54 protein-coding genes, 2 tRNA genes and 1 other RNA gene (2 of these 57 only partly in view) are annotated in these 57,671 nt (G+C 36.3%); 37 read left to right on the forward strand and 20 right to left on the reverse strand.

Going from position 1 to position 57,671, the window contains the following annotated elements:
- Together ACFFHK_RS08825 and rsuA are read right to left on the reverse strand one after the other, a co-directional pair.
- On the reverse strand, window positions 1–584 hold the 5' portion of the coding sequence (locus ACFFHK_RS08825) for a Bcr/CflA family multidrug efflux MFS transporter (RefSeq protein WP_382371575.1). 616 nt of this gene lie to the left of the window's left edge; only the first 584 of its 1,200 coding nucleotides appear in the window; the start codon lies at window positions 582–584; its stop codon lies beyond the left edge, outside the window.
- Between the two features lie 18 nt (window positions 585–602).
- On the reverse strand, window positions 603–1,307 hold the full coding sequence (rsuA, locus tag ACFFHK_RS08830) for a 16S rRNA pseudouridine(516) synthase RsuA (RefSeq protein ID WP_382371577.1): 705 nt from the start codon (window positions 1,305–1,307) through the stop codon (window positions 603–605).
- A gap of 392 nt (window positions 1,308–1,699) precedes the next feature.
- On the opposite strand from rsuA, the gene ACFFHK_RS08835 reads away from it, so the two are divergent.
- Complete coding sequence (locus ACFFHK_RS08835; RefSeq protein WP_382371579.1) at window positions 1,700–3,970, forward strand: NADP-dependent malic enzyme; 2,271 nt, start codon at window positions 1,700–1,702, stop codon at window positions 3,968–3,970.
- Between the two features lie 490 nt (window positions 3,971–4,460).
- Here the strand turns inward: ACFFHK_RS08835 and ssrA are convergent.
- Together ssrA and ACFFHK_RS08845 are read right to left on the reverse strand one after the other, a co-directional pair.
- Window positions 4,461–4,827: a transfer-messenger RNA gene (gene ssrA, locus ACFFHK_RS08840) on the reverse strand.
- Window positions 4,828–4,913: 86 nt separating this feature from the next.
- The gene (locus ACFFHK_RS08845) at window positions 4,914–5,807 is read right to left on the reverse strand and encodes a Dyp-type peroxidase (RefSeq protein WP_382371581.1); all 894 of its coding nucleotides are present in this window, start codon (window positions 5,805–5,807) and stop codon (window positions 4,914–4,916) included.
- A gap of 200 nt (window positions 5,808–6,007) precedes the next feature.
- On the opposite strand from ACFFHK_RS08845, the gene guaB reads away from it, so the two are divergent.
- The 3 genes from guaB (at window position 6,008) to guaA (ending at window position 9,867) form a co-directional block, all read left to right on the forward strand.
- On the forward strand, window positions 6,008–7,477 hold the full coding sequence (gene guaB / locus ACFFHK_RS08850; RefSeq protein ID WP_382371583.1) for an IMP dehydrogenase: 1,470 nt from the start codon (window positions 6,008–6,010) through the stop codon (window positions 7,475–7,477).
- A gap of 92 nt (window positions 7,478–7,569) precedes the next feature.
- Entirely contained in the window at window positions 7,570–8,241 is a 672-nt protein-coding gene (locus ACFFHK_RS08855) for an HAD family hydrolase (RefSeq protein WP_382371585.1), read from the forward strand.
- 51 nt (window positions 8,242–8,292) lie between these two features.
- Window positions 8,293–9,867, forward strand: a complete 1,575-nt coding sequence (gene guaA / locus ACFFHK_RS08860; RefSeq protein WP_382371587.1) for a glutamine-hydrolyzing GMP synthase — start codon at window positions 8,293–8,295, stop codon at window positions 9,865–9,867.
- Window positions 9,868–9,950: 83 nt separating this feature from the next.
- Here guaA and ycaO read toward each other — a convergent pair whose 3' ends face one another.
- From ycaO to argR, 3 genes are all read right to left on the reverse strand, one after another.
- Window positions 9,951–11,696 (reverse strand): 30S ribosomal protein S12 methylthiotransferase accessory factor YcaO, encoded by a 1,746-nt coding sequence (ycaO, locus tag ACFFHK_RS08865; protein ID WP_382371589.1) that lies wholly within the window; start codon window positions 11,694–11,696, stop codon window positions 9,951–9,953.
- A 246-nt stretch (window positions 11,697–11,942) separates the two neighbouring features.
- Window positions 11,943–12,833, reverse strand: a complete 891-nt coding sequence (locus ACFFHK_RS08870; RefSeq protein ID WP_382371591.1) for a TIGR01777 family oxidoreductase — start codon at window positions 12,831–12,833, stop codon at window positions 11,943–11,945.
- A gap of 20 nt (window positions 12,834–12,853) precedes the next feature.
- Complete coding sequence (gene argR, locus ACFFHK_RS08875; protein WP_382371718.1) at window positions 12,854–13,318, reverse strand: transcriptional regulator ArgR; 465 nt, start codon at window positions 13,316–13,318, stop codon at window positions 12,854–12,856.
- Window positions 13,319–13,554: 236 nt separating this feature from the next.
- On the opposite strand from argR, the gene mdh reads away from it, so the two are divergent.
- The 4 genes from mdh to purF all read left to right on the forward strand — a co-directional run bounded on the left by mdh (window position 13,555) and on the right by purF (window position 17,910).
- Complete coding sequence (gene mdh / locus ACFFHK_RS08880) at window positions 13,555–14,487, forward strand: malate dehydrogenase (protein ID WP_382371593.1); 933 nt, start codon at window positions 13,555–13,557, stop codon at window positions 14,485–14,487.
- Window positions 14,488–14,654: 167 nt separating this feature from the next.
- Window positions 14,655–15,671: a branched-chain amino acid aminotransferase gene (locus ACFFHK_RS08885; RefSeq protein WP_382371595.1), complete on the forward strand. Its 1,017-nt coding sequence runs from the start codon at window positions 14,655–14,657 to the stop codon at window positions 15,669–15,671.
- A gap of 190 nt (window positions 15,672–15,861) precedes the next feature.
- Window positions 15,862–16,377, forward strand: coding sequence for a CvpA family protein (locus ACFFHK_RS08890; RefSeq protein WP_382371597.1), 516 nt, complete (start codon window positions 15,862–15,864; stop codon window positions 16,375–16,377).
- Between the two features lie 15 nt (window positions 16,378–16,392).
- Window positions 16,393–17,910 carry an amidophosphoribosyltransferase gene (purF, locus tag ACFFHK_RS08895; protein WP_382371599.1) on the forward strand — a complete coding sequence of 506 codons (1,518 nt, stop codon included), beginning with the start codon at window positions 16,393–16,395 and terminating at the stop codon, window positions 17,908–17,910.
- Between the two features lie 65 nt (window positions 17,911–17,975).
- On the opposite strand, the gene dacB is transcribed toward purF, so the two are convergent.
- Window positions 17,976–19,430, reverse strand: a complete 1,455-nt coding sequence (dacB, locus tag ACFFHK_RS08900) for a serine-type D-Ala-D-Ala carboxypeptidase (RefSeq protein WP_382371720.1) — start codon at window positions 19,428–19,430, stop codon at window positions 17,976–17,978.
- Between the two features lie 172 nt (window positions 19,431–19,602).
- Between dacB and greA the strand changes: the two genes are divergently transcribed.
- Complete coding sequence (gene greA, locus ACFFHK_RS08905) at window positions 19,603–20,079, forward strand: transcription elongation factor GreA (RefSeq protein WP_382371601.1); 477 nt, start codon at window positions 19,603–19,605, stop codon at window positions 20,077–20,079.
- Between the two features lie 76 nt (window positions 20,080–20,155).
- On the opposite strand, the gene ACFFHK_RS08910 is transcribed toward greA, so the two are convergent.
- The 5 genes from ACFFHK_RS08910 to ACFFHK_RS08930 form a co-directional block, all read right to left on the reverse strand.
- On the reverse strand, window positions 20,156–21,223 hold the full coding sequence (locus ACFFHK_RS08910) for a YcjF family protein (protein ID WP_382371603.1): 1,068 nt from the start codon (window positions 21,221–21,223) through the stop codon (window positions 20,156–20,158).
- Window positions 21,223–22,632, reverse strand: coding sequence for a YcjX family GTP-binding protein (locus tag ACFFHK_RS08915; RefSeq protein WP_382371605.1), 1,410 nt, complete (start codon window positions 22,630–22,632; stop codon window positions 21,223–21,225). The genes ACFFHK_RS08910 and ACFFHK_RS08915 overlap by 1 nt, the downstream gene beginning before the upstream one ends.
- Before the next feature lie 218 nt (window positions 22,633–22,850).
- Window positions 22,851–23,756, reverse strand: a complete 906-nt coding sequence (locus ACFFHK_RS08920; protein ID WP_382371607.1) for a helix-turn-helix domain-containing protein — start codon at window positions 23,754–23,756, stop codon at window positions 22,851–22,853.
- Window positions 23,757–23,885: 129 nt separating this feature from the next.
- On the reverse strand, window positions 23,886–24,503 hold the full coding sequence (locus tag ACFFHK_RS08925) for a DUF417 family protein (RefSeq protein WP_382371609.1): 618 nt from the start codon (window positions 24,501–24,503) through the stop codon (window positions 23,886–23,888).
- 307 nt (window positions 24,504–24,810) lie between these two features.
- Window positions 24,811–25,401: a YagU family protein gene (locus tag ACFFHK_RS08930; RefSeq protein ID WP_382371611.1), complete on the reverse strand. Its 591-nt coding sequence runs from the start codon at window positions 25,399–25,401 to the stop codon at window positions 24,811–24,813.
- A 580-nt stretch (window positions 25,402–25,981) separates the two neighbouring features.
- Between ACFFHK_RS08930 and ACFFHK_RS08935 the strand changes: the two genes are divergently transcribed.
- Genes ACFFHK_RS08935 through ACFFHK_RS08955 form a run of 5 tightly spaced genes read left to right on the forward strand, consistent with a single transcriptional unit; the run spans window position 25,982 to window position 31,350 of the window.
- Window positions 25,982–27,679, forward strand: coding sequence for an ABC transporter substrate-binding protein (locus ACFFHK_RS08935; RefSeq protein WP_382371613.1), 1,698 nt, complete (start codon window positions 25,982–25,984; stop codon window positions 27,677–27,679).
- Complete coding sequence (locus ACFFHK_RS08940) at window positions 27,676–28,635, forward strand: ABC transporter permease (protein ID WP_382371615.1); 960 nt, start codon at window positions 27,676–27,678, stop codon at window positions 28,633–28,635. The genes ACFFHK_RS08935 and ACFFHK_RS08940 overlap by 4 nt, the downstream gene beginning before the upstream one ends.
- A complete protein-coding gene (locus ACFFHK_RS08945; protein WP_382371617.1) occupies window positions 28,628–29,515 on the forward strand; it encodes an ABC transporter permease subunit in 888 nt (295 codons plus the stop codon). Before ACFFHK_RS08940 ends, ACFFHK_RS08945 begins: the two co-directional genes overlap by 8 nt.
- 12 nt (window positions 29,516–29,527) lie before the next feature.
- Window positions 29,528–30,583 carry a peptide ABC transporter ATP-binding protein gene (locus ACFFHK_RS08950; protein WP_382371619.1) on the forward strand — a complete coding sequence of 352 codons (1,056 nt, stop codon included), beginning with the start codon at window positions 29,528–29,530 and terminating at the stop codon, window positions 30,581–30,583.
- Between the two features lie 5 nt (window positions 30,584–30,588).
- Entirely contained in the window at window positions 30,589–31,350 is a 762-nt protein-coding gene (locus tag ACFFHK_RS08955) for an ATP-binding cassette domain-containing protein (protein ID WP_382371621.1), read from the forward strand.
- A 103-nt stretch (window positions 31,351–31,453) separates the two neighbouring features.
- Here ACFFHK_RS08955 and ACFFHK_RS08960 read toward each other — a convergent pair whose 3' ends face one another.
- Both ACFFHK_RS08960 and ACFFHK_RS08965 read right to left on the reverse strand, forming a co-directional pair.
- On the reverse strand, window positions 31,454–32,383 hold the full coding sequence (locus ACFFHK_RS08960; protein ID WP_382371623.1) for a mechanosensitive ion channel family protein: 930 nt from the start codon (window positions 32,381–32,383) through the stop codon (window positions 31,454–31,456).
- 101 nt (window positions 32,384–32,484) lie between these two features.
- Window positions 32,485–33,153, reverse strand: a complete 669-nt coding sequence (locus tag ACFFHK_RS08965; protein WP_382371625.1) for a YtjB family periplasmic protein — start codon at window positions 33,151–33,153, stop codon at window positions 32,485–32,487.
- Window positions 33,154–33,254: 101 nt separating this feature from the next.
- On the opposite strand from ACFFHK_RS08965, the gene serB reads away from it, so the two are divergent.
- The 5 genes from serB to ACFFHK_RS08990 all read left to right on the forward strand — a co-directional run bounded on the left by serB (window position 33,255) and on the right by ACFFHK_RS08990 (window position 37,194).
- Window positions 33,255–34,181: a phosphoserine phosphatase gene (gene serB, locus ACFFHK_RS08970; RefSeq protein WP_382371627.1), complete on the forward strand. Its 927-nt coding sequence runs from the start codon at window positions 33,255–33,257 to the stop codon at window positions 34,179–34,181.
- Window positions 34,182–34,192: 11 nt separating this feature from the next.
- Complete coding sequence (locus ACFFHK_RS08975) at window positions 34,193–34,684, forward strand: YajQ family cyclic di-GMP-binding protein (RefSeq protein ID WP_382371629.1); 492 nt, start codon at window positions 34,193–34,195, stop codon at window positions 34,682–34,684.
- 15 nt (window positions 34,685–34,699) lie between these two features.
- Entirely contained in the window at window positions 34,700–34,873 is a 174-nt protein-coding gene (locus ACFFHK_RS08980) for a DUF5363 family protein (protein WP_382371631.1), read from the forward strand.
- Between the two features lie 88 nt (window positions 34,874–34,961).
- Window positions 34,962–36,977 carry an NAD-dependent DNA ligase LigA gene (gene ligA, locus ACFFHK_RS08985; protein ID WP_382371633.1) on the forward strand — a complete coding sequence of 672 codons (2,016 nt, stop codon included), beginning with the start codon at window positions 34,962–34,964 and terminating at the stop codon, window positions 36,975–36,977.
- Between the two features lie 140 nt (window positions 36,978–37,117).
- Window positions 37,118–37,194, forward strand: a tRNA-Ile gene (locus ACFFHK_RS08990).
- Between the two features lie 184 nt (window positions 37,195–37,378).
- Here ACFFHK_RS08990 and selD read toward each other — a convergent pair.
- Window positions 37,379–38,464 (reverse strand): selenide, water dikinase SelD, encoded by a 1,086-nt coding sequence (selD, locus tag ACFFHK_RS08995; RefSeq protein WP_382371635.1) that lies wholly within the window; start codon window positions 38,462–38,464, stop codon window positions 37,379–37,381.
- A gap of 283 nt (window positions 38,465–38,747) precedes the next feature.
- Between selD and ACFFHK_RS09000 the strand changes: the two genes are divergently transcribed.
- From ACFFHK_RS09000 to brnQ, 7 genes are all read left to right on the forward strand, one after another.
- The gene (locus ACFFHK_RS09000) at window positions 38,748–40,388 is read left to right on the forward strand and encodes an ABC transporter substrate-binding protein (RefSeq protein WP_382371637.1); all 1,641 of its coding nucleotides are present in this window, start codon (window positions 38,748–38,750) and stop codon (window positions 40,386–40,388) included.
- Between the two features lie 71 nt (window positions 40,389–40,459).
- On the forward strand, window positions 40,460–41,380 hold the full coding sequence (gene oppB / locus ACFFHK_RS09005) for an oligopeptide ABC transporter permease OppB (protein ID WP_382371639.1): 921 nt from the start codon (window positions 40,460–40,462) through the stop codon (window positions 41,378–41,380).
- Between the two features lie 18 nt (window positions 41,381–41,398).
- Window positions 41,399–42,310 (forward strand): oligopeptide ABC transporter permease OppC, encoded by a 912-nt coding sequence (gene oppC, locus ACFFHK_RS09010; RefSeq protein WP_382371641.1) that lies wholly within the window; start codon window positions 41,399–41,401, stop codon window positions 42,308–42,310.
- Between the two features lie 10 nt (window positions 42,311–42,320).
- Window positions 42,321–43,319: an ABC transporter ATP-binding protein gene (locus ACFFHK_RS09015; protein ID WP_382371643.1), complete on the forward strand. Its 999-nt coding sequence runs from the start codon at window positions 42,321–42,323 to the stop codon at window positions 43,317–43,319.
- A complete protein-coding gene (gene oppF, locus ACFFHK_RS09020) occupies window positions 43,316–44,293 on the forward strand; it encodes a murein tripeptide/oligopeptide ABC transporter ATP binding protein OppF (RefSeq protein ID WP_382371645.1) in 978 nt (325 codons plus the stop codon). Before ACFFHK_RS09015 ends, oppF begins: the two co-directional genes overlap by 4 nt.
- Window positions 44,294–44,442: 149 nt before the next feature.
- Entirely contained in the window at window positions 44,443–46,245 is a 1,803-nt protein-coding gene (locus ACFFHK_RS09025) for an AMP-dependent synthetase/ligase (RefSeq protein WP_382371646.1), read from the forward strand.
- Between the two features lie 289 nt (window positions 46,246–46,534).
- Window positions 46,535–47,842: a branched-chain amino acid transport system II carrier protein gene (brnQ, locus tag ACFFHK_RS09030; protein ID WP_382371648.1), complete on the forward strand. Its 1,308-nt coding sequence runs from the start codon at window positions 46,535–46,537 to the stop codon at window positions 47,840–47,842.
- Between the two features lie 186 nt (window positions 47,843–48,028).
- On the opposite strand, the gene ACFFHK_RS09035 is transcribed toward brnQ, so the two are convergent.
- Both ACFFHK_RS09035 and nfo read right to left on the reverse strand, forming a co-directional pair.
- Window positions 48,029–48,520: an NlpC/P60 family protein gene (locus ACFFHK_RS09035; RefSeq protein ID WP_382371650.1), complete on the reverse strand. Its 492-nt coding sequence runs from the start codon at window positions 48,518–48,520 to the stop codon at window positions 48,029–48,031.
- Between the two features lie 143 nt (window positions 48,521–48,663).
- A complete protein-coding gene (gene nfo / locus ACFFHK_RS09040; protein ID WP_382371652.1) occupies window positions 48,664–49,509 on the reverse strand; it encodes a deoxyribonuclease IV in 846 nt (281 codons plus the stop codon).
- A gap of 104 nt (window positions 49,510–49,613) precedes the next feature.
- Between nfo and ACFFHK_RS09045 the strand changes: the two genes are divergently transcribed.
- Window positions 49,614–50,174: a TorD/DmsD family molecular chaperone gene (locus ACFFHK_RS09045; RefSeq protein ID WP_382371654.1), complete on the forward strand. Its 561-nt coding sequence runs from the start codon at window positions 49,614–49,616 to the stop codon at window positions 50,172–50,174.
- Window positions 50,175–50,182: 8 nt separating this feature from the next.
- Here the strand turns inward: ACFFHK_RS09045 and ACFFHK_RS09050 are convergent.
- A tRNA-Ser gene (locus ACFFHK_RS09050) sits at window positions 50,183–50,272 on the reverse strand.
- 212 nt (window positions 50,273–50,484) lie between these two features.
- Here ACFFHK_RS09050 and ACFFHK_RS09055 point away from each other — a divergent pair.
- From ACFFHK_RS09055 to ACFFHK_RS09080, 6 genes are all read left to right on the forward strand, one after another.
- Window positions 50,485–51,147 (forward strand): Bax inhibitor-1 family protein, encoded by a 663-nt coding sequence (locus tag ACFFHK_RS09055; RefSeq protein ID WP_382371656.1) that lies wholly within the window; start codon window positions 50,485–50,487, stop codon window positions 51,145–51,147.
- Window positions 51,148–51,281: 134 nt separating this feature from the next.
- The gene (locus ACFFHK_RS09060; RefSeq protein WP_382371658.1) at window positions 51,282–51,617 is read left to right on the forward strand and encodes a TusE/DsrC/DsvC family sulfur relay protein; all 336 of its coding nucleotides are present in this window, start codon (window positions 51,282–51,284) and stop codon (window positions 51,615–51,617) included.
- An 86-nt stretch (window positions 51,618–51,703) separates the two neighbouring features.
- Window positions 51,704–52,597: a metal ABC transporter substrate-binding protein gene (locus tag ACFFHK_RS09065; protein WP_382371660.1), complete on the forward strand. Its 894-nt coding sequence runs from the start codon at window positions 51,704–51,706 to the stop codon at window positions 52,595–52,597.
- Complete coding sequence (locus ACFFHK_RS09070) at window positions 52,585–53,463, forward strand: ATP-binding cassette domain-containing protein (RefSeq protein ID WP_382371662.1); 879 nt, start codon at window positions 52,585–52,587, stop codon at window positions 53,461–53,463. Before ACFFHK_RS09065 ends, ACFFHK_RS09070 begins: the two co-directional genes overlap by 13 nt.
- 1 nt (window position 53,464) lies before the next feature.
- Window positions 53,465–54,328 carry a metal ABC transporter permease gene (locus ACFFHK_RS09075; RefSeq protein WP_382371664.1) on the forward strand — a complete coding sequence of 288 codons (864 nt, stop codon included), beginning with the start codon at window positions 53,465–53,467 and terminating at the stop codon, window positions 54,326–54,328.
- Window positions 54,325–55,161 (forward strand): metal ABC transporter permease, encoded by an 837-nt coding sequence (locus tag ACFFHK_RS09080; protein ID WP_382371666.1) that lies wholly within the window; start codon window positions 54,325–54,327, stop codon window positions 55,159–55,161. The genes ACFFHK_RS09075 and ACFFHK_RS09080 overlap by 4 nt, the downstream gene beginning before the upstream one ends.
- A gap of 6 nt (window positions 55,162–55,167) precedes the next feature.
- Here the strand turns inward: ACFFHK_RS09080 and ACFFHK_RS09085 are convergent, their stop codons facing one another.
- A complete protein-coding gene (locus ACFFHK_RS09085; RefSeq protein WP_382371668.1) occupies window positions 55,168–55,440 on the reverse strand; it encodes an acylphosphatase in 273 nt (90 codons plus the stop codon).
- A gap of 87 nt (window positions 55,441–55,527) precedes the next feature.
- On the opposite strand from ACFFHK_RS09085, the gene ACFFHK_RS09090 reads away from it, so the two are divergent.
- The 4 genes from ACFFHK_RS09090 to yccS all read left to right on the forward strand — a co-directional run.
- Window positions 55,528–56,187 carry a curli polymerization inhibitor CsgI-related protein gene (locus ACFFHK_RS09090; protein WP_382371670.1) on the forward strand — a complete coding sequence of 220 codons (660 nt, stop codon included), beginning with the start codon at window positions 55,528–55,530 and terminating at the stop codon, window positions 56,185–56,187.
- Window positions 56,188–56,277: 90 nt separating this feature from the next.
- The gene (locus ACFFHK_RS09095) at window positions 56,278–56,736 is read left to right on the forward strand and encodes a methylglyoxal synthase (RefSeq protein WP_382371672.1); all 459 of its coding nucleotides are present in this window, start codon (window positions 56,278–56,280) and stop codon (window positions 56,734–56,736) included.
- Between the two features lies 1 nt (window position 56,737).
- The gene (locus ACFFHK_RS09100; protein WP_382371674.1) at window positions 56,738–57,172 is read left to right on the forward strand and encodes a YccF domain-containing protein; all 435 of its coding nucleotides are present in this window, start codon (window positions 56,738–56,740) and stop codon (window positions 57,170–57,172) included.
- A 2-nt stretch (window positions 57,173–57,174) separates the two neighbouring features.
- Window positions 57,175–57,671, forward strand: partial view of a YccS family putative transporter gene (gene yccS / locus ACFFHK_RS09105; RefSeq protein ID WP_382371676.1) — the start only. It continues 1,684 nt past the right edge of the window; 497 of the gene's 2,181 nt are visible here — the first part of the coding sequence; its start codon is at window positions 57,175–57,177; its stop codon lies beyond the right edge, outside the window.

Below are 57,671 nucleotides of genomic sequence, written 5' to 3' on the forward strand. Positions count from 1 at the left end.
CGTTTTTCATGATCTAAGGTTTCAGGGATTCGCCAAGCAAATAATGTTCCACTGCAGAGCCCCACAAACACTAAAAAATAGAAAATTGTATGCCAATGGAAATATTGCACAATATAACCGCCAATAATTGGGGCTAATAGTGGTGCAACCATAATGACTAAGGTAACTAAAGACATCATCTTAGAAAAATCATTTTTACTAAATAAATCTCTTAGTAAAGCCCCCAATACCACAACGGGGGCAGCACCAAATAAGCCTTGTAGTAATCGTAATCCAATGAAATGATGAATATTGTTGACTTGAGTTAAACCTAATGCAGCAATCGTACTGATCACAAGACCAAATAAAATAATAGGTTTGCGTCCTAAACTATCCGCAATAGGTCCCCAAACTAGCTGTCCTACGCCCATACCTAAAGTAAACATAGTTAAGGTATATTGCACTTGACTAGAGGGTACATTTAAATCTTTAGCAATACTTAAAAAGGCAGGGAGATACATATCAATGCCAAGTGGCGGCATCATAGACAAAAGCCCTAAAATTAAGATGAAGAGAAAATTTATGCGTACTTTTTGCTTTGTCATTTAAACCTCTTATTATTGTTATTCTAAAAATGATTGAATTTCTTCTTTTGTGAGAGTGCGATATTCGCCCTCAGTGAGATGTTCATCTAATGAAATTTGTCCAATGCGCCATCGATGTAGAGCAATAACTTTATTACCAAGCGCAGCAAACATTCGTTTGACTTGATGATATTTCCCTTCAATTAGGGTTAAGTTTAAATTGTAATCATCAATTATTTCAATTTGAGCGGGTTTCGTTACCTGTTTTTCCCCTTTTAACAGAATCCCTTGTTGACATTGTTCAATGTAAAAGTCTTCGATAGGATCTGCTAAGGTTACAAGATAAGTTTTTTCACAATGATGTTTTGGCGAAGTAATGCGATGCGACCATTGTCCATCATCGGTTAATAAAACTAATCCAGTCGTATCAACATCTAAACGCCCCGCCGTATGTAAACGGGTAGATAAGGGATAATCAAAAAATTGGTAAACCGTTGGATATTCGCTGTCATCATTTGAACAAATGTACCCTTCGGGCTTATATAATAGAAAATATTGATTGCCTACCACCCAAGTAAGTTGCTCGCCATCAAACTCAATGAGATCCTCAGTAGAAATTTTTAATGCCCCATCTTTGACAATTTCATGATTGACCTTGACTAAATTTTGTCGAAGTACTTTGTTTGCTTGCGAACGCGATAATCCAGTATATTCGGATAAAAATTTATCTAAACGTTGTTTCATAAATGATGTACTTAATATTGTTACTTGTATGAATAATAGAAAATTTGTAGTAATTATTTTAACATTATTTATAAAATGTGGCATAGCTCACAGCTTTCTTAAAAAAGGAAACTATAATAAGTCATGGATTTTTCACGTTTTCATTTGTATTTTTGGAAACGAAGTGATACGTCAAACAAAATAAAGAAAATCCATGTTCTGGCTCAAAAAATGAGTGAAGCCAGCGAGTAATTTAATGGAATAGAACGAAACGCTGACAATATGTATCAGCGTTTTTATGCACACAGCAGTGGATTGCCTTTTAACATTTCTCATTCCTCTTTTGTCGTGAGTAACATATCAATAAATTTCTCGCAGTTTAATTAGCTTTAATTGATATATAAGGATAGATTATGGACGAAAAATTACGCCAAGCCGCATTAGATTTCCACCAATTTCCCATTCCAGGGAAAATAGAAGTTACCCCAACTAAATCGCTTGCAACCCAGCAAGATCTTGCATTAGCGTATTCACCAGGAGTTGCTGAACCTTGTTTAGAGATCGAAAAAGATCCTGCAAATGCATATAAATATACGGCGAGAGGGAATTTAGTTGCCGTAATTTCGAATGGTACAGCGGTATTGGGGTTAGGGAATATCGGCGCATTAGCAGGTAAGCCTGTGATGGAAGGAAAAGGCGTATTGTTTAAGAAATTTGCTGGTATTGATGTCTTTGATATTGAAATAAACGAAAACGATCCTGATAAATTAATTGATATCATTGCAGCATTAGAACCAACTTTTGGTGGTATTAACTTAGAAGATATTAAAGCGCCAGAATGTTTTTATATTGAGAAAAAATTACGTGAGCGCATGAAAATTCCAGTCTTTCATGATGACCAACACGGTACGGCAATTATCTGTGCAGCAGCAGTATTAAATGGTTTACGCGTCGTGAATAAAGATATTAAAAAAGTAAAAGTGGTTGCTTCTGGAGCAGGCGCCTCTGCGATTGCCTGTTTAAATTTAATGGTAGCGTTAGGTATTGAACGCAAAAATATTACGATTTGTGATTCTAAAGGTGTGGTTTATAAAGGTCGAGGTGATCATATCGATGAAACCAAACAAGTCTATGCGATAGAAGATAACGGCACACGGACATTAGCTGATGCGTTACCAGGGGCAGATATTTTCTTAGGGTGTTCAAAAGCAGGTGTGTTGACACCAGAAATGGTGAAAACGATGGCAGATACACCGCTGATTTTAGCGTTAGCTAACCCAGTTCCAGAAATTTTACCACCAGTTGCCAAAGCGGCACGTCCAGATGCCATTATTTGTACGGGGCGTTCTGACTTCCCTAATCAGGTTAATAATGTACTTTGTTTCCCATTTATTTTCCGTGGTGCGTTAGATGTACAGGCGACAACGATTAATGAAGAAATGAAATTAGCAGCAGTACGAGCGATTGCTGATTTAGCACTTGCAGAACAAAGCGATGTGGTTTCTTCTGCTTATGGTGAAAGTGAAGTCTCTTTTGGGGCAGAATATATTATTCCAAAACCATTTGATCCGCGTTTAATTGTAAAAATTGCCCCAGCAGTTGCGAAAGCCGCAATGGATACAGGTGTTGCACAAAAGCCAATTACCGACTTTAATGCTTATATCGATCAATTAACTCAGTTTGTTTATAAAACAAACTTGTTTATGAAACCTGTCTTTGCGCAAGCAAAATTGGATAAAAAACGTGTTATTTTAACTGATGGAGAAGAACCGCGTGTATTACACGCAGTGCAAGAGATTTGTAGTTCTGGCATTGCCTATCCAATTTTAGTTGGTCGTCCAAATGTGATTGCACAACGTATTAAGGAATTAGGACTGAAAATTGAAGTCAATAAGGACTTTGAAATTGTAAATAATGAGCAAGATAGCCGTTATACTGAATGCTGGCAAGCATATTATGAAATTATGAAACGTAAAGGCGTTACTCCTTCAGTAGCAAAACATCGTTTAATTACGGATAAAACTGCGATAGCTGCCATTTTAGTACAACGAGGTGAGGCTGACGCGATTATTTGTGGTTTAGTTGGTTCTTATCGGGAGCATTTGCAAACATTAAGAGATGTTATTGGTGTTGCAGATGGTGTTCGTACTTTAGCGACTGTAAATAGTTTGGTATTGCCGACAGGGAATGTGTTTATTTCTGATACTTTTGTGAATGAGAATCCGACTGCAGAAGAGTTAGCTGATATTACATTAATGGCAGCTGAAGAAGTAAAATCTTTTGGTATTGAACCACAAGTCGCACTCCTTTCTAACTCTAATTATGGCTCATCAAATAGTGAAAATGCCGTGAAAATGCGTAAAGTACTTGAATTAGTAAAAGATCGCCGCCCAGATTTAATTATTGACGGTGAAATGCACGGTGATATAGCACTTTCAGAAAACTTACGTAAAAATATTATGCCTGATAGCCCAATTAAAGGGGCAGCAAACCTACTTATTATGCCAAGTATGGAATCAGCCAGAATTAGTTATAACTTATTACGTGCAACAACAACAGCAATTACTGTTGGTCCAATGTTAATGGGCTTGAAGAAATCTGCACATATTCTGACGCCAGTGTCTTCTGTCCGCCGTATCATCAATATGGTGGCAGTTGCAGCAGTACAAGCTCAGAAGAAATAATTAAGCTGTAAGGCATCATAAAAAGTCTGTATCTAAATATTTTTAGATGCAGATTTTTTTATGTGAAATGATAGTGGTTGCATCTCGATTGGTTATTTCGATATATACGGATTAGAAATACGGGGGAGTTATATATCGTCATACATCACACCTAATAAATGTAAACAGGTTCGGTTAAATGTCATTTTTCTGCTATGAAGGTTTGTATGACGTAATTTTTAAGGTTTTAGGTGCAGCGTATTGAGCTTTACGTGATAATGCTTTTTTATCAGAAATAACAGTGAGGAACTGACGCTTATTAAAGCGGTAGATCATTTGTTGTAAAGGTAGCAGCTAAATAAAAAGAGGCTAATTGCCTCTTTTTAATATCCAGTATTTCGCGGATCGTCTGCGGATTATTTTAAGTTCTATTACAGTGGTACAAAAATAATACTTAAATCTATAAGTCATTGATTTTGTTATTATAGTTATATCACTGTTGTAGAAAATCTGGTGGAGCTGGGGGGAGTTGAACCCCCGTCCGAAATTCCTCTACCTTCAGTACTACATGTTTAGTCTCGTCTTTAGTTTCACTTATTCACTGCGGACAGACACGCGATAAATAAGCTAGTTTGATTTAATTTAGTGCTTCGATCCTCAAACAGCGGCGTCCACACGATCTCGTTTTGAATGACTTATCTGAACCCTCGTCTTACGAGCGGAAGCTGAGGAGATAAGGCTTTAAGGCAGGTTATTAAGCTGCTAAAGCGTAGTTTTCGTCGTTTGCGACTATTGTTTTGCGGTTTATTTACGAGGCCTACCGCACCTCGACATGCACTTTGGGCTTCGCTAATCCCGTCGAATCCTAGATCAGCCCCAAAAACTCGCTGCTTATTCTAACAAAAAATCTATATGAGAGAAAGCGAGCATTGTATTGAATGCCATCAATTAAGCAAAAAATGGCTTATAAATTAAGTAAGCGTTCTAATGATGGTGCAAAATAATAGCTACCAGTTACTGGTTTAGTAAAGCCTAATAAGCGATCGGTTTTACCATCTATTTCACCAAACATACTGAGTAATTGTTGTTCAATATTATGTAATGTGCCACAGTAAGAGATAAAATAAAGTCCGTGCTTACCACTCGCCGTGCCATAAGGTAAACTTTGGCGTAAAATTTTTAAACCTTTTCCATTTTCTTTTAAATCCACACGCCCAACATGAGAGGTTGGGGGAACGTCATCTAATTCAACACTATCAGGTTTGGTGCGCCCGATAACTTGTTCTTGTTTGCTTTGATCGAGTTTTTCCCATTTATCTAATTGATGTTCCCAACGTTGAGTAAAAACATAACTACCATTTTGATCAATACCACTTTGTACCAAACCAATTTGGCGGCGTAATGTTTCACCAGCAGGGTTTTCTGTTCCATCAATAAAACCTGTAAGATCACGATCTTCTACCCAACGGAAACCGTGATTTTCTTCGACAACTGTAATCGCTGATTCAAATGTTTTCAATATTAATTGTGCTAAGGAAAAGTTCACATCATGACGAAGAGACAGAATATGAATTAATAAATCATTTTGGGTTGCAGGTGCAGCTAAATTCCCTTTGCCTAATTGGGTAAAGGATTTTAGTTCTTGTGCATCATTGGCAGAAGAGAGGTTTTGCCAAGCTTCGTAACCAAAAGCGATAACACTATATAAATGCGCATCTGGGTGTTTTTGTTGTAAAGATTCTGTTAATGCAACAACTTTTTTGCAAGCCTCTGCAATCGCGGAATAATCTGCAATTTTTGCTTCAAGATAAATAGCGGCTTTACAATGTTCAAATAAAATTCCTGCTTGAGCAGTCATAATACACTCCATTTTCTATTATTAAAGTTGTGCTTATTATAACGCAAATAAACGCGATAAGAGGCTGGTTTTTTATTAAAGTAATCGTTTGCTTTTTTCGATTAAAATAGATTTTCATTAGTAAAAAAACTCTGTATAATGCCGCCGCAATATTTTTCGTCTATTTTATTTCATTCACAATTTAACAGAGAGATATTGCAATGCTTAGAGTAATTAAAGAAGCCCTTACTTTTGATGATGTTCTTCTTGTTCCAGCACACTCCACCGTACTGCCAAATACGGCAAATCTTTCAACTCAATTAACTCAGAAAATCCGTTTAAATATTCCAATTTTATCTGCTGCCATGGATACCGTTACAGAAGCAAAAATGGCGATAGCTTTGGCGCAAGAAGGGGGAATTGGTTTTATCCATAAAAATATGAGTATCGAACGCCAAGCTGAACGTGTGCGAAAAGTGAAAAAATTCGAGAGTGGGATTGTTAATGATCCCATTACTGTGCGCCCAACAACCACATTGGCAGAAGTTGCGGAATTAACGAAGAAAAATAAATTTGCAGGCTATCCAGTAACCTCAGAAGAGGGGGATTTATTAGGAATTGTAACAGGACGTGATACCCGTTTTGTTTCTGATTTATCACTTCCTGTTACCGCAGTGATGACACCAAAAGAGAAATTAGTAACCGTAACAGATGGTGAATCAGCTAATCGTGAACATATTTTTTCTTTAATGCACAGCCACCGTGTAGAAAAAGTGTTAGTTGTGGATAATCAATTCAAATTAAAAGGTATGATTACCTTAAAGGATTACCAAAAATCAGAGCAAAAGCCAAATGCGTGTAAAGATGAGTTCGGACGTTTGCGTGTCGGCGCAGCTGTTGGCGCAGGGGCAGGCAATGAAGAACGTATTGATGCACTCGTTAAAGCGGGTGTTGATGTGCTGTTAATTGATTCTTCACACGGTCATTCGGAAGGGGTATTGCAGCGTGTACGTGAAACTCGTGCGAAATATCCAGATTTACAAATTATTGCAGGGAATGTCGCGACTGCTGAGGGGGCGATAGCCTTAGCTGATGCAGGTGCAAGTGCAGTGAAAATTGGTATTGGACCAGGATCAATTTGTACCACGCGTATTGTAACTGGGGTTGGTGTACCGCAAATTACCGCGATTGCAGATGCCGCAGAAGCGTTAAAAGATCGTGGTATTCCAGTGATTGCTGATGGTGGGATTCGCTATTCAGGTGATATTGCAAAAGCGATTGCAGCTGGTGCTCATTGTGTGATGGTGGGATCAATGTTAGCGGGAACAGAAGAAGCTCCAGGTGAAATTGAACTTTATCAAGGTCGAGCCTTTAAATCTTATCGTGGTATGGGTTCACTAGGCGCAATGTCAAAAGGTTCATCAGATCGTTATTTCCAATCGGATAATGCTGCAGATAAATTAGTGCCAGAGGGCATTGAGGGACGTATTGCTTATAAAGGCTATCTCAAAGAAATTATTCACCAACAAATGGGTGGATTACGTTCTTGTATGGGATTAACTGGCTGCGCGACGATTGAAGAGCTTCGCACTAAAGCACAATTTGTGCGGATTAGTGGGGCGGGGATTAAAGAAAGCCATGTTCATGATGTAACCATTACCAAAGAAGCCCCTAACTATCGTATGGGGTAATGAGTAATACAGCTAAACTTAATAACTGAGTTTGGCTGTATTTTCTTTTGTTTATAGATTGCAGAAATTTCTATCAAATATGGGCAAATAAGATGTTACAAGCAATTATCTTTGATATGGACGGTGTGATAGTTGATACTGAATATGTTGAGTTTACTGCACAACGTGAATTTATTGAGCGTTTAAAGCAACATCATCAACCAATTACATTAGCGCAGCAATCAGAAGTTGTCGGTAAATCATTAAAAGAGATTCCAGCTGTGATTAAGAAATTATCTGGCTCACCATTATCATTAGATAAAATTAGAGAACAATATTATCTTTTTTGGGATAACCTGTTTGAGCAGCTAGATTATCGTGCAATTTTTCGGCAAGACATTAACTGTATTATTGAATTTGCCAAACAGCAGCAGATAAAAATGGCAGTGGCATCTTCCTCTTCACAACAACATATTGAACGTATTTTAACTGCTTGTGGTATAAAAGACGCGTTTGATTGTATTGTGAGTGGAGAGATGTTTGCGCGGAGTAAACCTGATCCAACCATTTATCGTTATACATTAGCGCAATTAGGGGTTAATGCAGAAAATGCGATTGCAATAGAAGATTCATTTTATGGTATGCAAGCAGCAAAAGCAGCAGGATTAACGGTGATTGGCTATGAGGAAAAGCGTATGGTAATTGATCAATCTTTAGCAGATTATATGGGAAAGGATATGAATGAAATTTTACGCATTATCAATACATTGCATCAACAACAGTAACTAAATTTTAACTATATAGCGGTAATTATTTTAATTAACTAGAGAAACAACATGAATAATATTCATCAACATAAAATTTTAATTTTAGATTTTGGTTCACAATATACACAACTTATCGCGCGTCGTGTGCGTGAAATTGGGGTTTATTGTGAATTATGGGCGTGGGACGTAACAGAAGTGCAAATTCGTGAATTTAGCCCAACAGGCATTATCCTTTCAGGTGGACCAGAAAGTACCACAGAAGCAGGAAGTCCGCGTGCGCCAGAATATGTATTCAATGCTGGGGTACCTGTATTAGGGATCTGCTATGGTATGCAAACGATGGCAATGCAGTTAGGAGGCTTAGTTGAGGGATCAACTGAGCGTGAATTTGGTTATGCTGCAGTTGAAGTATTGGCTAAAGATAATTTGTTTAAAGCGTTAGCCGATGCCCATTCAGCACAAGGTAATGCTTTATTAGATGTTTGGATGAGCCATGGTGATAAAGTTACTCAAATTCCACCACAATTCCATATTTCCGCGGCAACAGCATCTTGCCCGATAGCCGCAATGGCAGATGAATCTCGCCATTTTTATGGTGTGCAATTCCACCCTGAAGTAACGCACTCAAAACAAGGGTTAGCACTATTAGAAAATTTTGTGGTGGGAATTTGTCAATGTGAAAAGCGTTGGACTGCGGACAATATTATCGAAGATGCCGTTGCACGTATTAAAGCACAAGTAGGCAATGATGAAGTAATTCTTGCGTTGTCTGGTGGGGTAGATTCTTCTGTTACAGCATTATTATTACAACGTGCGATAGGACATAACCTCCATTGTGTGTTTGTGGATAATGGTTTATTACGCCTGAATGAGGGTGATCAAGTTATGGAAATGTTCGGTAATAAATTTGGCTTGAATATTACTCGTGTGAATGCTGAAGATCGTTTCTTAGGCGAATTAGCGGGCGTTAGTGATCCTGAAGCAAAACGTAAAGTGATTGGTAAAGTCTTTATTGATGTGTTTGATGAAGAATCGCATAAACACACCAATGTGAAATGGTTGGCACAAGGCACAATTTATCCAGATGTGATCGAATCTGCAGCGAGTAAAACAGGCAAAGCGCACGTGATCAAATCGCACCATAATGTCGGTGGCTTACCTGATTATATGAAACTTGGGTTAGTTGAGCCGTTAAAAGAGTTGTTCAAAGATGAAGTACGCAAAATCGGTTTAGCGTTAGGCTTGCCTTACGATATGCTTTATCGCCACCCATTCCCAGGACCAGGGCTTGGCGTACGAGTATTGGGCGAGGTGAAGAAAGAATATTGTGATTTATTGCGGCGTGCCGATGCGATCTTTATTGAAGAATTGCATAATTCAGGTTGGTATCACAAAGTGAGCCAAGCCTTTACTGTATTCCTCCCTGTAAAATCAGTTGGCGTAATGGGCGATGGTCGCAAATATGATTGGGTGGTGTCATTGCGTGCAGTAGAAACAATCGACTTTATGACTGCTCATTGGGCGCATCTGCCTTATGAATTGTTAGGTAAAGTCTCTAATCGGATTATCAATGAAATTGATGGTATCTCCCGCGTGGTTTATGATGTGAGCGGAAAACCACCAGCAACGATAGAGTGGGAATAATTTTGTTACGTTAGATTAATTAAAAAGCCATTCACAAATAAACGATGAATGGCTTTTATTTTGTTTTTACAACAGATTACAGATTATTTTGCACGTTGTAATTTTTGGTATGCTTGCAACAATTTTTGATGTTCAGCGAAGTTTGCTAGGGTTTCATCACTAGCAGGCAATAAGAAGAATGGGTTACCACCATTAATTGCATTCCATGCAAATTCAACTGCTTTTTCACCATACATTCGTGCAAACACAGCTCGATATTGTTCAGGATCACGGTTTTCATCTAAGAATAATTCTAAGCTACTGATTAAGGTTCGATAATAATTAGCTTGTTCAGCAGTAAAAACTGAACTATTCATTTGATATGTCCAAGTTGCCCACTCTAACGCATTTTCCAAATCACCTAATGCTAAATAGAGCATAGATTTTAATTCACCAATGCGTAAGGTTTGCCAGCTAGTATTTTTTGGTGCAACGATACCAATAAATTCACGAACTCGTGTTGCATCATCAATCCCTTGCTCATCTAACTCATCTAAGAGTTCTTGATATGTTTCTGCATCGTGATGGAAGTTTGGCAGATCCAATAAAATTTCTCGCCAATCCATGCCCATATTGTTATTAGCATAGATAAGGTCATCAACTGGATAAATATCAGACATTCCAGGTACAATAATACGGCATGCATACACGTCAAGATGTTGATAATCCATAATATAGACTTCTTTTTCTTCACGTTGGAATAGTGTCATTAAATTATTGAACTCTTCTGCGGTTGAACCAGAGAAATCCCAATGAACAAACTCGAAATCACTTTCTTGCTTAAATAAATCCCAAGAAATTAAACCACTTGAATCAATAAAGTGTGTTTCTAGGTTAGCGTGTTCGGCTACATCTTCATTGTTGAATGATGGTGGGGAAAAGACATCAAGATCTTTTAGGCTTCTACCTTGTAATAATTCAGTAACGGTTCTTTCTAGGGCGACAGCAAAATTTGGGTGCGCGCCAAAAGAGGCAAAACAGGTGCCATTATTGCGATTGAATAAGACAACACAGATAACAGGATATTGCCCGCCAAGAGAAGCATCAAACGCATAAATAGGGAAGCCCTCTTCTTCTAATTTTGCAATAGAAGCTTGAACAGAAGGATATTTATCCAAAATTTCCGTCGGAATTAACGGTAAACTAATTGCTTCAGCAATAATTTTATTTTTAACGTAACGTTCAAAGACCTCAGATAATCCTTGTACTCGTGCCTCAAACATGGTGTTGCCTGCCGACATACCATTAGAAACATATAAATTGTTAATAATTGCTTGAGGAATATAAATTGTTTTTTGGTCAGATTGACGAACATACGGTAAGGCAACGATACCACGATCAAGATTACCTGATTGGATATCTACTAAGAGATCAGGTGTTAATTCTTGGTTTGGATCGAAATAATCTAATAATGTATTATCTAAAATACCCACAGGTAACAAATTAGGATCTTCAATCGAGAACCATTTTTCGCTTGGGTAATGGACGAATTCTCCTTCAGCAACCGCTTTACCTAAATAATAGTCAGAAAAAAAGTAATTTGTTGAAAGACGTTCAAAATATTCACCCAGCGCTGACGCTAATGCCGCTTTTTTGCTCGCACCTTTTCCATTGGAGAAACATTGAGGGCAATCTTTATCACGAATATGTACTGACCAAACATTAGGAACTGGGTTTAACCAAGAAGCTTCTTCAATATTGAAACCAAGGTTCTTTAATTTTTGTTGAAAGGTTGCAATGGAATCTTCTAGGGCAGCATCTTTGCCTAAAATAAAAGTTTGTTCTGTCATAAAATTATCCTTATGTTGTTATTATTATTGGAACATATTTCAGTTAAGACAAAATGGTATTGCCTTATTTGGCGAGAAAAAATGAGAAAAAAGTACCATTAATAGAATATGTTCAATTTTCGGCATAGCATAGTACGGGAGAAGTATCTCTCCCGCAAGCTATTTCAGTGATTACCTATTTTAAAATATTGGAAATTGATGTTTCACTAGTCCATAGTGCACATAAGAGTGAAACAACAAACTTATTTAATTATTTAAGATTTTGCTTAATGTTGTTTCCAGTGTTGGACATTCAAATTGGAAACCTGCTTTGAGTAGTTTTTCAGGGTAAACTTTTTGACTATTTAAGAGTAAACAAGATCGTTCACCAAGCAGTGTTTTAAGTAAGAAACTTGGTATATGGAGAATGGCAGCACGTTTCATTAACCGAGATAAGGTTTGATTAAATTCTTGATTTGTTACTGGATTTGGCGACACCATATTGAATGCCCCTCGACATTCTGGATTATCCATTAAAAAGATAATTGCATTGATCATATCGGGTAAGCTAATCCACGACCAAAATTGTTTACCATCACCCAGTTGCCCTCCTAGCCAATGGCGGTAAAGCGGTAAAATTCTCCCTAATACTCCGCCATAACTACCAAGCACTAAACCTGTTCGTAATAAGCAGACTCGGCTATTTGCCTGCAAAGCGATCTCTTCCCATTGTTTACAAAGTTGCCCTAAAAAATCTTCTGCTGCCGGCATTTTTTCGGTCATCATTAATTGCGGGTGATCGCCATAATAGCCGATAGCTGAACCAGAGATAAAGGTATGGGGAGGCTGAGCACTTTGATTAATTAAATCCACTAATTTTTGCGTTGTCGTGAGTCGACTCGTGATTAATTGTTGTTTTTGAGCTTCACTCCAGCGATGATTAAAAATGGGCTCGCCAGCAAGATTAATAACAACATCAAAATCATCTAGATGGCTAAAATGATTTAGCGACGATACAGTAATAACATTGGCTGGAATTTGTGCGCTATATTTTTTTGGAGAACGAGAAACTAGCGTTAATTGATGACCTAGATTATCGAGTTGTTTTAGCAGTGATTTACCGATAAAACCTGTTCCACCAGTAATTAATATATTCATACCGTTCTCCTTTGTAAACGTTATAGAGAATCGTTGAATAAAGCCTGAATATTCTCTATAAGTTGATTGATTTCAATATCGCTAGTTGGCGAAACAAAGATGGTATCATCGCCAGCGATTGTCCCTAAGATCCCTTCTGCCTTACTAACAGAATCTAATAAACGTGCGATTAATTGTGCCGCACCAGGACTGGTTTTAATCACAATTAAATGGTGATTATGATCTATATCTAATACTAAATTTTTTAGTGGACTTGATGTGGTCGGTACACTTAACTCATTCGGTAAACAATAGACCATTTCCATTTTTGTGTTTCTTGCTCTCACCGCACCAAATTTTGCTAACATTCTGGATACTTTAGATTGATTAATATTAGCGAAACCCATTTCGCTTAATGCATTAACAATCTCGCCCTGTGAGCTAAATTTTTCTTCTGCTAATAAAGATTTAAATGCTGAAAGTAGTTTTTCTTGTTTATTTTCCATATCAATTAAAATAGTAAGATAAGAATTGCATAAATTTTGCATAAAAATGCAGAAATAGAGATTAAATTTGAATTATACTGCATAACTTTGAATAAGTGGGTATCTTTTTATATGAAACTTCAACTTTTGATAGAAAATGTGGAGTAGTTCTCAATATTGAATTTATTTATTTGAAAAAGTAAGAGATGAGGCATAGAATTCCACTATTATTTTCTATAACTAGTAAGGAGTATAAAATGAAAGTTGCTGTTTTAGGTGCGGCAGGCGGAATCGGTCAAGCATTATCACTATTATTGAAAATTCAATTACCAGCTGGTTCTGATTTAGCATTATATGATATTGCCCCTGTTACACCAGGGGTAGCGGTAGATGTGAGTCATATTCCAACTGCTGTGAATGTGAAAGGTTTTGCTGGGGAAGATCCAACGCCAGCTCTTGAAGGTGCTGATGTTGTTCTAATTTCTGCTGGTGTTGCACGTAAACCAGGTATGGATCGTTCAGATCTTTTCAATATCAATGCAGGTATTGTAAAAAACTTAATTGAAAAAGTGGCTGCGACTTGTCCAAAAGCTTGTGTTGGTATTATTACTAACCCAGTGAATACAACTGTTGCGATTGCCGCTGAAGTATTGAAAAAAGCGGGTGTTTACGATAAACGTAAACTTTTTGGTGTAACAACATTAGATACACTTCGTTCAGAAACCTTTGTGGCTGAATTGAAAAATGTAGATGTAAGTAAAGTACAAGTGCCTGTAATTGGCGGACATTCAGGTGTAACTATTTTGCCATTATTATCACAAGTGCATTATGTTTCTTGGCAAGAAGAAGAAATTGAACCATTAACAAAACGTATCCAAAATGCAGGTACTGAAGTGGTTAATGCAAAAGCGGGTGGTGGTTCAGCAACCTTATCAATGGCACAAGCGGCTGCGCGTTTTGCTCTTTCTTTAGTGCGTGCATTAAATGGTGAAAAAGTCGTTGAATGCACTTATGTCGAGGGTGATGGTAAGTATGCTCGTTTCTTTGCACAACCAGTTCGTTTAGGTAAAGAAGGGGTGGAAGAGTTATTACCAGTTGGTCCATTAAGTGCATATGAACAAGCAGCAGTTGAAGCAATGTTGCCAACATTAAAAGCTGACATTGAATTAGGTGAAAACTTTGTGAAATAAGTTTTATAATAGCTAATTAAAATCTTAATGAAAGTGCGGCGAAATGACCGCACTTTTATTTTTTGTCGAGAAAAAATTCAGTCTTTCCTATGAAAGGGTTGCAATGCTGTCATTATGGTGTAGATTAGTTGAAATTATTGATAACAACTTGTTAAAGAAGGCTTAATATGAAAGATATTGATTGGAAAAATTTAGGATTTAGTTATATCAAAACTGACTATCGTTATGTTGCGCATTGGAAAGATGGAAAATGGTCAGAGGGAGAATTAACACAAGACAATCATCTTGTTTTACATGAGGGAGCCCCAGCATTACATTATGGACAACAATGTTTTGAGGGTTTGAAAGCGTATCGTTGCAAAGATGGTTCAATTAATTTATTCCGCCCAGATGAAAATGCAAAACGTATGCAGCGTAGTTGCGATCGTTTATTGATGCCTCATGTTCCAGTAGAAATGTTTATTGATGCTTGTAAAAAAGTGGTAAAAGCGAATGAGGAATGGGTTGCGCCGTATGGTACTGGTGCAACGCTTTATTTGCGTCCATTATTGATTGGCGTTGGTGAAAATATTGGTGTTCACCCTGCAAAAGAGTATCTATTCATTGTATTTTGCTGTCCAGTTGGTGCTTATTTCAAAGGTGGTTTAAAACCAACAAACTTTATTGTGTCTGAATACGATCGTGCTGCACCACAAGGTACAGGCGCAGCAAAAGTTGGCGGAAACTATGCGGCAAGTTTATTACCAGGACATCAGGCACATGAACGTAATTTTAGTGATTGTATTTATCTTGATCCCGCCACACATACTAAAATTGAAGAAGTTGGATCAGCAAATTTCTTTGGTATCACTAAAGACAATGAATTTGTTACCCCATTTTCACCTTCTATTTTGCCAAGTATAACGAAATATTCTTTACTTTATTTGGCGGAAAAACGTTTAGGGTTAAAAGCGATGGAGGGAGATGTGTATATTAATGAGTTGGATCGTTTCACTGAAGCAGGCGCTTGTGGTACAGCAGCAGTAATTAGCCCAATCGGAGGTATTCAAAATGGTGATGATTTCCATGTGTTTTATTCAGAAACAGAGGTTGGTCCAGTTACTAAAGCGTTGTACGATGAATTAACTGGTATCCAATTTGGTGATATAGCTGCGCCTGAGGGGTGGATTGTTAAAGTTGAATAAATGATGTAATGGTTAAAAATGAAAGCAGTCATAGAAATACGTTTTATGGCTGTTTTTTCATTAATAAGGTGTAGTGAATGCAACAAATAATGATTTTGCTATAAATTGTAAGATTCCCCATAAATAGCACTACGCAAACGTTATCTTTTTTTGTAAAATATACGCCGTTTTATGGCACAGAGATCTGGCAATGATTGATTATATTATTATTGGTATTATTTCTTTTTCTATCATTATTAGTTTATTTAGAGGATTTGTTCGAGAAGTCCTATCTTTAGCGAGCTGGTTAGTTGCCTTTTTTGTATCAAGTCATTTTTATCCCTATCTTGCAGCATTTTTCCAACAAATAGAATCAGAATACCTGCGTAATGGGACAGCTATCGTTATTTTATTTATTGCAACATTAATTGTATGCAGTTTAATCAATTATATGATTTCTCAATTAGTTGAGAAAACAGGGTTATCAGGCACAGATCGGGTTTTAGGTGCGTGTTTCGGTTTATTAAGAGGCGTATTGATTATTGCTGCGTTACTCTTTTTCCTAGATACCTTTACCAATTTTAGCCAGAGCGATTGGTGGAAAGCATCAAAATTAATTCCACATTTTGGTTTTGTGGTTGATTGGTTTTTTCATCAGCTACAACTCCATTCTAGTTTTATCAAGACAAGTTTAATTAACTATTCAGATTCATTTATTTCATCATAATAGAGGAAAAAAATAATGTGCGGCATCGTAGGAATTCTTGGTCATTCAAGCGTCAATCAATCAATTTATGATGCGTTAATCGTATTACAACATCGGGGACAAGATGCTGCTGGGATTGTAACTGTAGATGAAGAAGATCGTTTCCGTTTAAGAAAAGCAAATGGGTTAGTTAGCGATGTAATTCAACAAAAACATATGCTCCGTTTACAAGGGAATGCGGGGTTGGGGCATGTTCGTTATCCAACTGCTGGAAGCTCAAGTGTTTCTGAAGCGCAGCCATTTTATGTAAATTATCCTTATGGCTTGACATTAGTACATAATGGGAATTTAACCAATTCAGAGGAGTTAAAACAAAAACTTTTTCAATCAGCACGCCGTCATGTCAACACTAATTCAGATTCAGAATTACTGTTAAATATTTTGGCTTATCATCTCGAACAGATTAATAAATATGATTTAGATGAAGATGATATTTTTTATGCGATTCAACGCACACATAAAGATATCCGTGGTGGATATGCTTGTGTTGCAATGTTGATCGGACATGGAATGATTGCCTTTCGTGATCCATTTGGTATTCGCCCCTTAGTTTTAGGGAAACGTGAAGAGAAAGGTAAAACAGAATATATGTTTGCATCTGAAACAGTGGCATTAGACGCGGTAGGTTTTGAGTTTGTGCGTGATGTTAATCCAGGTGAAGCAATTTATATTACTTTTGATGGGCAGCTTTATTCAAAACAATGTGCAGATAATGCGAAGTTATCACCTTGTATTTTTGAATTTGTCTATTTTGCTCGTCCAGATTCCTATATTGATGGGGTGTCTGTTTATGCTGCGCGTGTTCATATGGGCGAGTTTCTAGGTAAGAAAATTGCGCAAGAGTGGAGTGATGTGTTAGATGAAATTGATGTCATTATTCCTGTACCAGAAACTTCGAATGATATTGCATTGCGGATTGCTAATATATTAAATAAGCCTTATCGCCAAGGTTTTGTGAAAAATCGCTATGTAGGACGAACTTTTATCATGCCTGGACAAACGCAGCGTCGTAACTCAGTAAGGCGGAAATTAAATACCATTTCCTCTGAATTTAAAGGTAAGAATGTCTTGTTGGTAGATGATTCTATTGTACGTGGTACAACCTCAGAACAAATTGTTGAAATGGCACGTGCTGCGGGGGCAAAAAAAGTCTATTTTGCATCTGCTGCCCCAGAAATTCGTTATCCAAATGTGTATGGTATTGATATGCCGACTTCACAAGAATTGATTGCCTATAATCGCACAACGGAAGAAATTGCAAATTTAATTGGCGTAGATAAATTAATCTTTCAAGATCTTTCCGCATTAGAAGAGGCGGTTCGTCAAGAAAATTCAGCTATTGAAAGCTTTGATGCGTCTGTATTTACTGGAGAGTATATTACAGGGGATATAACAACTGAATATTTGGATAAAATTGCGGCATTACGTAACGATGGCAGCAAGAAGAAACAAGAAAGTGAAGCCACTAATTTAGAAATTTATAGTGAGGCGTAAATATCAGTTTTGTTTCCAGTAAGTAGGAAAAAAGAATGCCGCTAATTAGCGGCATTTTCACTATATTAATCACTATATAATGACTGATATAACTGGGATTCAAAGCGAACTAGTGGTGCACGTTTCGTTTTATTTTCTAAATCACCAGTAGAATAGCCGTTGACAAATTGGACAAAGGCAATGTGCTCACCTCGTGCATTTGTCATGAAACCTGCGAGGTTGTAAACACCTTTTAAAGAACCTGTTTTAGCTATCACATTTTTTACTAGTGGTGGGCTGATTAGTGATCCTCGACCGCTAATCGTGCCATCTACGCCAGCGATCGGAAATGTTTGTAATAGATTTAATTTATTATCATTTTTGGCAATAAATTCTAAAGTTTGTAACATAGTATTGGCACTAATCAAATTTTGGCGAGAAAGACCTGAGCCGTCAGCAATCACACTATTACCAAAACGAATATGAGTATTTTTCTCTAGGATACGTCTTATTGCCATACCGCCTAATTGGAAAGTTGCTGGACGTTTATAATAATAATAAGCAATCGTTCTGAATAACGCATCAGCGATCTGGTTATCAGAATGTTTCATCATTTTTTTGAGTAATTCAGGTAATGCTTTAGATTGATGCGTTGCAATGATGTTTCCTTGCTGAGGTTGAAAAGGGCGTTGCACTTGCCCACTAAACTTAATACCTAAGTTTTTTAACATACGTTGAATAGTGGCGGTGGCATAACTGTCAGTATCTTGTACGGCAAAGCTTAAATTGAAATTTTTTGGCTGACGGCGAATACAACCTTTTAGTTGATAACGATTGTTATCGTTGCTAACAACATCAAATTGGCAATATCCTGCTTCATTATCATTAACGATATAAACTTGGCTAAACATTTGGATTGGATATTGTGATGGCACATCAACTTTGACTAAGCTACCAACAGGGCCATTAGCATTAATATTGACCGAGAAACAATTACTATCAATATTTACGGCAGCAGGTGGTGCATTAAAACACATGGTTAAATCATTCCAAATCCAGCCTAAACCGCGATCATGTGAAGAGAAAATAGACGTATCTAGGATTAAATTACCATCAATTTGTGTAACCCCTCGTTTTTTTAAATTGGCGAGTAAAGTGTAAAGTTGTCCACTGGTTAGGTCTGGATCGCCACTGAATTTAACAATAAGATCACCTTTTAAGCGATTTTCTTCAATTTTACCGTTCGTAAGTAAACTGGTTTGAAATGTAAAATTGTCTGTCAAGAATAATTTTGCAGCGAGGGCGGTAAAAACTTTTTGTGTACTAGCGGGTAACATAAAAATATCGCTTTGATAATTAGCGGTTATTTGTCCCGTTGTTAAATTTTTTGCCGCAATGGTTGCGCTTGCACCTCGTGGTAATTCTTTAATAATTGGCGTAACGTCAATAGTCGCGAAACTATGAGTGGTAAAAGATACAAAGAGAAGAAATAAGATAGCGCGATATTTATAAAAGCGAGAATAACTTTGTTTAGAGAACATCATAAATAATGACAAGATTTTTAATATTGATATTTTTTGCGATGCGGTAAATAATAATAGCTCTTATTGATTTCGTAAATCACTATTTATTAAATTTTAGATCACACAAGCTACAAAGTTGTATCTTGTGTGGTTTTGTTTTGACTGACAGTAGGGTAAAAAGGACATAATAATGCAACAAATTCCAATGACAATACGTGGAGCGACACTTTTACGTGAAGAACTTGATTTTTTAAAAAATGTACGCCGTCCAGAAATTATTAAAGCGATTGCAGAAGCCCGTGAACATGGAGATTTAAAAGAAAATGCTGAATATCATGCAGCTCGGGAACAACAAGGCTTTTGTGAGGGAAGAATTCAAGAAATTGAAGGAAAATTAGCTAACGCACAAATTATAGATGTAACCAAAATGACAAATAATGGACGAGTTATTTTTGGTGCAACAGTTGTGTTAGTGAATGTTGAAACAGATGAGGAAGTAACTTATCAAATTGTCGGTGATGATGAAGCGGATATTAAACAAGGCTTAATTTCAGTGAATTCACCGATTGCTCGTGGGCTAATTGGTAAAGAAATTGATGATAATGTGAATATCGTAACACCAGGCGGTACGGTTGAATTTGATATTATTAATGTGGAATATCGTTAAATATAAGAAAGGTTGCCATAGTGGCAACCTTTCTTACTTATATCATTTCCTTTTGGTCGACTATTTATCTCAACAATTATTTCTCAAATTCATTTTGTTTATTACGAAATAAGTTGTCTTTCACTATGCTTTTCACTTCTTCCAATAGTAATTTATGAATTGTATGGAGTTTTGGACGTTCTTGTACTGTAAAAGGAACGGGGCGACAAAGTTCTAAGGTTTTCAAGCCTAAGCGTGCAGTAAGCAATCCAACACCAATTCCCTGAGCCACCCTTGCGGATAGTTTTGCTGTAATATCTTGTGATAGCCAATCCATACCTATTTCACGAATAACCTCGGTTGCCCCTGCAAAAGCAATATTAAATAACACCATTTTAATCAGACTAATCCGACTGAAATAGCCGAGTTTCATGCCATATAGCTTAGCGAGTTGATTAATTAAACGTAAATGACGCCATGCGATAAAAGCCATATCCACTAAAGCTAATGGACTAATTGCGACAAGCATTGTCGCTTCAATCGCTTGTTTGTTAATCAGTTTTTTTGCTTGTTGATCAAGTGGGGAGAGAAATTCTTGACTAAACAGTTGTAATAACTCTGCAGCTGAATAACCTTGATTGGCATAATGTTGCCATTGTTGATACTGCGGATCACGTGGAGAAATACGCATATATTCAATCAGTTGCTGGGTGAGCTTACTTCCTGTTTTTGCAGATAATTCTTGTGTTGGTGAGGCAAGTTGAATACTTTTATTACGTTGTTGTAATTGTTCAAGACGCTTTAATTGGCGTAAATGACGAAATTCATTGACGATTGTCGTTAAACCTAAGGCAACAATACCACTAAATACTAACGCAAAGGCAAAATTGATCCATTGATGTTGCAACCAAGCATCAATTAGCCATTGGATAGCTTGAGCAACGACTGCAACGAAAAAGAAAAGTGTTATACCAATAAAGCCTCTTTGCCACCAAGAAAGAGGACTCTGTAAGGTAGCGTGCAAATCATTTTCTCCTATAGAATCAGTGTAATAAGCCTGCTCATCTACGACCACTGTTTGTGAATGGAACTCACGCTTATTTTGTAATGTTTCGCAATCGTTTTGCTTTTCATTTTCTGAATGAAAAAATTTTTTCTGTTGCATTATCTTAATTTATCTCCTAATAAATATTCTAATACCGCATCAAGGCGTAGATGAGGTAGTGGTTCACCATTGATTGCTTGCTGTGGCGCAAATTGATCAAATTCAAAGCGATGAGTTTGCCAAAAATCAGCCGTTGGCAAACGTTGTGGCACACTGCCTGGGAAAAGGGTAATGTGTTTTTGATCTTGACTGCGAATGCCTTGCAAGGCTTTAAACTGTTGTCCGTTTTCTTCGACAATGACTTGTTGGGTCGCTCGAATAGCAGCTAAGGCAGTAAAATCAATATCAATATGCGAAAAGTGTAGATGTTCGCCGTCTGCTTGGACTAATTGCCTTAATAGACTAATTAAATTAGGAATTTGTTCAGTGGTAATATGATCTGCTTTAGTCGCAGCAAAGAGTAATTTATCAATTTTTGGTGAAAATAAGCGGTTAAAAAAATTACGCTGCCCATAATGAAAACTTTGGAATAATGCTCGTAAGGCGAACTGCATATCAATAAATGCAGCTCGACTATGATTTAGCGCAGTTAAGCAGTCAGCTAAAATAATTTGCCGATCGAAACGAGAGAAGTGTTGTTGATAAAACTGCTTCACAATGTGGTTACGGTAAAAATCATAGCGTTGTTGTAATACATGAAAATAACTTTGTTTAGTTGCCGATTTTTCTAATGCTTGCCATTGTTCAGCAGAAAGATGAGGCAAAGGGAAAAACTGTAGTGCAATCGACCCCTCAGCCTCACCTGGTAGGATAAATCGTCCAGGTTGAATAAAATAGAAACCTTGTGTTTTGCATTGATGTAAATAATCTGTGTATGCTTTAGCAAGTTGTGCCAAGATATGCTCATCTGCGACGGCGTGTAAATCCAGTTTTTTGACTTGTTGTAGCCAATTTATGGCAAGTGCTTTGCGTTCACCTTGCTGTAATTGCTGCATGGCTAATGACCATTGTTGATAACTTTGTGATAACAATGGTAAATCTAATAACCATTCCCCTGGGTAATCAAAAATATCTAAATAAAGTACGCCTTGCTCCTTAATATGACGCAAGAAACTTTGCCGATGTTGATAATGAATTTCTAAACGTGTTTCACTTAAACCACGAGTAGATTGCGGCCATTCTGGTGGTGTTTTTTCTAATGTAAGCAAATTCTCCTCATATGCAAAACGAGGTAATGTCCAGTCTTTTTGCGTAAGCCGTTTGACCCCAAGAATTTGTTGGTTACGTGCAGCATTAAATAGTGGTAGCTGTGGTTTATCAGCTGTATTAAGTGATAATAATTGATTGATTAAACCTGTAATAAAAGTCGTTTTACCGCTTTGACTTAATCCTGTTACCGCAAGACGTAGGGTCTGATCTAATCCTCGTTCAATTAGGCTATCTATTTCATTTTGTAAGGTTTTTAGCATAATTCTTTATTCTAAGTTTTTTTATAGTGTAACTTATTTGGGTGAAGACATAAGTAGAATGACTAATATGAAGATTATATATAGAAAATTCAAATAATAATTGAAAGAATTTAACAGTAAAATTTTTATTGTCATTTTAGCAACCATTTCTTATTGCGTATATACAACGGAGAAATGAGCAAGGTGTTACAATTAAAATGAGGTCATCTCATATGAATCTATATGTTTCTATTTTTGCGATACTGGCTAGCAGTTATTCCAAAATATTTTTTAAAAGCTTTACCAAAGTTAGTTTCTGATTGAAACCCGCAATTTAATGCAATAGATAAAATATTCTCTTGGCTTGAATGTAGTAATTTTGCTGCTTTTTGTAAACGAATATGGGTAATAAAAGTATGAGGGCTAAACCCTATTTGTTGATTAAACAAACGGATAAGCTGCGATTTTGAAAGGTTGGCAGCCTCGCTAAGTTGTGTAACATTCCACTTTTTTTCTGGTTGTTGAATAATATTATTTATTACTTTGTATAAACGTTTATCTTGTAACCCATTGAGTACACCAGTAAGTTTTGTGTTTTCTTGTGCAAGGTAAGTTCTAACTAATAGAATAAGTAAAACTTCTGATAAAGAATTTATTATGCTGATAGAACCATATTTTGACTTTTGTATTTCTTCTTGTAAGATGGAAATAATATGTTTTAGAGATGGTTCCTTTAAGTTTAATATAATGGTTTCTGGTAAGTTGTTAAATAAATCTGAATATTTATTATAATTAAACTTTACGCAAAGTAATGAGAATATAATTTTTTGTGAATGATTTTTATTAAATGAAATAATATTATTTTTATTTTGAATAGAGGTGTTATTTGGATAGCTAAAATGAATATTATTACTTAAGATATGTTTTTTTGCACGAGGAAAAAATATTACATCGCCTTCATTAATAAGTATTGTTTTTTCATTATTCTCTAGTTTTAAATAGCTTTTTCCTTGGGTAACAATATGTACAATTCCTTGTGATTGCTCATCTTGGTGAGGAACATACCATTCTTGTTGAAAATGGCATTGCATACTAATATTACCTGATAATTGTGCAAATGATAAAAGTGTATCTAGGATATCCATATTTCTGTTATAAATTAATTTTTATCATTGAATGAATATTAATAATAATAATATTTTAGAATAATTTTAATTATTTGATGGTGTAAATTTTTGGTTTACACCATCAGGAAAAGTTATCAAATGTAATTACTATTTTTTTGCTAACAATCTATTGGCACATTCTGCAGCGGCAGTTAAACCACCAGCCATCATAATAATATCTTTAACGATTAATCGTCCAGCTGCAGAAAGATAAGGGAAACCATAATTTGGTGTTGGTAAATCGCCTCCTAAATTAGGTACCCAAGTTTCGGGCGTTGTAATTAAGAATGAAAGGGTAACTATTGACATTCCAAAGGTTAGTAACCCACCAATCATACCAAATGTTGGACTCCAAATTCCAGATAATGTTAGTAAGCCAATGGTTACAATCATTGCACCAATAATTAAAGATGCGGTATAGGTTCCATTTTTTTTATGCCATTCAATATTTTTAGCAACCATTTTTCCCTCTGGATTTTTATAAAGGGTATATTCTTTGACAAGCTCTCCTTTTTCATTTTGTACAATATTTGAACCATTAGTATATAAAAAACTCATAAATGGACTATTTGATACAAAATGAGCAATTCCATCTGCTTCATATTGACATACTTTTAATCCACCGATCCATACCATTACGATACAGATAGCAATACGTATAAAATTGATAAATTGGCGTTGCATAGGTGCAACAATTTTAGCCGTAAATTCAATTAATGCTTGCATTATAAACCTCATTATTAATTAAGATATTAGGACATTTTCCTAACAATTTGTATTCTAGAAAAATGAATAAATATTAAGTAGATAAATCGTCTCATTTTTTCATTATTTTTTCTCATTACTTGCGAAGTTTGAGCTATATCAATTTATTTTTAGTTTAATATATTTTAGATGAGAAAGATGTTTCTTTAAGTGAGGAAATAGTGGTTAAAAATGCAAATTGTATAATCAATTTAAGATAGAAATATTATAAAAAAATATGCTTTGAAATGAATTTCAAAGCATATTTAGAATAGACAGTAAACGTATTTTAGTTTAGTGGAACATCTGCATCTGGTTCGTGAGTAATACGATTACGTAAATCACGACGTACTAACTCGATTGTCCAGAACCAGAAAATATGTCCTACTAGTTCAGAAACGTGTTCATAGAACGGCCATTCTGCTACAGGAGGGGTTAAACCTAAAAGTGGGAAAGTAATATAGTGAACACCGATATTACAAATAATCCCCGCTAATACCCCTTGCCATAGTTTTACTTTTGGGAAACGCTCGGCAACAATACAGTAAGTAATTGCAAATACTAATGAGAAAATGATGTGAGTAACACCAATCCAGTTAAATACATGATCAGCGAAAGTAAATGCTGCAGCAGTTGGATCGATACCTAAATAATCTCTTAAGAAAACGTGTGGTGGATTTAAGAAAGCACGAGAACAAACTTCTAATGCTTGAGATGGATCTTGACACGCAGCAGTAAAGAGATCTAATGGGCTACGTGGTGGAAATGGGTGTTCTGCTCCCCATTTTACAAATGCAGAGAGTAAGCCAGCAAAAATACCAACAAAAGCAGCAACACCATAACGGCGACGGCTTGGATCGGTTTGTTTAAATAAATTCATAAAAAGTTCCTTAGGTTATATTTTATTAAAATAAATTTAACTGAATTATCATTTCAGACAAGAAATGACAATGCGCGCAATCATAGAACAATTATTTTTTTATACAATAAAAAAATAATCAGAATGCGTTAATTGAATAAAAAACAACCTGTTTTTAACGAGGCTAAAACGATTTAGTGGTAGAGGAGTGCTGTTTGTATGAACAAAAATGAGTAAGTGATCTCTTATCCGCTTAGTAGTAAACTTGCTGTTATTTTACGTATTGATTAAGATCATGTGCTTCAATATGTGGAGATCGAGTAATGATATCCACTTAGCTTACTCATAAACTTAATTTCAAGAGTAGCTTTTTATAAAATAGCGAAAGATTTCTTTTATACTTTGTATGAATGAATATGAGTTTTTGGGACAAAAACAAACTTTTCTGAACTGGGCAACATAAATCGCTTTTGCTAGTCTAAAATTTTGGAGTGAGGATAAGCGAAGTGTTAGGTGAAGCTTCAGGTTAGATCGAAGAAAAAATGAGTAAGAGGGAATTGATAAGATACTGTCAATAAACTGAATATTAATTGGTTTCATTATGGGGTTTGCAAAATATATAGCGACAGGGTTATTTGGAATATGTGCGGTGGAGATGGCTGTTGCTGCGCCAAGTGTACCGAAACAGGTGTTAGATAATGGGTTAGTGTATTGTACACATGCCTTATCAGTTTCTTTAAATCCACAGACTGCTGATGCAGCGAATAATAACAATATTGTCGCTGACCAAATTTATAATAAATTATTTGAATTGAGCGGATTGGATAACCATGTTGTCCCGTCATTAGCTACATCTTATTTTGTTTCAAAAGATGGGAAAACGATTACGATTAATCTTCGTCGGGGCGTTAAGTTTCATAAAACAGCATGGTTTACGCCAACTCGAGATTTTAATGCGGAAGATGTTGTGTTCTCACTTAATCGTATTATTGGTAAAAATGATGGCATTTTTCCAGTTGAAAAGGGGATAACGAATACAGGTAATAAAATTTCGCAGTATGCCTTATTTAATGAAAAAGCTAAAAATCAACATTTTCCTTATTTTGAAAGTATCCGTTTACGTAATAAAATTGAAGCAGTAACGGTAGTGAATCCTTATCAAGTTCAGATTCATTTAGTTTCACCAGATGCGTCAGTATTATCTCATTTATCGGGTTCAAATGCGGTTATTTTATCCTATGAATATGCCTTACAATTAAATGCAGACGATAACTTAGCACAATTAGACACATTGCCTATCGGAACTGGTCCTTATCAATTAAAGCGCTATTTTCGTGATCGTAATATCCGCTTGGTGCGTAATGATGAATATTGGGGAGAGCCAGCTAGTATTAAAAATGTAGTGATTGATGTTTCAACCACTAAAACAGGCAGATTGGCAAGGTTCTTAAATGGTGAGTGTGATATTATGGCATTCCCTGATGCGAGTCAGCTCAAATTATTAAATGAGCGCCTACCAAGTGTGCGGATTAGTGTTGCTGATAGCATGAATTTAGCTTTTGTAGCGTTGAATATGAAGCGGCAAGTAATGCAAAGTGTGGATACTCGGCGTGCATTGGCGCTGGCAATTAATCGCCGTCGGATTATTCAACATATTTATTATGGTACAGCAAAAGTCGCACAAACAATTATTCCGCAAATTTCATGGGCATCTCGTTTTAATGCTACAGCGTTTGATTATGATTATGACCCAGACAAAGCACGTACTTTATTAGCGAACAAGAATTTGACATTGACATTTTGGGTAATTGATGAGGAACAAGTGTATGATCCAAATCCAATAAAAATGGCTGAAATGATCAAGTATGATTTGGCGAAAGTGGGAGTAAAAGCCAATATTAAAGTCGTATCTTATAATTTCTTAAAAAAAAGTGTGCTAGAGGGGAATGATAATTACGATATGATTTTGACAGGTTGGGTAACAAATAATCTGGATCCAGATAGTTTCTTGCGACCAATTTTGAGTTGTCCCTCACAAAAGACAATTACTAATTTAAGCAGTTGGTGTCATCCGCCCTTAGATGCCTTATTAGTGAAAGCCTTACAAACAGATGTGCAGTTATTACGTTCGTTGGATTATGATATGGCACAACAACTTATTATTCGCCAAGTCCCAATTATTCCGATTGCAACAGTGAATAATGTATTGGTAGCGAATAATCGGGTGAATGGTATTAATATGACGCCATTTGGTAGTATTCATTTTCGAGGATTATCATTAAATGGGGTACAAAAATGATTATTGCCTTAGTGCGCCGTCTATTATTAATTTTTATTTCATTAGTGGTATTGAGCGTAACTTCTTTTTGGATAATGCTTAAAGATCCATTAAATCAAGTGTTGTTTGAAAAGTCTCTAATTGATGGATATTTTCGTTATATTACGCAATTATTAAATGGGGATTTTGGTATTACCTATGTCGGTGGGGAGCTATTACGTGAGCAAATTTTCAGCGTATTGCCCTCTACTTTGGAACTCTGTATTGCAGCTCTCTTTTTGGCTTTATTATTTGGTATTCCATTAGGATTTATTGGTGCATTAAATCGAGGGACGATTGGCAGTGTGATTCGTAGTGTTTCGTCAGTAGGTTTATCAATCCCTGTTTATTGGATTGGACCTATTTTATTATATTTAGCGGCAATCTATAATTGGGAAATTTCTTCCGTAGGACAGTACAACGCTTTGTACGAAATCAAAGCGATAACAGGTTTTGCGATTATTGATGTGTGGTTTGTGGAAGAACCTTATCGTATTAAAATTGTACAAAGTGTATTACAACATTTGGCACTACCTACATTAGTATTAATGATCACGCCAATGATGGAAATTATTCGTTTAACACAATATCGTGCAGAATTGGTCATTTCTGCAAATTATACGAAAAGCGCATTAATTCGTGGTTGGTCAAAAATGCGAGTATTACGAGTTTATTTGTTACGCAATACACTTGCTCCCATTCTGCCACAAATTATCCGTACGTTTACCTTAACATTAGCGTCCTGTATGTTAATTGAAAATATTTTTAATTGGTCTGGGATTGGGCAATGGTTGATCGCTGCTTTATCTGAACAAGATTATAATGCTGTGGCAATCGGTGTAATGGTGATTGGTATTATCGTGTTATTTGTGAATTTAATAGCAGATTTGAGCGAGTTTTTATTAGATCCATATAAGAAAAAGGCTTGGTATGATTGAGCAGCGTGCAGAAGATTTTCGTATTACCAATACTATCAAGGATATTTGGACTATTTTTAGACAGAATAAAATTGCGTTATTTAGTCTATTCTGTTTTTCAGTATTTGTAGTAACGGCAATTTTAGTTCCTTTCTTATCGCCATATTCTCCTGATCAGCAGTTTATCGGGAAAGAGCTAATGCCGCCATTTTGGGATAAGTCTGGAGAGTTACTGTTTTTATTAGGCACAGATGATATTGGACGAGATCTATTTACGCGTATTTTATGGGGTGTGCATTACACTTTTGGATCTGCGTTAATTATTGTATTAGCCATTTTGTTAATTGGTGGCGGCTTAGGCTTATTAATTGGCGTAAATCAAGGGATAAAATCCAGAACACTAAAATACCTTGGAGATATTTTTCTTGCTATTCCTATCTTATTAGTCGCTATTATCATTGCAGCATTAATGGATAGTGGATTACAAAATGCAATGCTAGCCATTTTTTTAGCATTGTTACCACATTTTATTCACCAAATTGATAATGCTGTACAACAAGAGTTACAGAAAGATTATGTAGTATTGTTGCGACTGGAAGGGATTTCCAAATATCTTTTAGTTAAAGAAACTATTATGCCTAATATTTTTCCTGTTTTTGTACGAGAAATTTCACGTATTTTTATTTTGGCGATTATGGACGTTAGTGCATTAAGTTTTATTTCACTAGGAGCAGCCTCGACAGTGCCAGAATGGGGCGCAATGATTCGAGATGCGTTAGATTTACTCTATATCGCTCCTTGGGCAGTGGTATTACCTGGGACAGCAATTATGTTATCTATTTTGCTTATCATTGTGCTGAGTAATAGCTTATTGCGCGCATTTCATAAATATCATTCATAATCAGAGGATCTTATGGCGTTATTAGATATTCGTAATTTATGTATTGATATTAAAACCGCAAACGGCAAGGTTCGCATTGTAGATAATGTGAATTTAACGCTAAATGAAGAAGATATGTATGGCTTGGTGGGAGAATCGGGATCAGGTAAAAGTTTGATTGCCAAAGTGATTTGTAATGCCGTCAAAGAGGATTGGATTATCAGTGCTGATCGTTTCCGTTTTAATGATGTGGAATTATTAAAGCTTTCTACCGCAAAACGTCGTCGTTTAGTCGGACGGCAAATTTCCATGATTTATCAAGATCCACTCACTTATCTTGATCCGAGTAAAACGATTGGTGCCCAGTTAAAACAGAACATTCCGAGTTGGACATTTAAAGGCAAATGGTGGCGTTGGTTTGGTTGGAAAAAACGTCGGGTGATTGAATTATTGCATCGAGTCGGGATTCGCGATCACCGTGATATTATGCGGAGCTATCCTGATGAAATTACGGAGGGAGAAGGGCAAAAAGTGATGATTGCCATGGCAATCGCCAATCAACCACGTTTATTGATTGCTGATGAAGCAATTAATACGTTAGGTGCGAATACACAGACGCAAATTTATCGTTTGTTGTCAGCAATGAATCAGAACCATGGTACAACGGTGTTATTTTTAAGTAGTGATTTGGTGTCAGTGAGTGAATGGTGTAATACCCTCAATATTCTCTATTGTGGACAATCAGTAGAATCAGGTCCGAAAGAATTGATTATGGAATCTCCTTATCACCCTTATACCAAAGCATTAATGAATTCAAATCCAGACTATAATGTGCCGTTAGGACCAAAAACACAACTAAATGCATTGCCAGGAATGGTGCCATTATTGACCAATTTGCCTATTGGTTGTCGATTAGGGCCTCGTTGTCCATTTTCACAGCGTAAATGTGTTGTCAAACCGCCAATGCGTCGAGTAAAGCAACATGAATATGCTTGTTATTATCCATTGAATATGCGAGTAAATTCAATGGCTGTAACGAAAGTCGAACCAATAATTATTCAATCCAATGAAATAGATAAAGAAGAGTAGATATAATGAGTAAAGTGGTTTTACGCGTCGAAAATTTAACGAAAACTTTCCCAGCCAGTGGAAATGCTTTATTTAATCGTGCTTTTGATGCAGTAAAAGATGTGTCATTTCAGATTGAACAACGTAAAACATTAGCCATTATTGGAGAGAATAGTTCGGGGAAATCTACATTAGCAAAAATGATTGTTGGGATCACAGAGCCGACACAAGGGGAGATTTTTTTTCAAGAGCGCCGATTAAAATTTGGTGATTATTCCTTTCGTTCAAAACATATTCGTATGTTATTTCAAGATCCCAATGCGACATTTAATACGCATTTAAATGTAGGACAAACATTAGACTTACCATTACGTTTAGCCACGCCTTTATCAGAAGAAGAGCGTAATCAGAAAATTTTTCAGACGTTACGCTTAGTCGGTTTATCTCCTATCCACGCTAATATTCGCTTTGCGGATTTAACAATTAGCCAAAAACAACGCATAGCATTAGCACGAACCTTAATTCTTGAGCCAGAAGTTATTATTGTTGATGATGCGTTGAATTCATTAGACTCGTTAGTCAAGGCGCAATTAATTAATCTGTTATTACAGTTACAAGAACAGCTAGGGATTGCTTATATTTATATTGGACAAAATATTGGCATTATTAAACATATTTCTGACCAATTATTGGTATTACATGAAGGGCAAATTTTGGAATATGGTGATACATTAGATGTGATTGCTGATCCACAGACTGAACAAACAAAACGCCTGTTACAACAATAATATTTTAATAATGCACTCTTATTTGGAGAAAAAAGAGATGTAGTAAAGTGTTGTAGATAAAAAGGGATCAGATATTACTACCTGATCCTATAAGAGAGAACAATTATACTTTTTGTTCAGTCGTACTATCGACCAAAGTAGCAGAATTTTGCGTCAATGTAATATCTAACTGATTAAATGGAATCTCAATTCCAGCTTTATCAAATTCTAATTTCACTTTTTCCATAATGGCAAAATGAACGCTCCAATAATCTGATGTATTTACCCAAGGACGAACAAATAATTGCACGCTACTTGCGGCTAAGGCACCGACTGCAATTAATGGTTTAGGATCTTTTAAAATACGTTCTTCTTCATTGAGGCATCGCGCAATAATCTCTTTTGCTTTAGCAATATCGGCTTCATAAGAAATATCAAAAATGAAATCAATACGGCGAGTTTGATTGATAGAAAAGTTAGTAATTTTTTGGCTAAAAATTTGATTGTTTGGCACTAACACGGTTTTATTATCACCAGTACGCAACTCCAACATTAACAAACCAATTTGTGTAACTGTACCAGCGCCACTCGCTACCTCAATAAAATCACCTTTGCGAAAAGGTTTAAAAATTAAAATCATCACACCGGCCGCAAAATTTTGTAATGAGTTTTGTAATGATAAACCAATCGCTAACCCAGCAGCTCCAATTAACGCGACTAATGAAGTGGTATTGATGCCGAGTTGAGATAAAGCAGCAATTACAACAATTAACAGTAAGGCAAAATAAGAAATAGAACGAATAAACTCACTTAACATTTCATCTTTTACCGTTCGCTTAATCATGGTTGCTAACAATTTACTGATAAAGCGAGCCAATCTTTTCCCGATCAAGAAAATTAAAATCGCCAAGATCAGTTTTAATGAATAAGGCACAATCCAGTGATTAAAAAAATCAAGTAATTGTTGTTGGCTGAATAAGCCATGCCAATCAACATTTTGTAAATCAAGTGCATTATTGAGTGTATCTTCAGGCGTTTTTGTTGTTTCTGCCATACTTTCCTCCAAAAGTAAAAATGAAAGGCGATGATTATAATTAGGTAGAAGAAAAGGTCAAATTACCAAATTGGTTGTTTAGACAATAATCGAAGTCTCATTTATCCTTTAAACCGCCGTCTTTTTTGATGAAATTGTTTACTTCTTTGTAAGCTATCAGTAGGTTTACGAGTTAATTTTATCGGTTCTAATTTTGCTTTTTTGCGGCGAAAGGCAGTATGTATGCTACTAGCAATAACGAACCCAATCAATAACACAACAATCACTTCAGCATAAAGATAATGGAATTGTTGATTAATATTACTTTCCGTCGTTTGTCCATATTGCCCATCAAAAGTTACTCGTAAAAAGCCAATAATATTATTAGCATTAAAAATGGGTTCGACAATTTGTTGGGTTTTTAATTCATCATTTTTACCCTCCAAACCTAATTGCTGGCGAATATTTAATGAGTTTTGGCTTTGGGCAAGTAATTCACCATTAATGCTATAAACCGAGGCATCTAAAACAAAGGTTTCACGGCTAAAAGTATTTAATAGATCGGTTAATTTTTCATTAGAAACATTATTGGCTAATAAGGTAGAAAAAAGATTTGCTTGTTGACGAACTAATACGTGCGATAAATTGGAGACTTGATTAATGCTTGCTAATTGTGAGCCAAATTTAAACTGGTTGATTCCAAATAAAATCACCACTAAGGTGATACCACTAATTAATAAAATACTGAGTAATAAAAGAACTCGAATACTCTTTTCTCTTACGCTATACAAGATCTTACCTTTATTATTTCTATTCTATTCAATTTATGTTTAAATGCGGATTGTAACAAACTTTTCCAGTTAACCCTAAAAATTAGTAACAAGGTTTTTTTATGCAAACGCTATTTTCTGTTTTACCAAAGCCAACGCAATATCAACCAGATTTACCTCGTTTTCTTCTCTATACTAAAAATTTCACCGCACAAAAATTAACCCAGTTTTGTCAACAAGCAGAACAAGTTATAGTACTGGCAGAATGGGACATTTTTGACTATCACTGCATTTTATTGCAACACCCAACACCACAACAATATCTTTCTCTTGCTCATCAATGCGAATTTGATTTTTTCCAACTCACTACAACCCCATTACTTGAGCAAGCAGGACTATTGGTGATGGATATGGATTCCACGGCGATTGAAATTGAATGTATTGATGAAGTAGCAAAGCTAGCAGGAACAGGAGAAATGGTCGCAGCTATTACAGAAAGCGCAATGCGTGGTGAATTAGATTTTAAACAAAGTTTAAGGCGCCGAGTAGCAACCTTAAAAGGTGCACCAGCTACAATTTTAGATCAGGTTCGCAATCATCTACCTATTATGTCTGGTTTGGAAAGAACGTTAGCTGAGTTACAAAAATTAGGTTGGAAAGTGGCGATTGCTTCGGGCGGATTTACTTATTTTGCTGAAGTGTTGCAACAAAAATTTGGGTTGATTGCTGTTTATGCGAATCGCTTTCAAATTCAAGATGACTTCTTAACGGGGGAAGTTGAGGGCGACATTGTTGATGCGCAATATAAAGCCAATGTATTGCAACAATTAGCACAGCAACATCACATTGCGATTTCACAATGTATTGCGATTGGCGATGGGGCGAATGATTTATTGATGATGCAAGCTGCGGGGTTAGGCGTAGCATATCATGCGAAACCAAAAGTACAACAACAAGCGCAAACTATGGTAAACTTTGCCGACCTAACTGCACTATTGTGTATCCTCAGTGCTAATCAACAAGATTTTTATTTTCAACAACAAAAATAACGAGGAAAATTATGCCTTCATTTGATATTGTTTCTGAAATTACGATGCATGAAGTCAAAAATGCGGTAGATAATGCTAATCGTGATTTAAGTAATCGTTGGGATTTCCGCAATGTTACTGCTACGATTGAATTAAATGAAAAAAATGAAACGATCAAAGTTGCGACTGAATCAGATTTCCAACTTGAACAATTAATTGACATTTTGCGTAATGCCATGCAAAAACGAAATATTGAACCAACATCGCTTGAGATTCCAAGCAACTATGAGCATAGTGGCAAAATTTATGCCAAAGAGATCAAAATTAAACAAGGTATTGAAACGGAATTAGCCAAAAAAATGACGAAATTAGTTAAAGATTCTAAATTAAAAGTTCAAACGCAAATTCAAGGTGATAAAGTCCGTGTAACAGGTAAATCGAGAGATGATTTACAAAGTGTTATTCAATTAGTTAAAAGTGCAGAATTAGGGCAACCTTTTCAATTTAATAACTTCCGCGACTAAGTGAAGGGGCATACAATGACACAAGAGAAACAAAAACAACCTGGTTTATTTAAAAAATTGCTTAAAAAATATGATGATTTTTGTAAAGAATTAGGTGTGGATCAAGGCGCTTGTCGTAGTTGTGTGCCGATTTATAAACAAGATCCAGAGCTCGTTAACAAGAATAATACCAAAGATCAAAATGTATAAATAACGAGTAGGACCTGAAGTTCAGTTAATCGGTTTGTTGCCGATTAACTGTTTTCTTTTTTTGATACTAATTTTTATCTCATCAATTATGAATGATTTACAACAGAAACTTGAAGAATTGCGTAATCAATTACGTTACCACGAATATCAATACCATGTTTTAGATAATCCTGTCATTCCTGATGCAGAATATGATCGCTTAATGAAGCAATTAAAACATCTCGAAGCAGAGTACCCAGAACTGATTACTGCTGATTCACCAACGCAGCGTGTCGGTGCAAAACCAGATAATGGATTTCAGCAAATTAAACATGAAATCCCAATGCTTTCGTTAGATAATGCTTTTTCTGACGAAGAATTTTTTGCTTTTATGCGCCGTATTGAAGATCGTTTAACTGTATTGCCAGCGCCATTTACTTTCTGTTGTGAACCGAAACTCGATGGTTTAGCTGTTAGCATTCTTTATGTAGATGGAAAACTTACGCAAGCAGCTACGCGAGGCGATGGCATCACTGGTGAAGATATTACTGCTAATATTCGTACGATTCGTAATATTCCGTTACAACTCCGTACAGACAATCCCCCAGCTCGTTTAGAAGTACGTGGGGAAGTCTTTATGCCACATGATGGCTTTGAAAAATTAAATCGTCATGCGCTGGCGCATGGAGAGAAAACCTTTGCGAATCCACGTAACGCCGCAGCAGGTTCACTCCGTCAACTTGATCCTCAAGTTACTTATCATCGCCCATTAATGTTGAATGCTTATGGAATTGGCATTGCTGAGGGTGTTGAATTACCGACTACGCATTACGATCGTTTGCAATGGCTGAAAAGTATTGGTATGCCAGTCAATAAAGAGATTCGTTTATGCAATGGTTCAGCAGAAGTCTTAGATTTTTATCGTGTAATTGCCGAAAAACGCAGTCAACTTGGCTATGATATTGATGGTACTGTACTAAAAGTGAACGATATAGCCTTACAGGAACAGTTAGGTTTTATTTCAAAGGCACCTCGTTGGGCGATTGCTTATAAATTTCCAGCTCAAGAAGAACTCACTGTTTTAAAAGATGTGGAGTTCCAAGTGGGGCGTACAGGAGCAATTACGCCGGTTGCCAAGTTAGAATCTGTTTACGTTGCTGGGGTAACGGTGAGTAATGCCACATTGCATAATGGTGATGAGATTGCTCGCCTAGATATTGCGATTGGTGATACCGTGATTATTCGCCGTGCTGGTGATGTTATTCCACAAATTATTGGTGTTGTCCAAGAGCGTCGTCCCGAAAATGCCAAACCAATTGTTTTTCCGCATCGTTGCCCAGTTTGTGATTCGGCGATTGTCAGAATTGATGGCGAAGCGGTGGCACGTTGTACTGGTGGTTTAGTGTGTGAGGCGCAACGTAAAGAGGGCTTAAAACATTTTGTCTCTCGCAAAGCAATGGATATTGATGGGGTTGGTGCTAAGTTAATTGAACAATTAGTTGATAAAGAATATTTACATACGCCAGCAGATATTTTCCGCTTAAGTAAAGAAACCTTAATGGGCTTAGAACGCATGGGGGAAAAATCTGCAGAAAATGCGTTAGCCAGTATCGAAAAAGCCAAACAAACAACATTAGCTCGTTTCCTCTTTGCTTTAGGTATTCGTGAGGTAGGCGAAGCGACGGCTCGCAACCTCGCTAATCACTTTCATACATTGGAAAATATCCAAAAAGCCTCTCTAGAACAACTCCTAGAAGTACAAGATATTGGCGAAGTGGTGGCAAATCGGATTTTACTTTTCTGGCAAGAAGAGCATAACCGCAATGTGGTTGATCAGCTTATACAACAAGGTGTTGTATGGGAAGATGTCGCTCCTACAGCAGCAATTCAAGATAATCCATTAAAAGATAAAACGGTTGTATTAACTGGTACCCTAACGCAAATGACACGTGATGAAGCGAAAGCGAGATTGTTACAGCTTGGTTGTAAAGTAACAGGAAGTGTATCAAGTAAAACAGATTTTGTTATTGCAGGCGATAATGCAGGTTCTAAGCTACAAAAAGCTGAAAGTTTAGGTATTGATGTGCTTTCAGAACAACAGTTTTTAGCGATATTGCATTCATAGATTAAAATAGCTCAATAATGGATATAAGCGTTATTGAGCTAGCAAGAGAATGTGCGAAATTTATGCAAATAATTACGAAGAGTATCATGAAACTAGACTTCACCACAATCTTTGTCTATAATCGTCCCGTTTTACCCGCTGCCCCCATAGCTCAGTCGGTCAGAGCAGTCGACTCATAATCGATTGGTCACAGGTTCAAGTCCTGTTGGGGGCACCATAAAACACTTCTTACACGTTCGTCAACATTCCTAAATGATTACAATTCATTGATTTAACTTAAATTTTTAGTGTTTTTTAAAGATTTTTATCTGTTTTTCTGCGTTCGTGCATAATAGATCCCTTATAAAAATCCTTTTTCAAAAAGGGCGATTTTTAAAAGGATCTATTTTGTTGTTTTCTCTTTATTTTACAGTAACAAGAATAGTTTGATCAGCTGATTTTTCAAGTAAACGCCCAACAGGAATAAGTTCAATTTTTGTTTGTTTAGCAAGTTCAAATAATTCAGTTTTACTTTCAGGCGTAATAGCAACCAGTAATCCACCTGAAGTTTGTGGATCACAAAGTACAGCTTTTTGTTGAGCGGTTAATGCACTGACTTTATGACCGTAACTATCAAAGTTACGTTCTGTACCACCAGGAATACAACCTTTTTCAATATAATCAAAAACGCCATCTAGCGTTTTAATTTTGGAATAATCAACTTCTGCGCTAACATTTGAGCCCTCGCATATTTCGATCAGATGCCCTAACAAGCCAAATCCTGTTACATCAGTCATTGCGGTAACACCTTTAAGTTCAGAAAATGTTGCACCAATTTTATTCATTTGACACATCACTTTTGCGGCTAAACCTTGGTGTTCGGCTTTGAGTTTGCCTTTTTTCTCGGCGGTAGTTAAGATACCGATACCGAGTGGTTTAGTGAGAAATAGTTCACAACCAGCGTGTGCTGAATTATTTTTTTTCACTTTTTCAATAGGAATAATTCCTGTTACAGCAAGTCCAAAAATAGGCTCAGGGGAATCAATGGAATGCCCTCCAGCAAGTGAAATACCTGCTTCTTTACAGGCCTGACGTCCCCCTTCAACAATGCGTCTAGCAATTTCTGGTGGGAGTAATTTAATTGGAAAACCTAAGATTGCGATTGCCATGATTGGCTTGCCACCCATTGCAAAAATATCACTAATTGCATTCGTCGCCGCAATTTGTCCAAAAGTAAAAGGATCATCAACAATCGGCATAAAGAAATCAGTTGTGCTGATAATGCCCATACCATGACCAATATCATACACCGCGGCATCATCTTTACTTTCATTGCCAACGAGAAGGTGAGGATCGATAAACTTTTCCATTTCAGTGTGTAAGATGCTTTCCAGTACTTTTGGTGAGATTTTACAACCGCAACCTGCACCATGGCTGTATTGGGTTAAGCGGATTACATCGGCAACGGTATTTTCAAAATCAATATTGCTATGTGCGTGATTTGTCATAAGTGTTCACTCCGTTTTCACTAAAATTTTTTATAGCTTAACATGTTAACTGGGGTAAAAAACAATTTTGATCATACTTTTTAGCTAAAGTGAATAAATTATTTAGAATTTATATTTGAGGTGGAATGGGAGGCGGTTAAGTTATCCTAAAATGCAAACAAAAATAACGAAAGTATTAGGAATGTCTGGTTAGCTTATTTACAAATAGCAAGATTTAATTTATTAATTAAAGCAATTCTACATTTTTGGTAGAAGAAATAATTAAATTTTTAAGGAGTGAAGTATGCAAAAAACATTTAAAAAATCTTTGTTGGTCCTTGCTATGAGCTTAGGCGTTGCTGCAACTGGGGTGATGGCGGCGAATGTGCCAGCAGGAACACAATTAGCGGATAAACAAGAACTTGTCTGGAATATTAGTGCGAATCCAGCAACATTAGATCCACAGAAAATGGAAGGTGATGTGGAAGGAAATTATGCACATCAATTATTTGAAACCTTAGTAACGTCAGATGAAAAAGGGCATATTTTGCCAGGTGTGGCAACTTCGTGGGAACATAGTGAAGATTTTAAAACATGGACATTCCATCTTCGTTCTGAAGCAAAATGGTCAAATGGTGATCCTGTTGTTGCTGGCGACTTTGTTTATGCTTGGCAACGTTTAGCTGATCCAAAAACAGCTTCTCCTTATTCAACTTACTTAGATTTTCTTAAATTAGCCAATGCCGATAAAGTGATTGCTGGTAAAGCACCAGTAACAGAGTTAGGTATCAAAGCAGCAGATGATCATACTTTAGTTTTACATTTAACGGAATCTGTGCCATATGTAGATAAATTAGTGGAACATTATGTGTTATCCCCAGTGAATCCAAACGTGGTAGAAAAGTTTGGGGATAAATGGACTGCACCAGAAAATATCGTAGGGAATGGTGCATTTGTTTTAAAATCAATGGTAATAAATGAAAAAGCGGTGTTAGAACGCAATCCACATTATTGGGATAATGCAAGAACCGTACTCAATAAAGTAACACTATTACCAATTGAATCTTCTGCAACAGATATTGCACGTTATCGTGCAGGTGATGAAGATATGACGGGGAAAGAAATTCCAATCGAATTATTTGCTAAAGTTAAAAAAGAATTACCTAATGAATTACATATTTCGCCGTTGCTTTGTACTTACTTATATGAATTGAATACTGCGAAAGCCCCGTTTGATAATGAAAAAGTTCGCCGTGCACTTTCTTTAGCGTTAGATCGTAATATTATTACTGATAAGATCTTACAACAAGGTCAAACTCCAGCCTATATCTTCACTCCACCATTTATCAATGGTGCAGAGCAGATGAAAAATCCAGAATGGGCAAATTGGGAGCAAAATAAACGTAATGAAGAAGCGATTAAATTGTTAAAAGAAGCAGGTTATGACAAATCAAAACCATTAACTTTTAATTTGTTATATAACACCTCAGATAATCATAAAAAACTGGCGATTGCGGCACAATCTATCTGGAAAAAGAATCTACAAGGTATTGTCAATATTAATCTTGAGAACCAAGAGTGGAAAACCTACCTAGATTCTCGTCATCAAGGTAATTTCCAAATGGCAAGAGCAGGTTGGTGTGCTGATTACAATGAAGCAAGTACTTTCTTGAATTACTATTTATCCAATAGTGCCAATAATACAGCGTTCTATAAGAGTAAAGTGTATGATGATTTAATTGCGTCAGCGTTTAAAGTACAAACTGATGCCGAGCGTGCGGAAGTTTATGCGAAAGCTGAGGAACAATTAGACAAAGATACTGCGATGGTACCCGTTTATCATTACGTCCAGCCTCGCTTAATTAAACCGTGGGTGAAAGGTTTTGCTGATGCTCACCCAAGTCAAAATTATTACTTAAAAGATGTTTATATCATTAAACATTAATTATTTTTTGTTCACCCAATCCATATTCTCTATGGATTGGGACTTTTTGCCAAATTCTGTGGGATATGTATATGTTTAAATTAATTTTTCGCCGTATTTTAGAGGCGATCCCAACATTATTTATTTTAATTACGGTTTCATTTTTTATGATGCGACTTGCGCCAGGTAGTCCATTTTCCAGTGAAAAAAATTATCCACCAGAAGTGATTGCGAATATTGAGGCTAAATATCATTTGAATGAGCCTTTATTAGTTCAATATGGGATTTATTTAAAGGATCTTGCTCATGGTGATTTTGGTCCATCATTTAAATATAAAGATTATACCGTTAATCAATTAGTGGCTGACTCCTTTCCTGTTTCTTTAAAACTTGGTTTTTCTGCATTTTTATTAGCGTTATTTTTTGGTATTTCTGCAGGAGTAATTGCTGCTTTAAAGCAAAATAAATGGCTTGATTATTTGATAATGACCTTTGCAATGACGGGGATAGTGGTACCGAGTTTTGTGGTGGCACCATTATTGGTGTTGATTTTCTCAATCATTTTGCAATGGTTACCATCAGGTGGTTGGAATAATGGGCAATTTATCTATATGTTAATGCCAATGGCTGCCTTATCGCTTTCTTATATTGCGAGTATTGCAAGAATTATGCGCAGTTCAATGATTGAAGTGTTGCATTCTAATTTTATTCGTACTGCTAAAGCCAAAGGTTTACCCATGCGCCGTATTGTTTTGAAACATGCTTTGCGTCCAGCATTATTGCCTGTGATTTCTTATATGGGCCCTGCTTTTGTAGGGATTATTACAGGTTCAATGGTCATTGAAAGTATTTTTGTCTTACCAGGTATTGGACAACTATTTGTGAATGGGGCATTGAATCGGGATTATTCATTAGTATTAAGTTTGACGATTTTAGTGGGGACATTAACTATCGTGTTCAATGCGATTGTCGATATTTTATATGCGGTGATTGATCCAAAAATTCGCTATTAAGGGTGGGGAAGAAATAAGATGTTAAAACCGAAAGAAAATCAAGCCCTAATGCAAAAATTGGGCGAACAATTAGAAACCGTTGATGGACGTAGCTTATGGCAAGATGCTCGTCGTCGTTTTTTCCGTAATAAAGCAGCTGTCGCCAGTCTTATTATTCTCTTTTTTATTGTGTTATTTGTAATATTTGCACCAATGCTAATGCCTTTTAGTTACGATGATACGGATTGGGCTGTGATGACCAATCCACCTGATTTTGCATCAATGCACTATTTTGGTACAGATTCATCTGGGCGAGATCTATTAGTTCGCTTAGCGATTGGAGGGCGTATTTCTCTATTAGTTGGTGTTGCGGGGGCATTGATTGCCGTTTTAGTAGGAACGCTCTATGGTGCAACAGCAGGTTATATCGGCGGAAAAACTGATGCTGTATTAATGCGTATTTTAGAGATTCTCTATTCTTTTCCGTTTATGTTCTTTGTTATTTTGTTAGTTACTTTCTTTGGGCAAAATATCTTATTGATCTTTGTCGCAATCGGTATGGTATCTTGGTTAGATATGGCTCGGATTGTGCGTGGACAAACATTAAGCTTAAAACGCAAAGAATTTATTGAAGCGGCGATCGTATGTGGCGTTTCTTCCCGTCAAATTGTGTGGCGGCATATTGTCCCAAATGTACTTGGTGTTGTGGTGGTGTATGCGTCATTATTAGTGCCTGGAATGATTCTGTTTGAATCTTTTTTAAGTTTCTTAGGCTTGGGCACACAAGAACCATTGAGTAGTTGGGGAGCATTATTAAATGATGGTTCTAAATCAATGGAAGCTGCACCATGGTTATTGATTTTTCCAGCACTCTTTTTGGTAATCACACTGTTCTGTTTTAACTTTATTGGTGATGGTTTGCGTGATGCACTTGATCCAAAAGATCGATAAGGTGAGTAATATGAAAAATGAAAAACAACCTCTCCTTGATGTCCAAGATTTACGAGTAACTTTTAAAACGCCAGATGGTGAAGTAACGGCGGTAAATAATTTAACCTTTACTTTGAGTGCAGGTGAAACCTTAGGGATTGTAGGGGAGTCTGGTTCAGGAAAATCGCAAACCGCTTTTGCGCTAATGGGATTATTAGCCGATAATGGTAAAACTTCAGGATCAGCACGTTTTAATGGTGAAGAAATTTTAGGTTTACCAGAATCGCAATTAAACCATTTGCGTGCAGAACAAATTGCGATGATTTTCCAAGATCCAATGACCTCATTAAATCCATATATGAAGATTGGTGAACAATTAATGGAAGTCCTGATTTTACATAAAGGTTATGATCGCAAACAGGCGTTTGAAGAGTCCGTCAAAATGCTTGATGCTGTGAAGATGCCAGAGGCGCGTAAACGAATGAATATGTATCCTCATGAGTTTTCTGGAGGAATGCGGCAGCGAGTGATGATTGCAATGGCGTTGTTATGTCGTCCAAAATTATTGATTGCAGATGAACCGACGACGGCACTTGATGTTACAGTGCAAGCACAAATTATGGCGTTATTAAATGATCTTAAACGGGAATTTAATACTGCGATTATTATGATTACACACGATTTAGGGGTAGTAGCTGGAAGTTGTGATCAGGTATTAGTAATGTATGCTGGACGTACGATGGAATATGGTTCCGCTAAAGAAATATTCTATAAGCCAACCCACCCCTATTCCATTGGTTTGATTAATGCGGTACCACGTTTAGATACCGAAGAGGAACAATTAATTACGATTCCAGGTAATCCACCAAACTTATTACATCTGCCAACAGGTTGTCCATTCCAGCCTCGTTGTCAGTTTGCTACTGAACAGTGTTTGGAAACACCAGCGTTAACTCGTTTTGAGAATAACCGCTTACGTGCGTGTTTTATGAGTGCCGAAGAAATGATACTAAGAGGAAAAGTAGAATGAAAAAATTATTATTAGAAGTCGATGATCTTAGTGTGCATTTTGCCGTACAAGGTAATGAAGGTCTATTCTTTAAAAAGAAGCAAACTTTAAAAGCCGTTAATCATGTGTCATTTAAACTATATGAAGGCGAAACGCTTGGTGTCGTAGGTGAGTCAGGTTGTGGTAAATCAACTTTGGCGCGAGCGATTATAGGCTTAGTAAAATCTGCGGGGGGAAATATCTTATGGCTAGGGAAAAATTTAAGTAGTCAATCTGATAAAGAATGGCACGGTACTCGCAAAGATATTCAGATGATTTTCCAAGATCCATTGGCTTCTTTAAACCCACGAATGACGATTGGTAATATTATTGCTGAGCCGCTGAAAATTTATTTCCCTGAATTATCGGCAGAAGAAGTAAAAGAACGCGTGCAAGCGATGATGTTAAAAGTGGGGTTATTACCAAACTTAATTAATCGTTATCCGCATGAGTTTTCAGGTGGACAATGCCAACGGATTGGGATTGCGCGTGCATTAATTATTGAACCAAAACTTATTATTTGTGATGAACCAGTATCCGCGCTTGATGTATCTATTCAAGCACAGGTCGTAAATTTATTAAAATCATTGCAGAAAGAGATGGGCGTATCATTGATTTTTATTGCTCATGATTTAGCGGTAGTAAAACATATCTCTGATCGTGTTCTTGTCATGTATTTAGGGAATGCGGTGGAGCTAGGAACTTACGATAAGGTGTATCATGAAACAAAACACCCATACACTAAAGCGTTGATGTCAGCAGTGCCAATTCCTGATCCTGACTTGGAAAAAGGTAAGAAGATTCAACTATTAGAGGGAGATTTACCCTCACCCATTAATCCACCATCAGGTTGTGTCTTTCGCACAAGGTGTTTGTTAGCTGATACAGAATGTACCTTGACGAAGCCAAAGCTAGTTGGCGAACCACAACATTTGGTTGCGTGTTTCAAGGTATAAATGTGAGCTAAATCACAAAATAAGATGCCTACTGATAATTCAGTAGGCATTTGCTTTTTGAAGGTAGAAAAGCACTGGATTTTTTTAATAAGAATGGTATATTTGCGTACAAATGTTAGCTGAAAAATAAATAAGGAAACGCATTAACAATGCTAAACCATTCTGAATCATTAGTTCATTTCGTGGAGACAATTTACCAACAAAGTGAACGACTTGCCCAAAAAACTGCACTTCGTTATTTTGATGAACACCATAAATTGCACGATATTTCTTGGAAAAGTTTTCGTCAACAAAGTGAGCAGCTCTCTTTAGCGTTGTTAGCACTTGGTTTACAGGTACAAGATAAAGTCGGTATTTTTGCACAAAATATGCCTGAATGGACGATTGCGGATTTTGCGGTATTACAGATTCGTGGTGTAACTGTGCCAATTTTTGCAACGAATAATGCTTACCAAACAGAATATATTGTGAATCACTCTGATATGAAGGTGTTATTTGTTGGGAATCAGAAAGAGTATGATGTGGCATTATCGATTGTGCCTAAGTGCCCTCATCTAGAAAAAATTGTCGCGATGCAGCCATTAGATTTGCGTGGAGCAGAGATAGGAGTAGATTGGCAAACTTTTGTCTCTTCTGCTAGAAATGAGTGGCAAACGGAGTTACAACAACGTTTAGCGACAAAATCAATGTCAGATCTGTTTACGCTAATTTATACCTCTGGAACAACAGGTGAGCCAAAAGGGGTAATGCTGGATTATCATAATCTAGCTCATCAATTAGTTACTCATAAACAAACATTAATGCAAATTGATGAGAAAGATGTTTCTTTATCATTTTTACCGTTATCACATATTTTTGAACGTGCTTGGGTAGCGTATGTGTTATCACAAGGTACGGTAAATGTTTACTTATCTGATCCGCAACAGATCAAACAAGCATTAGTTGCGGTCAAGCCAACCTTAATGTGTGCAGTGCCGCGTTTCTATGAAAAAATTTATGCTGCGGTATATGATAAAGTAAAACAAGCACCTTGGTTACGTCGCCAAATTTTTAATAGTGCGTTACGTATTGGTAAGTTGGCATTACATTATAAACAGCAACAACAGCCATTGCCGATTTGGTTACAACCGTTTCATAATGTTGCTGAGCGTTTGGTATTTAAAAAATTACGTCATCTTCTTGGTGGACGCATTCGTATGATGCCATGTGGAGGCGCTAAACTAGAACCACAAATTGGACGTTTTTTCCATACGATAGGTGTCAATATCAAACTCGGTTATGGTATGACGGAAACTACTGCAACCGTCTCTTGTTGGTCAGATTTTGATTTTGATTCTAATTCGATTGGTCAGGTGATGACGGGGACTACCGTGAAAATTGGCGAAGAAAATGAAATTCTGGTCAAAGGTGGCGGTGTGATGCGAGGTTATTATAAAAATCCAGAAGAAACGGCGAAAAGTTTTACTGTAGATGGATTTTTAAAAACAGGTGATGCGGGTTATCTTGATGCGCAAGGCAATCTATTTATGACAGATCGAATTAAAGAGCTAATGAAAACCTCGACTGGAAAATATATCGCACCTCAGTTAGTGGAAGGAAAATTCTTGCAAGATAAGTTGATTGAACAAATTGCCGTGATTGCCGATGCACGTAAATATGTTTCAGCGTTAGTGGTGCCGTGCTTTGATACATTAGAAGAGTATGCGAAAAAACTCAATATTCAGTATCAAAATCGTTTGGATTTAATAAAAAATACTTCTATTCTTACGATGTTTGAGAAGCGAATTAATGAGTTGCAAAAAGAATTACAAAGCTTTGAAAAAGTTAAGCGATTTACATTATTGCCACAAGCTTTTTCAACGGAATTAGGTGAAATTACACCAACGTTGAAATTACGCCGTAAAGTTATCTTAGAGCGTTATCGTAAGTTAATTGATAAGATGTATCAGTAATCAATATTGAGCAAAAATAGCTTAATTCTCTAATAAGGGTTAAGCTATTTTTTTATTAAGTTATTGTGTCTTCATTTCTTTCATTTTTTTACTAAAGCAAGATATTTATTGATTTATCATAACCTATATTTCGTTAAAACTAACAAAATGGTTAAATTTTTGCTGAAAAATGTAGATTTTGTTTAATTTCTCTAAAAAAGAGAGTAAAAAGCGTATGTTTTACTTCTATTTAATGTCTGATCTAGATAAACTTTGCCTCTTTGAAAATATTTTCAGTAGGAAAAAAATAATGTTAGCAAGAAAAGATATTTTAGTTTTAGGTATGATGATTTTTTCCCTCTTTCTTGGAGCGGGAAATATTATTTTTCCACCTATGGAAGGGTATCATGCTGGAACAAGCTGGTTATGGGCTGCTTTAGGCTTTATTCTTACCGGTGTTTTTATGCCATTTATTACTTTAATTGTAGTAACTGTACGTGGTCGTGGAGAAGCGCTTTCTCTTGATTTACCTCGTTGGGTTGGTGTTGTGTTCTGGTCAATTCTTTATTTAATTATAGGCTCAACGTTTGCTATGCCTCGTGTAACAAATGTGGCGTATGAAATGGCATGGTTACCGTTGAATATCTATAACGGTGAAAATTCACATATTATATTTGCTGTTATTTTTAATTTAATTGGTATGGGATTTATGCTTGGACGTAGCACGATGATCTCAACTATCGGTAAATTTATGGCACCAATTTTATTAGTGTTATTAATTATTGTTGGTATTGGTGTGATTTATACGCCATTATCTGAAATTGTATCTCCTTCACATAACTATGCGGAAGGTTCAGCATTAGTAACAGGCATGGTTGGTGGTTATCAAACTATGGACGTACTTTCTGCGATGGCATTTGGTGGAATTGTCGCACGCGCATTTGCGGTAAATAACGTTACGGAAAGTAAAACGATTGTTCACTATACTTTAGCAGCAGGTACAACTTCAGTTATATTATTAAGTGGCTTGTATGTATGCTTATTTTACTTAGGTGCAACGGGTGATATGGTTGCGGCGACATCAACAAATGGTGGACAAATTTTCTCTCGTTATATCAACGCATTATTTTCTATGCCAGGTGTATGGATTATGAGTGGTATTGTAATGTTAGCGAATTTAACCACATTAGTTGGCGTAACCAGTGCGTGTGCTGACTATTTTTCGCAGTTCCATCATCGTTTAAATTACGCATTCTTCGTTGTTGTATTTACGATTGCCACAATTATTATTTCAGAAACTGGGTTGGATACCTTATTGCGTGTTACTATTCCTGCATTATTATTGATCTACCCAGTCGCGATCATGTTAGTGGTGTTGCAATTATTGCGTAAAAAATTACCTAATATTGGTTTAAGCTATAATGCTACTATTGCTTTAACAACGTTATTTAGTTTATGTGATAGCTTGAAAAATATGAATTTATTACCGACAACGATTGAGCAAATCTTGCAACGTTTCCCATTCTATCAAGAGGGATTAACTTGGTTATTACCCGCATTAGCAATGTTATTATTGACAATTATTTTGGGGAAGTTAAAGGATAAGAAGGCTGAATAGTTAACAAATTCCTGTTTTCTTACAAAGCTTTTTTATGGCAATAATCTTTTATGGTTATTGCCATTATTTTTATTTGTATTGAGTGTTATGAATATAACGGAATAATGACGTGTGTAATGCCTAATTAGATAAGAAAGTATTGAGTAAAGAAAAAAATTCCAGTTATAAATAACTGTAATAAAAAAGTTAATTTAAAACTCGTCTAGACTGCGTATAAGTTCTGATCCAATAATTTTCATTTAAAGAACTAATTGTAACGCCTTGGCTAGTACTAGAGTGGATAAATAAATCATTTCCTAAGTAAATTCCAACATGACGATTTTTTCTAAAAAAGACCAAATCCCCTTGTTTTAATTGACTTTTTTTAATTTGATGACCTGATGATTTTTGTCCTGAAGTGCTGCGCGGCAATTTGATATGGAATTTTTCTGCAAATGCAGTCTGCACAAAAGCAGAACAATCAATACCATTTTTACCTGTGCCGCCTAATTTATAACGAACTCCAGCCCATTCTTGATAAAAGTTATTTAATTTTTTATTAATAATTTTACGTTCAGTTGCATTTGTTTTGAGAGTGGAGACATCATGATTAGATGAAGTTGTTTGCTGCGTGTGAGATAAATTGCTACACGCCGTTAAAAACAGAAAGCATACTGGAACAAAAATTCGATAAAACATGACTCAAAAATTAAGTTAGATAATTAAAATTTTTAAAAGATTGGAAATGCTATCTAAAAAGGCTCTTTTTGGCTAGTTATTTTTATTAAAAAACGCCATAAGAACCTATTTTTGTGATTTAGTCCAAACTTTGTGCAAAAGTTTTAACATTTTTCTAATGAACGTAACCAAGAAATTTCATCTTTCCAAATGGTTGGATTAATAGTTTCTAAAATTAAAGGTATATTATCAAAACGTGAGTCTTGCATAATATAAGCGAAAACATCTGTACCGATTGTTCCTGCTTGCAAGCAATCATGGCGATCGACACGACTACCAAGAGGCGTTTTTGAGCCATTGAGATGCATTCCACGCAAATATTGAAACCCAACCGTATTGGCAAATTGCTCAAATGTATATTCGCAGGCGGTTAATGTTGATATATCATAACCAGCAGAAAAGGTATGACAGGTATCTAAACAAACGCCAACTCTCGATTTATCTTTAATATGAGTAATAATTTCTGCTAAATGTTCAAAGTGCCAACCTAAATTAGAGCCTTGTCCTGCCGTATTCTCAATAACAGCAACCACATTTGGCACTTGTTCATGTGCAATATTGATTGATTCTGCAATACGTTTTAAACAATCTATTTCTGGAATTTGTTGTAAATGGCTACCTGGGTGGAGATTGAGCAATTTTAAGCCAAGTTGATCACAACGTTGCATTTCATCAATAAATGCAGTACGTGATTTTTCTAGCCCTTCAGTAGTTGGGTGTCCAAGATTAATCAAATAACTATCATGCGGTAATATCTGTTCTGGTGAAAAGTGATATTGCTTACAGAATGTTTTAAATTTTTGAACTGTTTCTGCTTTTAACGCTGGTGCTTTCCATTGACGTTGATTTTTTGTAAATAGTGCAAAAGCATTGGCATTAATTTCTACGGCACGCAACACAGCATTTTCTACACCACCTGATGCGCTAACATGAGCTCCGATAAATTTCATTTTTCCTCTTCTCCACGAAACCGCTTATTGAAAAATGGGAATTATAGTAAACTTAGCACCTTTCTTCATACTTTTATTGATTATTATTGAGATAGTAAAAATATATGAGTAAACAACCTATTGAAATTAATAACTTTTCTTTAATTTGCCGATTATTTGGCAATATTTTTTATCGCCAACCACAAGATCCAGTATTAGCACCAGCGTTACAGTGGATAAAACAAGATGGTGTGCGTTCTGTTTGGGCATTAGTCTTAGATCAGCAAAGCGAAGTGGCAATGAAGAATTTAGCTGTTAATTGGACTTTAGAACAACTTGTAGAAGATTATCAACATTTACAAGCATCTGTAGATTTTAATTTATCTGGCTATGGGATTGGATTAGAAGATTTTCTGCAATTTCGCCACGAACGAGCTATGCCAGATGTAGAGAATGCAGATCATGTTGCACTATTATTATTAACCTCTTCTTGGATTGAAGATCAAACAGGCTCAATCGAAGCTCAACAGAGGTTATTTCAAGATTTTCTTTTGCCTTGTATGGGACGTTTTCTCGGACAAATTGAAGCTCACGCAAAAACCACATTCTACCGTAGTATCGCACAACTTTGTCGTGATTTATTAGCTGCTATGGCTGATGAGTTAGAAGAGGAAATACAAGAATAAAAAAGAAATGGCGGAGGAAAAGAGATTCGAACTCTTGGAGGACGTAAATCCTCGCCGGTTTTCAAGACCGGTGCCTTCAACCACTCGACCATTCCTCCGCAGAGATAGTTGTTTTAGCGGTGAGCAATATAGTACAGTTTGTGATAGCAGTAAATAGAAAAATGTAAATTTCGGCGCAATAGCTCACTTTTTAAACCTTATGTTGTTTTTTTGCACTTTTTACTATTTTTCTCAGCGTGAATATTGACATTGTTAGGATAAATTATTACCGTTATTAAGTTATTTTTCTAGTTTAGGAGATATTAAAAATATGCAACCAAAAATTGTGATTGATACGCGAGAAAGTTCGGTTTCTATTCTAAGTACAAATCGTGTGCTACGTAATACTTATTTTTTATTAGCGTTAACCATCGCATTTTCTTCACTCACTGCTTATCTTTCTATGGCATTCAATCTGCCTCACCCAGGTTTAATTGTGATGTTGGTTGGCTTTTATGGTTTGTTATTTTTAACCCATAAATTAGCGAATAGTGGATTAGGAATTTTAGCTACTTTCGCGTTTACAGGCTTTTTAGGCTATACCTTAGGTCCAATTTTAAATGTCTATGTAAGCCAAGGATTAGGTGATATCGTGGTTACCGCTTTAGCGGGAACTGCACTGGTTTTCTTTGCTTGTTCTGCTTATGTATTAACCACCAAAAAAGATATGTCATTTCTGTCTGGCATGATGTTTTCGTTATTTATTGTGTTAGTCGTGGGAATGATTGCGAGTATCTTTTTAAATATTCCAGCATTACATTTAGCACTTAGTGCGTTATTTATTATTTTCTCAAGTGGTGCAATTTTATTAGAAACGAGCAATATTATCCATGGTGGCGAAACCAATTATATTCGTGCGACCGTCAGTATTTATGTTTCACTTTATAACATTTTTGTTAGCTTGCTTAATATTCTTTCGGCAAGTCGTGATTAATATGTTTTCATTGCTTAAAAACCGCATCTTATGGTGCGGTTTTTTATTTTATTAATTATAACGATAGGTAATTTTATTTCATTGTATTAAGAAGAGTTTTGTACAATAGCTATTGCTTAAAATTTGAGGTGCTTATGCAATACATTGAGTTTAATGGAAAACAGATTGAAGTCGATGCACAAGGCTATCTATTGAATAGTGCAGAATGGTGTCCTGAATTAGTAAACGTCATTGCAGAGAAAGAGCAATTAGTTTTAACAGAGGCACATTGGGAAGTGATTTATTTTGTGCGTGATTTTTATCAAGAATATAAAACATCGCCAGCAATTAGAATGTTAGTTAAGGCAATGGCACAAAAATTGGGTGAAGAGAAAGGAAATAGCCGCTATTTACAACGTTTATTTCCAGAGGGACCTGCCAAACAAGCAACAAAATTGGCGGGGTTACCAAAACCTGCAAAATGCTTATAAGTTATTTTTTGAGAATAATTCTCATTTACTTTGTGTAAAAAATAAGCTAAACTTTAGGTGATTTGCTTAGTCTATTGAGAAAGAATATGTTAAAAAAATATTTGCTGATACTTTGTCTATTTTGTATTTCTACACTAAGTTTAGCTAAACCGTTTAAAGTAATTACTACCTTTACGATTATTCAAGATATCGCACAAAATGTAGCAGGTGATAGTGCGGTTGTTGAATCTATCACGAAACCTGGTGCAGAAATTCATAATTACCAACCTACGCCAAAAGATATTGTTAAAGCGCAAGATGCGGATCTTATTTTATGGAATGGTTTGCATTTGGAACAATGGTTTACTCGTTTTTTTAGCACATTACCTAAAAATGTACCCAGTGTTGTGGTAAGTGAGGGAGTAACACCTGTTTCTATTTATGCAGGACCATATAAAGGTATTCCCAATCCTCATGCGTGGATGTCGCCAAAAAATGTGATGGTTTATGTGGAAAATATCCGTCAAGCATTAGTGAAATATGACCCCATTCATGCCGAAATGTATAACCATAATGCGGAACAATATCAAGCAAAATTGATGGCGTTGGATAGACAGATTCAAGCTAAATTGGCGAGTATTCCTGCGGAAAAACGTTGGTTAGTTACTAGCGAGGGCGCCTTTAGTTATTTAGCCAAAGCGTATCAATTTAAGGAATTATATCTTTGGCCAATCAATGCAGAACAGCAAGGTACCCCGCAACAAATTCGACACGTTATAGAACAAGTCAAACAATATCAGATCCCAGTCATATTTAGTGAAAGTACGATTTCGGATAAACCCGCAAAACAAGTAGCGAAAGAAACAGGGGCTAAATATGGTGGCGTGTTGTATGTTGATTCCTTATCGACACAAACAGGACCAGTACCGACCTATTTAACATTATTATCGACAACGGTCGATACCATAGCGAGAGGGTTTGAACAGTCATGGAGAGAGTAGCTTCTTTATTGGTTGATGATATCAGTGTACGTTATAACAATGGACATACTGCAATCCATAATATGTCATTTCAGCTATTAGGCGGTACGATTTGTGGCTTAATTGGTGTCAATGGGAGTGGAAAATCTACCCTATTTAAAAGTGTTATGGGGTTAATTACCCCGCAGCAAGGAGAGATTAAACTTTGTGGTATCTCTGTGAAACAGGCATTAAAACAACATTTAGTCGCGTATGTACCGCAAAGTGAAGAGGTTGATTGGCAGTTTCCGATTTCGGTTTATGACGTTGTGATGCAAGGTCGTTATGCGCATATGAATTTTCTGCGAATACCAAAATCAACAGATAAAGCTATTGTTGCGCAAGCGATGGCACGAGTGGATATTACTCATCTGCAAGATCGACAAATTGGTGAGTTGTCTGGTGGACAAAAAAAACGGGTATTTTTAGCTCGCGCATTAGCGCAGCAAAGTAAGATTATTCTGTTAGACGAACCTTTTACAGGCGTTGATGTACAAACAGAACTGGCAATTATTGATTTGTTACAAAAATTGCGAGAAGAGGGCTGTTTGATTTTAGTTTCAACCCATAATTTGGGTAGTGTGCCAGATTTTTGTGATCAAGTGGTCATGATTAATCGTACTGTTATTGCAAGTGGTGCGACAAATTCAACCTTTACGCAAGAAAATTTAGAGAAAGTGTTTAGTGGCGTGCTGCGTCATATCAAATTGCATAGTGAAACTCTGCATGAAGATGGCGACGAACGAGCGGTTACGGTATTGACAGATGATGAAAAGGCTGCCGTATTTTATGGTAAAACGAAAAACGAACCACCTGCAACTTTAGTAAAACCGTATAAGGAGCAATAAGATGTGGGAGTTACTCATTGCCCCTTTTCAATATGAATATATGTTTAAAGCAATTTGGGTGAGCGCTGCAATCGGTGGCGTTTGTGCATTTTTGTCTGCCTATTTAATGCTAAAAGGTTGGTCATTAATTGGCGATGCTTTATCTCATTCTGTCGTACCTGGGGTGGCTATTGCGTATGCCCTTGCGTTACCTTATGCGGTAGGTGCCTTTTTATCTGGCCTGTTAGCCGCCGTTGCGATTTTATGGGTTAAAGCGATGGCTTCTCTTAAAGAAGATGCCATTATCGGTTTTATTTTCACCACATTTTTGGCGTTAGGTCTATTTATTATTTCCTTAAACCCAACGGCTATTGATGTGGAGAGTATTATTTTAGGCAATATTTTAGGGATTGCTGATAGTGATATTTGGCAAGTGGTGATTATTTTAAGTGTTTGTTTTCTTCTCTTATTCCTGTTTTGGAAGGATTTATTATTAGTTTTTTTTGATGAAATTCAGGCTAAGGCTAGTGGTTTAAATCCAACAGCTTTAAAAGTCCTCTTTTTCACATTGTTGAGTGCATGTATTGTGGCGGCGTTGCAAACTGTTGGGGCAATTTTAGTCATCGCAATGGTGATTACTCCAGGTGCTACAGCTTATTTATTAACAGATCGTTTTGCCACACTGCTAAAGATTGCAACTACGCTTGGTGTGTTGACAAGTGGAATAGGGGCGTATATTAGTTTCTTCCTTGATGGGGTAACAGGCGGCATTATTGTTAGTTTGCAAACTTGCTTATTTTTATTGGCTTTTGCCTTTTCGCCTAAATATGGCTTTTTTATCCAACGCTATTATGCCGTTAGGAGTAAACGAGAGGGGGAGTTATGAGTGGATTATTAAATTGGTTCATTGAGCCACTTTCCTATTCGTTTATGCAAATCTCATTAGTAACCGCATTAATGATTGCGGTTGTCTGTGCTGTGTTATCTTGCTATTTGGTCTTGAAAGGTTGGGCATTGATGGGTGATGCGATTTCACACGCGGTTCTCCCTGGTATTGTGTTAGCTTTTATTTTTAATTTACCTCTCACTATTGGTGCATTTATTGCAGGATTATGTTGTGCAAGTAGTATCGGTTTTCTCAAAAATCATGCTCGCTTGAAAGAAGATACTATTATGGGCATCGTTTTTTCAGGAATGTTTGCATTGGGTTTACTGTTGTTTAGCCAAGTTGAAACAACACAGCATTTAACACATATATTATTTGGCGATATTTTAGGTATTGATAAAGCACAAATGTGGCAAATGCTGCTGTTTACTGGCGTGATGTTAGGGATAATTTATTGCAAATGGCGAGATTTGTTACTGTACTGTTTTGATCCAATCCAAGCAAAAGTTGCTGGTTTGAATATAACATTATTACACTATGGGTTGTTAGCATTACTTTCTTTGGCGATTGTATTGGCAATGCAAATTGTTGGGGTAATTTTAGTGGTTGCAATGCTTATTTCTCCAGGGATTACTGCTTATTTACTGACAAAACGTTTTGCACGAATGTTATGGATCGCGATTGGCAGTGCATTATTATCAACTGTTGGTGGCATTATACTAAGTTATCATCTTGATAGTGCAACAGGAGCGACAATCGTATTGACTCAAGCTTCGCTTTTTATTTTATCTGTGGCTATTAGTAAATTCAGATCTCATCAATTACAACATTAGCGGAAATTAGTGAGCAATACTGAAATGATCATATTGTTTAGCGTTATCAATAGTAATTGTTTCTATATATTGCACTGTTGCCGTTTTAGGACCTTGTTGTAACCACTGGTTAAATTGCATTAATTGTTGTTCGGAACCCTGAGCAATAACTAACACTGATCCATCAGGTTGATTTTTAACCCACCCAGTAAGCCCTAAGCGAAGTGCTTCTCGCCAAGTAAAATAACGAAACCCCACACCTTGAACGTGCCCATAAATAATAAATTGTTGTGTTTGCATAATAATCCCTAAATTTTTATTTAAATCTTACAGAAAATAGCATAGGATAATCATGTTTTTTAATCAGAAAACCTTTTAGGAGTGTACATGAAATTATCTCGTTTGGCATTGGTATGTTTAGCAACAACACTTTCTGTAAGTAGCCTAGCTGCAACGGTAAAAGTAACCCCAAATATCTCTCTTCTTGCTATTGATGGCGAAAAAGTAAAATCTTCGTTAACGAAATCTCAAAGCAGCTTCAATATTAGTGATAATGCTACGCACCAAGTTGTGGTTCGAGTTTCTGAAGTGGTAAACAATGGATCTGATAAAACGTTATTTGAATCTAATCCTATTATTGTAACGTTCCAAAGTGGTGATCAAGATTTAGTGATTACTGCACCTCGTTTAGATAATATGCGTAATGCGAATTTATTCACAAAAAATCCAAAAATCATTGTCAAAACAGCGACAGATCAAGAGGTGGGTACGAAACAAGATATTTTACAACAAAGCGGTATTTTCCCAGATACACGTGTGGCAGAAGATTTAGCAGAATATAATGCTTCGCAAGGTGTTGCAGCAGTACCAAATCTTGTTTCTGTCAGTATGCCTGCAGCGCTTCCTACCGCAGCAGGGACAAAAGCAACAAAAGCAAAAATTACCGTCCAAGGTGAAAATGTTGCAGAACAAATGTTGCAATATTGGTATCAACAAGCCGATAAAGAAACGCAAGCACGTTTCTTAAAATGGGCGCAAGGTAAATAATCTTGTTAGGTTGATTTAGATTTGATGTACAATATTGAGCGGACTATTTAGTCCGCTTTATTTTTATAGAAATGAGAAAAGGAGAATGTAATGCAACAAACGATTCGTCAATTAAAAACAAAAAAAACTGTTGCTTTAGTTGCACACGATCACTGTAAAGCAGAGCTTATTTCATGGTGTAAAACACACCAACAACAGTTAGCACAACACCATCTGGTGGCGACAGGGACTACAGGACATTTACTTGCGAAAGAAACAGGGTTGACTATTAATAGCTTATTAAGTGGTCCAATGGGAGGTGATCAGCAGATTGGCGCATTAATTGCCGAAGGTAAAATTGATATTTTAATTTTCTTTTGGGATCCAATGAACGCTGCACCACATGATCCCGATGTCAAGGCTTTAATGCGGATTGCTACAGTCTGGAATATTCCAACTGCGATCACACGTTCTTCTGCTAATTTCTTAATTTCTTCACCATTATTTACCCAAACCACAGAGATTCAAATTCCTGATTACCAAGGCTATTTAGCGGAGCGTTTGCAATAAGATGTTGAATGTTGCTTTAAATGTGTGGAATTTCTTTTTTGGTGGGTTTGCGATCTCTCTAGCGTGGCTAATGGCGACTTTTTTTAGTGCTATTTTGCTGGTAACTTTGCCGTATACTCGCAGTTGTTGGGAAATTTTTAAGCTATCGTTAGTGCCTTTTGGACATGATATTGTTCATGTGAACCAAATAGCGCCACAGCATTCTGTGGTAAATGGCATTGGTGCTGTACTCAATATTGTTTGGTTTATTTTGTTTGGCTGGTGGCTTGCCATTGCCCATATTATTGTTGGTGTCATGCAATGCTTTACGATTATTGGTATTCCAACAGGGATTATGCATTTTAAATTAGTACGCATTTCACTCTTTCCAGTTGGACAAAGAGTCGTAGAAAAAGAGTATGCAAATTATCTTAATCAGAAGAAGTTCTTTAAATAAAAATGATATTTAAGCTGTTTTGGGAACGAGTAAATACTACATGGTTAAATAGTAAAATCTTAGCGGTTATTCCAATGTTTTTAACCGTTAATATTATTGCGATTGTTGTCTGGTATTTTGAGATTTCTTCCATCAGTATGCCATTGATTTTAGGGGCGATTGCAGGGGGATTGGTGGATTTAGATAATCGATTAAGTGGACGAGTAAAAAATTTATTTTATACTTTAATTGCCTTTTCGATTTCTTCTTTAGTTGTTCAAATTACCTTTGTTGACCATTATCTTTTTATTTTGGTCATGGCAATATTAACTTTTTTCTTTACTATGCTAGGTGCGATTGGGCAGCGTTATAGCACGATCGCATTTGGTAGTTTGGTTGTTGCTTTATATACGATTCTTGCATATAACCCCGAACAAGTTTGGTTTCTTAATCCAATCTTAATTTTAATGGGGACTTCACTTTATAGTTTATTGACTATGCTGGTTTATCTACTTTTTCC

The organism is Gallibacterium trehalosifermentans, from assembly GCF_042433055.1.
In the GTDB taxonomy this organism is placed as follows: Bacteria; Pseudomonadota; Gammaproteobacteria; order Enterobacterales; family Pasteurellaceae; genus Gallibacterium; species Gallibacterium trehalosifermentans.

What these genes read in the sequence shown, in the direction of transcription:
- rsuA (WP_382371577.1), bottom strand. Translation starts at nt 1,307, where the DNA reads ATGAAACAACGTTTAGATAAATTTTTATCCGAATATACTGGATTATCG.
- ACFFHK_RS08835 (WP_382371579.1), top strand. Translation starts at nt 1,700, where the DNA reads ATGGACGAAAAATTACGCCAAGCCGCATTAGATTTCCACCAATTTCCC.
- ACFFHK_RS08845 (WP_382371581.1), bottom strand. Translation starts at nt 5,807, where the DNA reads ATGACTGCTCAAGCAGGAATTTTATTTGAACATTGTAAAGCCGCTATT.
- guaB (WP_382371583.1), top strand. Translation starts at nt 6,008, where the DNA reads ATGCTTAGAGTAATTAAAGAAGCCCTTACTTTTGATGATGTTCTTCTT.
- ACFFHK_RS08855 (WP_382371585.1), top strand. Translation starts at nt 7,570, where the DNA reads ATGTTACAAGCAATTATCTTTGATATGGACGGTGTGATAGTTGATACT.
- guaA (WP_382371587.1), top strand. Translation starts at nt 8,293, where the DNA reads ATGAATAATATTCATCAACATAAAATTTTAATTTTAGATTTTGGTTCA.
- ycaO (WP_382371589.1), bottom strand. Translation starts at nt 11,696, where the DNA reads ATGACAGAACAAACTTTTATTTTAGGCAAAGATGCTGCCCTAGAAGAT.
- ACFFHK_RS08870 (WP_382371591.1), bottom strand. Translation starts at nt 12,833, where the DNA reads ATGAATATATTAATTACTGGTGGAACAGGTTTTATCGGTAAATCACTG.
- argR (WP_382371718.1), bottom strand. Translation starts at nt 13,318, where the DNA reads ATGGAAAATAAACAAGAAAAACTACTTTCAGCATTTAAATCTTTATTA.
- mdh (WP_382371593.1), top strand. Translation starts at nt 13,555, where the DNA reads ATGAAAGTTGCTGTTTTAGGTGCGGCAGGCGGAATCGGTCAAGCATTA.
- ACFFHK_RS08885 (WP_382371595.1), top strand. Translation starts at nt 14,655, where the DNA reads ATGAAAGATATTGATTGGAAAAATTTAGGATTTAGTTATATCAAAACT.
- ACFFHK_RS08890 (WP_382371597.1), top strand. Translation starts at nt 15,862, where the DNA reads ATGATTGATTATATTATTATTGGTATTATTTCTTTTTCTATCATTATT.
- purF (WP_382371599.1), top strand. Translation starts at nt 16,393, where the DNA reads ATGTGCGGCATCGTAGGAATTCTTGGTCATTCAAGCGTCAATCAATCA.
- dacB (WP_382371720.1), bottom strand. Translation starts at nt 19,430, where the DNA reads ATGTTCTCTAAACAAAGTTATTCTCGCTTTTATAAATATCGCGCTATC.
- greA (WP_382371601.1), top strand. Translation starts at nt 19,603, where the DNA reads ATGCAACAAATTCCAATGACAATACGTGGAGCGACACTTTTACGTGAA.
- ACFFHK_RS08910 (WP_382371603.1), bottom strand. Translation starts at nt 21,223, where the DNA reads ATGCAACAGAAAAAATTTTTTCATTCAGAAAATGAAAAGCAAAACGAT.
- ACFFHK_RS08915 (WP_382371605.1), bottom strand. Translation starts at nt 22,632, where the DNA reads ATGCTAAAAACCTTACAAAATGAAATAGATAGCCTAATTGAACGAGGA.
- ACFFHK_RS08920 (WP_382371607.1), bottom strand. Translation starts at nt 23,756, where the DNA reads ATGGATATCCTAGATACACTTTTATCATTTGCACAATTATCAGGTAAT.
- ACFFHK_RS08925 (WP_382371609.1), bottom strand. Translation starts at nt 24,503, where the DNA reads ATGCAAGCATTAATTGAATTTACGGCTAAAATTGTTGCACCTATGCAA.
- ACFFHK_RS08930 (WP_382371611.1), bottom strand. Translation starts at nt 25,401, where the DNA reads ATGAATTTATTTAAACAAACCGATCCAAGCCGTCGCCGTTATGGTGTT.
- ACFFHK_RS08935 (WP_382371613.1), top strand. Translation starts at nt 25,982, where the DNA reads ATGGGGTTTGCAAAATATATAGCGACAGGGTTATTTGGAATATGTGCG.
- ACFFHK_RS08940 (WP_382371615.1), top strand. Translation starts at nt 27,676, where the DNA reads ATGATTATTGCCTTAGTGCGCCGTCTATTATTAATTTTTATTTCATTA.
- ACFFHK_RS08945 (WP_382371617.1), top strand. Translation starts at nt 28,628, where the DNA reads ATGATTGAGCAGCGTGCAGAAGATTTTCGTATTACCAATACTATCAAG.
- ACFFHK_RS08950 (WP_382371619.1), top strand. Translation starts at nt 29,528, where the DNA reads ATGGCGTTATTAGATATTCGTAATTTATGTATTGATATTAAAACCGCA.
- ACFFHK_RS08955 (WP_382371621.1), top strand. Translation starts at nt 30,589, where the DNA reads ATGAGTAAAGTGGTTTTACGCGTCGAAAATTTAACGAAAACTTTCCCA.
- ACFFHK_RS08960 (WP_382371623.1), bottom strand. Translation starts at nt 32,383, where the DNA reads ATGGCAGAAACAACAAAAACGCCTGAAGATACACTCAATAATGCACTT.
- serB (WP_382371627.1), top strand. Translation starts at nt 33,255, where the DNA reads ATGCAAACGCTATTTTCTGTTTTACCAAAGCCAACGCAATATCAACCA.
- ACFFHK_RS08975 (WP_382371629.1), top strand. Translation starts at nt 34,193, where the DNA reads ATGCCTTCATTTGATATTGTTTCTGAAATTACGATGCATGAAGTCAAA.
- ACFFHK_RS08980 (WP_382371631.1), top strand. Translation starts at nt 34,700, where the DNA reads ATGACACAAGAGAAACAAAAACAACCTGGTTTATTTAAAAAATTGCTT.
- ligA (WP_382371633.1), top strand. Translation starts at nt 34,962, where the DNA reads ATGAATGATTTACAACAGAAACTTGAAGAATTGCGTAATCAATTACGT.
- selD (WP_382371635.1), bottom strand. Translation starts at nt 38,464, where the DNA reads ATGACAAATCACGCACATAGCAATATTGATTTTGAAAATACCGTTGCC.
- ACFFHK_RS09000 (WP_382371637.1), top strand. Translation starts at nt 38,748, where the DNA reads ATGCAAAAAACATTTAAAAAATCTTTGTTGGTCCTTGCTATGAGCTTA.
- oppB (WP_382371639.1), top strand. Translation starts at nt 40,460, where the DNA reads ATGTTTAAATTAATTTTTCGCCGTATTTTAGAGGCGATCCCAACATTA.
- oppC (WP_382371641.1), top strand. Translation starts at nt 41,399, where the DNA reads ATGTTAAAACCGAAAGAAAATCAAGCCCTAATGCAAAAATTGGGCGAA.
- ACFFHK_RS09015 (WP_382371643.1), top strand. Translation starts at nt 42,321, where the DNA reads ATGAAAAATGAAAAACAACCTCTCCTTGATGTCCAAGATTTACGAGTA.
- oppF (WP_382371645.1), top strand. Translation starts at nt 43,316, where the DNA reads ATGAAAAAATTATTATTAGAAGTCGATGATCTTAGTGTGCATTTTGCC.
- ACFFHK_RS09025 (WP_382371646.1), top strand. Translation starts at nt 44,443, where the DNA reads ATGCTAAACCATTCTGAATCATTAGTTCATTTCGTGGAGACAATTTAC.
- brnQ (WP_382371648.1), top strand. Translation starts at nt 46,535, where the DNA reads ATGTTAGCAAGAAAAGATATTTTAGTTTTAGGTATGATGATTTTTTCC.
- ACFFHK_RS09035 (WP_382371650.1), bottom strand. Translation starts at nt 48,520, where the DNA reads ATGTTTTATCGAATTTTTGTTCCAGTATGCTTTCTGTTTTTAACGGCG.
- nfo (WP_382371652.1), bottom strand. Translation starts at nt 49,509, where the DNA reads ATGAAATTTATCGGAGCTCATGTTAGCGCATCAGGTGGTGTAGAAAAT.
- ACFFHK_RS09045 (WP_382371654.1), top strand. Translation starts at nt 49,614, where the DNA reads ATGAGTAAACAACCTATTGAAATTAATAACTTTTCTTTAATTTGCCGA.
- ACFFHK_RS09055 (WP_382371656.1), top strand. Translation starts at nt 50,485, where the DNA reads ATGCAACCAAAAATTGTGATTGATACGCGAGAAAGTTCGGTTTCTATT.
- ACFFHK_RS09060 (WP_382371658.1), top strand. Translation starts at nt 51,282, where the DNA reads ATGCAATACATTGAGTTTAATGGAAAACAGATTGAAGTCGATGCACAA.
- ACFFHK_RS09065 (WP_382371660.1), top strand. Translation starts at nt 51,704, where the DNA reads ATGTTAAAAAAATATTTGCTGATACTTTGTCTATTTTGTATTTCTACA.
- ACFFHK_RS09070 (WP_382371662.1), top strand. Translation starts at nt 52,585, where the DNA reads ATGGAGAGAGTAGCTTCTTTATTGGTTGATGATATCAGTGTACGTTAT.
- ACFFHK_RS09075 (WP_382371664.1), top strand. Translation starts at nt 53,465, where the DNA reads ATGTGGGAGTTACTCATTGCCCCTTTTCAATATGAATATATGTTTAAA.
- ACFFHK_RS09080 (WP_382371666.1), top strand. Translation starts at nt 54,325, where the DNA reads ATGAGTGGATTATTAAATTGGTTCATTGAGCCACTTTCCTATTCGTTT.
- ACFFHK_RS09085 (WP_382371668.1), bottom strand. Translation starts at nt 55,440, where the DNA reads ATGCAAACACAACAATTTATTATTTATGGGCACGTTCAAGGTGTGGGG.
- ACFFHK_RS09090 (WP_382371670.1), top strand. Translation starts at nt 55,528, where the DNA reads ATGAAATTATCTCGTTTGGCATTGGTATGTTTAGCAACAACACTTTCT.
- ACFFHK_RS09095 (WP_382371672.1), top strand. Translation starts at nt 56,278, where the DNA reads ATGCAACAAACGATTCGTCAATTAAAAACAAAAAAAACTGTTGCTTTA.
- ACFFHK_RS09100 (WP_382371674.1), top strand. Translation starts at nt 56,738, where the DNA reads ATGTTGAATGTTGCTTTAAATGTGTGGAATTTCTTTTTTGGTGGGTTT.